Raw genomic sequence first — 56,407 nt, 5'->3', positions numbered from 1 at the left:
ACGACATCCTCTCAGCCATCGACTATGCAGTGCCGGCGCTGGAAATTCTGGATACGCGCATTGTCCGCAAGGACCACAAGACCGGAAGAACGCGTACCGTGTTCGATACGATCGCCGACAATGCGGCGAACGCCGGGATCGTGACCGGAAGGCCGGTCGCGGGTTTCCGCGAGGTGGACCTGCGATGGATTGGAGCCATCCTGTCGCGCGATGGGGACGTGGAGGAGACCGGTCTGGCGGCCGGCGTCTTGAACGATCCCATCACGGCAGTCGCATGGCTTGCCGAACGGCTGCATACCTATGGCCAGTCGATCGAACCCGGGCAGCTGGTCCTTTCGGGATCATTCATCCGTCCGGTGGAAGCGCCGCCTGGGAGCCTCATCAGCGGTGATTTCGGTCCTTATGGAATCATCGAATGTCGCTTTGCGGATTGACCAGGATTACCGTCGCGCCCGCCGGATTCCAAGTTTTAAAAAGCCTTCGACGATCCAGAGCATGCTGATTTCATAACGGAACCTCCGTCGTCATTCCGGGGCGGGCCGAAAGGCCCGAGCCCGAACCCATGAACACCACGCTTAACCGTGGAGGCACAGTCCGACGCGTCTTCTTGTCAGACTTCGTGTTCATGGATTCCGGGCTCCTCGTTGATGCGAGGCCCCGGAATGACGGCGGGATTTCCTCCAAACACAGCATGCTCTAAGGGCTACAGCGGCTTGTTCGTCCCGATCACGACGACCTCGTCGCGGCCGAAGTCCTTGATTTCACCATCAAGGCCCCCGGTGAACATGCCATACCAGAGGGCCGGCTTGAGCTGCATTTCCTTGCGGTTGAAACGCATTTCGCCGGTTGTCTCGATCTTGTAGTAGCCCTTTCGCTGCTCGGAGACGGAGTACCCTTCCTTGGAGCGTGCCGAGTCCACCAGGGGCCGGAACTCCGGCACGTCCACGACATAGATGCTGGGCATCAGGCTTCTCCAAGATAGGACTCGACGATCTTCGCCTTGCGGCGCCAGATCGTATCGATATCAGTCATCTTTTCGTTGGCGGCCCGTGCCTCGTCCTCGATCTGCATCGCCGCTTCGAGCGTCAGTTCGGCATCCTTTGCGTCGATCTCCTCGACATCGCGGAGCCTGAGCGTGATTTCGAGAGGATAGCCGTTCGGATCGCGGAAGTAGATGGATTCCAGACCTTCGTGCCGGGTGTAGTTGGACACGACGATGCCCCGCGCTTCCAGCGTCTCCTTCCACTCGACCAGCTGCTCCATGGATTCGACCCCCCAGGCGGTGTGCGACGCCGAATAGAAGTGGCTGTCCTCCGGCAGATAGCGCTCGGGCCGCTCGGTGCCGATATAGTAGAAGAAGGCGATGGTGGCGCCGTTTCCCGCGTCGAAGAAGAAGTGGAGAAAGTCCGGATGGCCTGGCTGGCCCCATCCCCGAGCGCTGATCGTGTGAATCAGGGGGAGACCGAGTACGTCGCGGTAGAACGTCACAGTGTCGCGCAGTTTCCAGGTCGGACGTGCGGAATGGTCGACGCCGTAGAGGCGGAGCTCGACGTTGTCGTCCTTCGCGTGTTTGAGGATCGTGACGTCAACCTCCGCCGTGCGGTAGGCGCGTTTAGTCGGATCCATGTAGGAGGAACCCGTTCTTGCCTTTTCGTGAAGAGCGTTCTGTCCCATTGGCTTTCTCCAATAATTCCCATAATTGTTACCCCTAACAATAAATCTGCAGAAGGGCAAGCTTGATATGGCGAACCGATCCAAGCCGCGGGGCCGGCCGCCCAAGGTGGCGCAGACCGTTACCACCCTCGGACCTGGCGTTCTGACCCGGGCAGGGATCATCGATTTCGCGCTGGAGCTCACCCGCAGCGAGCCTCTGCAGGATCTGTCGATGGTCCGGCTCAGTGAGAGCCTGGGGGTCCGTACCAATGCGGTGCGGTACCATGTGGGGACGCGGGATGCGCTCCTGTCCGGGGTTATGAATCTCTTCTTTCGGAAGCTTCTGGAGGGGCTTGCACCGATCCTGGCCAGCGGAATGAGCCATCGCGACGGCATCATCGCTGCGGCCGCCGCCTCGCTTGACCTGAAGACGGAATATCCGGGCATTACCCGCTACATTATGGCGGAAGATCGCTTCCGCATGTTCCAGATCCCGCCTGAAGGGGAGACGGATTTCGGTGCAACCTATGTCGACGCCATGTTCCGCCTGTTCGCGGATGCCGGGCTCGATCCCGCGGATGCTGCTGAGCTTTGGCATCTCATCGCGCTCCTGACCACCGCCACGGCCGAACATGTCGCGATGCATCATGCTCCCTCCCACCACGGCGAATTCCTTCTCCGTCAGGCGGCGCGGTTCGATGGTACGGCTTGGCCCGGGCTCGCAGTCGGCATCCCGGCGCTCGTGAGGCTCGATGTCCGCAAGGCGTTCGACCGCCAGATACGCAGTTTTGTGGAAAGCCTTCTGGATGAAGAAAGTCCGGGCTGAGCCTTGCGTCAGACGCGTTCCAGAACGACCGCGATTCCCTGTCCGATTCCGATGCACATCGTCACCAGTGCATAGCGTCCACCCGTTTCCTGCAACTGGCGTGCGGCGGTCAGCGCGAGCCGGATGCCGGATGCGCCGAGCGGATGGCCGATGGCGATCGCGCCGCCGTTCGGGTTGACGCGCGCATCGTCGTCGGCCACGCCCAGCTGTCGCAGGCAGCCCAGCACCTGCGAGGCAAAGGCCTCGTTGAGTTCAATGAGGTCGATATCCTTCAGAGTCAGGCCGGCGCGCTCCAAGGCCTTGCGTGATGCGGGCACGGGGCCGAGGCCCATCACGCGCGGTTCGACGCCGGCAATCGCGGCAGACACGACGCGGGCGAGCGGCCGGGCGCCGCTCCGTTCTACCGCCACCCCGTTCGCCACGATCAGCGCTCCGGCGCCGTCATTGATGCCCGACGCGTTTCCCGCGGTCGTGACGCCGCCGTTGTTGATGCTGCGCAGTCCGGAAAGGGTCGCGAATGTGGTCTCCGGGCGGGGGTGCTCGTCAGCCGATACCGTCGTGAGAGCGCCCTTTCGGCCGGCCACGCTCACCGGTGCCATTTCGCGGTCGAAGAAGCCACGCGCGCGCGCCGCCTCGTATTTCTGCTGGGACGCAAGCGCGAACGCATCGGCTTCCTCGCGGGAGATGCCGATATCCGACGCCACGTTGTCCGCCGTCTCCGGCATCGTGTCGCCACCATGTGACTGCACGAGCTTCGGGTTCGGAAACCGGGTGCCGATGGTCGTGTCGAAGATGGAGGCGGTCCGGTCGAAAGCCGCATTCGCCTTGGCGAGCACGAAAGGAGCCCGGCTCATGCTTTCGACGCCGCCAGCCACGATGACGTCGCCGGCTCCGGTGGACACGGCCCGTGACGCATCAATCAACGCTGCCAATCCGCTGCCGCAAAGCCGGTTCACCGTTTGGCCGCCGACGCTCGTAGGAAGGCCGGCGAGAAGAGAGGCATTGCGGGCGACGTTGCGGCAGTCTTCGCCAGCCTGATTGGTGTTACCGGCAATCACGTCCTCGATCTGGTCCGGAGAGAAGGCCGATCTGGCAACGACCTCCCGGATGACACCGGCGAGCAGGTCGTCAGGGCGCACCGCAGACAGTGCGCCGGCATGGCGACCGATCGGCGTGCGAAGTCCGTCTACGATATAGGCGTCGAGATGCATCTTCTTCCCCTGCGGATGGCAATGTCAGATGGGTTTGGCGCGTGCGGCCTCGCCGCGCTCACTGTCCAGCTGCGCGGCAATTCTCTGCTTCAGCAAGGGCTTCGAGATCTTGCCCGAAGACGTGGTCGGGAACTCGCTGACGATCTCGATTCGCTCTGGCCACTTGAACTTGGCAAGACCTGCCTTCTCGAGGAACGCGCCGGCGCCTGCGACGGTGAGTGGCTCTGCTCCCTTCGCCGGAATCACGAAGGCGCAGGCCTTCTCGCTGTAGACGGGATCCGGCATCGGCACGATCGCGATGGCGCCGACCGCCGGATGATTGATCAGGGCGCGCTCGACCTCCTGGCAGTTGATCTTTTCGCCTCCGCGGCTGACGACGTCTTTGACCCGACCTTCAAAGCTGACATAGCGCACGCCATCAATGAGGTGGGCGCGCATCAGGTCGCCGGACTTGCAGAAGCCTTCCGCAGTGAAGGCCTCACTGTTGCGATCTTCGGCATCATAGTAGCCCCGGCAGGATGACGGGCCGCGGAAGCAGAACTCCCCCAGTTCTCCGTCCGGAAGCTCCTGCCCGGTTTCAGGATCGACGATTCGGAACTCGTCGTGCGGCCCCACCGGCCGGCCTACGGTGCTCCGCAACACGAAGTCGGGATCTCCGATCCGGCCATAGGTGATGATGCCCTCGGTCATGCCGTAGAGCGGTACCGCCGTTCCGCCCGTCAGGTCGGAGAGGCGCGCGGTGTGGCTCGGGGTCGAAAGCCTTGCGCCCTCGAAGTTGCGACGATCGAGCAGGCCGGCGGCCTTGAGGTTCAGGAGGATCGGAAGCGGGATCGACATCCAGTTTGGATGACGCGCGGCAAGGACCTCGGCGATCGCCTCCGGCTGGAGGCTCGCGGCGCAGACGACCTCTCCGCCACTCCACAAGGTAGAGCCCCAGTAGCAGACGATGGGCGCGTTGTGCATCATCGGGGCCGGCGAGAACGCAACCGTCTTTTCCGTCAGCCCGTGCCATTCCGCGACGGTTCGAAGCTGGTAGAGATACTCGTTGTGGAAACGGGGAATGATCTTCGGTATTCCGCTGGTTCCTCCCGACAGCTGAAACACCGCGACCTGCGCCGCGTCGAGCTCCAGGGAGCCCAAGATCTCCCTGGCGTCCGCCAGGCTGATCCCGTCGATGAGGTCTTTGATCCCGGAAACGCCGGGCTCGTTCGCCGGCGCCGGTCCTCGGCCGATGATGGTGAAATCCATCGATGGCGTCTGGCTCTTGATCGATCTGGCGAATGCCAGGAAGTCGAACTTCGGATCGTCGCTGGCGATCAGGTGGGCACGCGCCTTGGCGTGCGCTGACAGGTAGCCGATTTCGGCCTGCCGATGGGCGACAAGCGTACAGATCGGGATCAACCCCGCCTTGAGGCAAGCTACGAAGCAGATCACCAGTTCCTTGCCGTTCGGGATCTGAAAGGTGACGCGATCTAGCGGCTTCAGGCCGGACCGGAGGAGACTGCCGGCGAGCCTGTCGGTGACCTCGTCCAGCTCCACGAAGCTCATGGCGGACGATGCGTCCGAAACCGCCGCCCGATTGGGAAAACGCGCGGCAACCTTGCGAAAGGCCTGTCCCATCGTATCGTCGGAGAAGAGCCCCATCTCGTCATAGCGCGCGACTTCCGCCCTCGGCGGATAAACGACACCTTGCATGGGCGACGACACAACCGGCATTCTGTACTCCTCCCTTTGATTGACGCTTATTACATACATGTTCGATAATTAATCAACACTATCGTCAAATTTTTCGATTGCGTCGGGATCGCGACTGGCGGTCTCGGAGGGAGTGGGCTACAGACGGAAAGAAACCGGAACGGATAAACAGCATGGCACGTCCGAGCTCCAGCAAGAGCAAGCAGGGTACGAAGAGCGCCGGCACGCCCGAAAGCGGCGAGAGCGGTGGCAATCGCGATAAGCGGAAGGCCCTTGTCGAGCGAGAGCTTATGGAGAAGGCCTGTATCCTTTTCGCCGAGAAAGGATATGCCGGAACAAGTCTTACCGACATTGCCGATTCGGTCGGCCTGACGCGAGGCGCGATCTACTATTACTTCAAGAACAAGGAGGCGCTGCTGGAGGCGCTTGTTCAGGAAGTCGCCCTGATGCCGCTTAAGGAGATTTCCGAGTGGAAGCTCACGGCGACGGGCAAGCCGTCGGAGCGGCTGAAGAGCTTCGTCCGCATGCGCATCATGGCAGTTCTTCAGCGCGGCATCCAGATGCGGATGATCGAGGTGACAGAGGCGGCATTGCCGCCCGACCTCCTCAGGCGGCACACGGAGGCCAAAAGGAACATCCTGTCCGAGTATCGGGCCATCATCCGCGAGGGCATCCTCGCTGGCGAATTCCGTCCGGTCAATGACCGCTACGCTGCCTTTGGAGTCATCGGCATCGTCAACTGGACTAACTACTGGTTCGACGAGGATCGCGGCGCCAGCGCCGAGGACGTCGCCGAGGAACTCGCCGAGTTGGCGGTCCAGTCCCTGCTGACGGACGAATCGCGCCGCGGCAGGCTCAATGATCCAAATCAGGCGATCGAGGTCATACAGGAAAACCTTCGGCACCTGTCGAAGCTGATCCGAGGCGAGGAGAAGGCTTGACCATGCTTCATGTGCGCCGCCCGGAGGACCTCGCCGGCCATCTCGGAACCACAATCGGTCCCAGTGGGTGGAGGCGGATCGAGCAGCCGACCATCGACTGCTTCGCCGAAGCCACTGGCGATCACCAGTGGATCCATGTCGATCCGGAGCGGATGCGCGCGCAGTTGGGCAAGGCAACAATCGCTCACGGCTATCTCCTCCTGGCCCTCATTCCGGGCCTCGCTTCCGAACTCGTGGTCGTCGAGGAGAAGACGCGGGTCCTGAACTACGGATCGGATCGGGTGCGTTACATCGCTGAGGTCGTGTCCGGATCAAATGTGCGGCTTTCGCAGGAGATCGCTGAGGTGATCCTTCAGGACAACGGCGTACGTGTCGTGTGGAACAACACGCTCGAGCTCGAGGGTTCGCCACGGCCGGCACTTGCCGCGCGGACGATCAGCTTGTTCCAGAACTAGCTCTCGCTATCCATCTCTATCCATCGCGATCTTCATGCGGTCCGCTCGCGCGGCCAGTGTCTGCTGCCCGATGACGCGCGGGGGCGTCGTGCTGCGCGCGGATGCCTCCGGGACGCCCGGGAAATGAATTCATCACCGATAAAGAATAATTGACGATTGTGACAATTCATGCGCAGATCGGTCCAGCGAATACGGACGACCGCATGAGGTGGATTCCCTGCCGGTCGTTACAAGCCGAATAGGGAGGTGGAGTGATGGTGCAGCGTCAACCGGAGCTGTTTGCTGACGGTCTGGTCTTCGGCGAAGGCATGAGGTGGTATGGCGGGCGCCTCTGGATGTCCGACATGCTGGGCCGCAAGGTCTACAGTTTCGACGAGGTTGGGCAGCGTCGCATCGAGGCAACGGTGCCGGAGCGGCCGAACGGTCTCGGCTTCCTGCCGTCCGGCGCACTGGTCACGACCTCCATGGCGGACCAGAAGCTGCTCCGGATGACGAGCGACGGCTCCCTTGCGGAGCATGCCGACCTGTCGCACCTCATGACCGGCTATTGCGGGGATATGGCGGTCGATGCGCAGGGCCGCGCCTATCTCGACGACGTCGGCTTCCGCGTGTTCGAGGGAGAGCCGCCGGCTCCGGGCCGGCTTCTTCTCGTGCAGGCCGATGGCTCCGCCAGCGTGCTCGAAAGCGGCCTTCAGTTCCCGAACGGGATGGCGATCACGCAGGACGGAAAGGAACTGATTTTCGCGGAAGGCCGCAATCGCAAGATCTGGAGCTACGAACTCGCGGATGACGGCACATTCGCGAGCAAATCTCTCTTCTCGGAGACGGAGGACCTGCTCGACGGCATGACGCTCGACGTCGAAGGCGGCGTCTGGCAGTGCATGCCCTACCGGAACGAGATCGTCCGCTACCTTCGCGGCGGTCGGATCACCCAGCGGATCCCGTTTGGCGCCCTGAAGCCGGTCGCATGCGCGCTGGGAGGGCACGAGAGGCGCATCCTCTACGTTGTCGTCTGCGATTATTCGATCGAGCGGATGGCGCGTGACGACACCACGGCACAGATCTTCGCCGTCGACGTGGATGTGCCCGGCTTTGCGCTGCCAGGCGACCGCGCGGCGTGAGGCTCCCATGGATGTCGCAGGCACGACGCGCCAAGTTCTCGCCTCGCGCTTCTCAACGCGAGCGTTTGCGATGGCGCGCGCCTGCTTGACGGCCGTCGCAGCATAGGCATCCCCGACGGAAGGATCGTCGCTTCAAGCGCCGCTCCGCTCGACCCGGCCATCAGGATTGACCTGGCGGGGCGCCGGGTCACGCCGGGGCTCATCGACTTGCATGCGGGAGCCGAGGCTCGTGGCGGCCGCAGGGCGCATCGTCCATCAGCAGAACAGGGGAACCGGGGTGATGTTCAGGCTTGACCAGTTCTCCGAATTCTGATTTGCCTATACTGTCAAAAATTTGACGATGTAGACAAATTGTCTGGCAGCGCGCGGAGGCGAGTGTGGGTAGGGGTGCCTTTCGAATCGGACAGATCGTTCCCAGTTCGAACACGACGATGGAGACCGAGGTGCCTGAGTTTCTCAGGAGCTACGCCGCCGCACGGGGCGATGTGTCCTTCACGTTTCACTCCTCCCGCATGCGCATGAAGCATGTCCGCAAGGAGGAGCTTGCCGCGATGGATGCGGATTCCCACCGCTGCGCGCGCGAACTGGCAGACGCGCCGATCGATGTGGCCGGCTATGCCTGTCTCGTGGCCATCATGGCCATGGGCCTGGGATATCACCGCGAATCCGAAGAGACGCTGGCGCGGATCGCGGCGGCCGAAGGGCGCGCATTTCCCGTCGTGACATCGGCGGGTGCGCTTGTGTCGGAACTGCGCCGAGCCGGCGGCCGCAAGGTAGCGCTTCTGATGCCCTACACGGACTCGCTGGCCGAGATCGTCGTCCGCTATATCGCGAACGAAGGCATCGAGGTGGCGGGCTACAAGAACTTCAGTGTCGCCGACAACCAGGAGGTCGGGCGTATTCCCGGATCCCGCTTGCTCGACGCCCTGAAGGACCTTCCCGTCGAGAGTGTCGATGCGGTCGTGCTGTCGGCCTGCGTGCAGATGCCGTCGCTCGATGTGCTGCAAGAAGCGCGGCGCCTGACAGGAAAGCCTGTGACGTCCACCGCGGAATGCACGTCCTTCGCGATGCTGCGGGCCCTGGGCCTCGCAGCGCCCCAATCGCATGAAGTGGCGGCGTGACGGTGCTGGAGAGAGATGGAGCGCGTTCATGAAGGTAGCTGTCATCGGAGGAGGGCCGGCCGGGCTTCTTTTCGCTCGCCTCATCAAGCGGCGCGCTCCTGCATATGCCGTCGATATTTTCGAGCAGAATCCCGTCGATGCGACCTACGGCTTCGGCGTGACCCTCGCCGGTGCGGCCAGAGACCGGCTCCGCAAGGCGGACGAGGCTCTGCACGACACCCTGGCGGAATGCATGGTCTTCAACGATGAGCAGGACATCGTCCTGAATGACCGCAAGGTTTCGCTGAAATACGCCGCGAAGGGCGGCGCCATCGCGCGTCTGACGCTGCTCAACCTGATGGAGCAGTTGTGCGCGGAGTGCGGGCTCGTCGTGCAACACGGTCGACGCATCGAATCGCGCGACGACCTGGCGGCCTATGATCTCGTGGTCGGCGCGGATGGGGCGAACTCTCAGGTGCGGACGTTGCTGGAGCCTAAGTTCCGCGTTCAGAACCGGGTGCTTCACAACCGCTTCGCCTGGTATGGGGTGGCCAAGGCGCTCAAGCCGAACGCGCTCGTTTTCCGAGATACGCGCTTCGGCCGGCTTGTTGCCCATTACTATTCCTACGCGCCCGGCATGAGCACCTTCGTCGCCGAATGCGACGGCGAGACGTGGAACGAGAGGGGGTTCTCCCGACTGTCGGACGATGAGCGCAAAGCAGCCTTCGAGGACGTCTTCGCCGACATGCTCGACGGACAGCCGCTGGTGGAGAACAAGTCGGTCTGGCGCCGCTTCAACTTCACGACCTGCGGCGAGTGGTTTCACGGAAATGCTGTCCTGATCGGGGATGCGCTCCGGGTGGCCCACTTCTCGATCGGGTCCGGCACGCGTCTGGCCATGGACGATGCCGTCGCCCTGAACGACGCCTTGGCGGACTGCGCCGACGACATTGCGGTGGGGCTTGCCCGCTATGTGGAACTGCGCAAGCCCACGCGGGATCTGTTCACGGAGGCGACCGTCAAGAGCTTCGAGTGGTACGAGGACATCGGGAAGCAGATGGAACTCGACGTGGTCGCGTTCACGCGCGACTTCCTCACGAGGACCGGCCGCATCGACGACGAGCGACTTCGCTCTTACGTCCCCAATTTTTACGACACATACATGGCTGCCTTCCCGGCAATCTCGTCGGGTGGATGAGATGAGACCGTCGAACGACTTCGTCGCCACAGAGTATGTCGCCGCCTGGAAGCCATTCACAGTCCGGCGAACTGTGCGATGGGCGGAATGCGATCCCGCGGGCGTCGTGTATGCGGGCAATTTCACCGAATACATGTTGGCGACGGCTCACCTTTTCCGCCAGGTCGTGCTTGGCCGACCGGTCGGGCAGCGCGACGAGAAAGCCCGGTACGGAACGCCCGGCAAGGCACTCAGCATGGTGTTTCACAGCCCGCTCTGGCCGGGGGACGTATTCGACATGGCGGTCTATCTCGGTCCGGTCGGGACGCGAACCACGGACATACTGGTTCATGCCTTCCGCGTTGATACCGGCAGGGATGTCTTCGTCGGACGCGTCACCTCCATCTACGTCTCCGCGCATGACCGGCTCGGGGCTATCGACGTGCCGGACGATGTCAAGGCAGCCTTCGAGGACTACCGGCGTGAGACGGGTCAGCAGCCTGAGATCCTCACCCAGGTCGCGCGGCAGAGAGGAACGTAAATGGACGGAAGGGCGAAGAACCAGGCCAAGCCGGTCGCCGTGACGACTGCCGGGTTGCGGGGGACGCGATGGGATCCGTCGCGGCTGCCTGCCGACACGCGCATGACGGTGCATGCGCTGACGACGCATGATGGCGCCGACGTCACCGGGTATCTCTTCCGCCGCGGCGGCGAGAGCACGGTCGTCTGCACGATGCACCCCCGGGAAATCAACGTCGCGCAATACCTCGTGCCCGATCTCCTGAACGCCGGCGTCGCCGTCTGGGTCCAAGGCGCGCGTTCGCCCGGGAACGATATCCGCCTCGAGCATGAGACCGCGCTGCTCGATCTCGCGGCCGGTCAGAATTTCCTGCGCGAACAGGGTTTCGAGCGCACGATCCTGCAGGGCATTTCCGGAGGCGGCCCACTCGCGGCCTTTTACTGCCAGCAGTCCGCGCGCGCGCCCGACGCGCGGATCAAGCGGTCTCCCGGCGGCAAGCCGACCGGCCTCGACAAGGCGGGCTTGCCCGAGCCGGACGGCGTGATACTGATATCGTCTCATCTTGGGCAGGGCGAACTCCTGCTGCGGTGTATCGATCCTGCGGTGACCGACGAGGACGACCCGCTGCAGACGGACGAGAGTCTGTCGGCATTCAATCCGGCGAACGGGTACCGGGAGCCGCCCCAATCGTCCTCCTATGCCCCCGAATTCCTGGCGCGCTATCGCGCTGCACAGAGGGAACGCGTCGCGCGGATCGACGCGTTCGCCCGCGCCGCGCTTGAGCGCAAGGCTGCGGCCCGGCGGACCATCAAGGACGGGGGCGGGTCGCGCCAGGACGCCATCGTCGCGGCCTATTCGCCAATCTTCAACGTATGGCGCACGGATGCGGACCCGCGCTGCTTCGATCTCTCGCTCGAGCCGACGGAGCGCGCATACGGGACGTTGTGGGGCGCCAATCAGGTCGCTTCGAACTACGGGAGCGTCGGCTTCGCCCGGGTCTGCACGCCGGAGAGCTGGCTCTCCAACTGGTCGGCCCTCTCGTCCAATGCGTCCATGGCGAAGTGCGCGCCGGACGTCCGCAAGCCTGTCCTCATGATCGAGTATACCGGTGACAACAGTGTGTTTCCCAGTGAAGCCGACGTCCTCTTCGAGGCGATCGGAGCGCGGCGCAAGGAGCGCCACCGCGTCCACGGCAATCACCACGGGCGGCCTGTGGAAGCGGGTAGGCCCAACGGTCAGATCGAAGCCGGCCGGATCATTGCCGATTGGCTTCGGAACGGAAAGACTGACTTGTGAGGAATTGCAGTGCGCGCTCGCGTGGGTGTGCGGCACTGTCTTCAAGGTTCGGAGGAGAGCGCTGTCATAACAGCCGGAAGCCCGGACCACTTGGCTGTGACCGCGGATATTGGCAGCCGAGGCTAACACCAAAATCTGTCACGGGAGGAACCGGCATGAACATGCTTTCGAAGACTTTTCGCGCATTGGCGGTCGGGTGCGCCCTCACGGCCGCCTCGGCAGCCAGCGCAGCGGAGCAGGTTGAACTGAAGTTCGCATATTGGCTGCCCGAGAAGGGCAATGACTGGCAGACGGTGTTCCTGCCGTGGATTGCCAAGGTCACGGAAGCGTCCGGTGGAACCCTCAAGATCCGAGCCTTCACCGGCGGAACGCTGGGACGGGATCCCGCGGCACAATTGAAGATGTTAGAAGACGGGGTGGCTGATATCGCCTACCCGGCTCCGCCCTATACGCCTGGGCGGTTCCCCGACAGCGAGGTTGCCGAACTTCCGGGACTGTTCAAATCCAGCGTCCATGCCTCGACCTCGATGTGGAAGGCCAATGAAGCCGGCCTCTTGAGGGGGCTTGAGGAATTCAAGGTCCTGGGCATATTCTCGTCGCCTCCCTTCTCTGTGCACACGGCCCGCCCCGTGGCGTCCGTCGCCGACCTCAAGGGTCTCAAGCTGCGGTCCGCCGGCGCATATGGGATCAAGGCGGTCGAGGCCGTTGGCGCAACAGCCATCGGGATGCCGATGACCGAAGCGACCGAGGCCATTAGCCGAGGCGTCGTCGATGGGATGGCCGCGCATCCTTCGATCTTGACGCAGGTCGGCGCGGCCGGGGTGGCAAAAAACCACTTCCAGGTGAAATTGGGAACTGGGGCGGTCATGCTCCTCATGAAGAAGTCAAGGTTCGACGCACTTCCGGAGGCAGCAAGAAAGGCCTTGGATGAGAATAGCGGCTTGGCCCTTTCGAAGGCCTGGGGCGAGGCCAACGACGGGCAGGCGACGAAGCTGCTCGAGGCTTGGAAGGCGCCGGGCAGCGGGCACAAGGTGGTCGAACCTACGGCAGCCGACTTGCAGGCGCTGGACGCAACCTTCGCTCCGATTCAGAACGAATGGAAGAGCGGCTCCCCGAAGGGCGACGAGATTCTCTCCCTCATCAAGTCCAACGCGACCAACTGAGCGCCTGAAAAATGATCCTAGAACGGCTGGAGAGGCTCTCCGACCGGCTGGCGCGGTATTCCGCGCTGGCCGGCCTGGGCGGCCTCATGGGTATAGCCGCCCTTGTCACCATCGACGTACTCGGCCGTTGGCTGTTCAATTCTCCCATCCGCGGATCGGCCGACATCGTCACGCTTCTGCTCCCGGTGGTCGTGGGTGCAGCCTTCCCTTCCGTCATAACGTCGAGGGGCCATATCGCCGTCAAGTTCCTCAGCCGCATTGCCGGCGTGCGCGGTGCCGACGCGCTCGAAGCGTTCGGTAATGGCATCGCGATGGCCGCTCTGGCCCTGATTGCGTGGCTATCGGCCGACCACGCTTTGCGGTTGATGGGGAGCGGCGAAACCACCTGGGTTCTGCGCCTGCCGTTGTGGCCGACATGGGTGGCCTTCTGCGTATTGCTGGCGATCAGTACCGCCGTGCAGGCGATCGTCTTCTTCCGCGACGTCGCCAATTTCGTGAGTGGCAATCGCTTGGAAACCTCCTCGAATATGGCGGGTCACTAATGGGCGGCATCGAGTATTTCGTCATCGGCATGACCGTGATGTTCGCGCTGATGCTGCTGCATGTTCCGATCGGCTTCGCCATGATGCTGGTGGGTTTTTGCGGATACGCGACGCTGGTGGGCTTTACACCAGCCGCGTCGACGCTCATGACCTCGGTCGCCTCCAACGTTTCGAGCTTCAGCCTCGCCGTGGTGCCCCTGTTTATCCTGATGGGCAGCTTCGCCTCCTTGGCGGGGCTCTCCGATGATCTTTATCGACTGGCGGAACGGATGATCGGGCACCGTCGCGGTGGACTGGCGCAGGCTACGATCCTGGGCTGCGCGGTGTTCGGCGCCATCTGCGGGTCGTCCCTGGCAACAGCGGCGACTTTCGGACGGGTCGCCCTTCCCGAGATGGAGAAACGCGGCTATGCGACCTCTCTGGCCAGCGGCACGATCGCGGCCGGTGGTACGCTCGGCGCGCTGATTCCCCCATCCATCATCCTCGTCATCTATGCGGTGATGACCGAAAGTTTTATCCTCGACTTGTTCGTGGCGGCGCTTATTCCCGCATTGATGGCCATCATCTGCCAGTTCGTTGCCATCTACATCACCTTGTGGCGGGATCCGTCGCTTGCCCCCGCCGGACGTCGCTACTCCACGGCCGAAAGGATCGCGACCGCCAAATCCGCGCTTCCATCAATCGGTTTCCTGGTCATCATCCTCGGCGGCATGTATGGGGGCGTCTTCACGGTCAACGAGGCCGCGGCCGCGGGTGCGATCGGGGCCATGCTTCTGGCCATCGCCCGCGGCAAGCTGACCGTCCATACGCTTCGCTCGACGCTCATCGAGGCGGGGCGAAACACCGGCATGATCTACCTCATCATTCTGGGAGCGGACATGCTGGGTTACTTCGTGACGATCACCGGCGCTCCTGAAGCATTTGTGTCCTTCATCCAAACTGCAGGCTATGCCCCGATCGTGGTGATTACCTGCTTCGTGCTGATGTATATCGTCCTCGGCAGCATCTTCGATACTATCGCGGCGATGCTGATCACCTTGCCGTTCGTGCTGCCCGTCGTTGAGAGCCTCGGATACAGCGTGATCTGGTGGGGTATTGTCACCCTGGCGGTGATCGAGCTGGGGATGATCACGCCACCAATCGGCATGAATGTGTTCGTCTTGCATGCGGTGGCGCCCCACGTTCCGATGTCCAAGATATTCCGGGGCGTCATGCCGTTCATCCTGACGGACCTCGTGCGGATCGTGCTGCTCGTGTCATTCCCCGTGCTCGCGCTGTGGCTGCTGCAATGACGGCGAGCCCGTTCGCAGGGACGGGTCGCGATTGAGCGCCATCGTCGGCAGGCACGTCGGCTTTGCCGATCGGCGACTGATCGCCGATCGGTTGCTCCAGCCCAACTGATACGCCGTTGCAACTCGGGCGCAGGTGGCGAATTGGTCGGCACGTTCGGGCAAGGGCCGAACTGCAGCTACTCCCGGGCAGGGACGACGGCGTCATGAACCGGACCGCACAGGGTGCGGATGACGGACATCGAGCAGAATTTCGCCATCGTTTCCACGGACCCGACCTCGTCTGTTCCCGTGTACTGGAGAATGGCCTTGGGTGTGCCCAACACGCATGCCAGGGCAAGCTGGGGACTTTCGAACCGGAACTCCCCCAGTTGCCGGCCCAGGCTGAGGACCTCGGCCAACCGCTTCCTGTGCTGGCTGAAGGGGCTCTGCTTGGCGAGGATTGAATCGCCACCGGCGAAGCGCCGTCGATTGGGATCGCGGACCGCTCCCCGGTAGATGTGGTCGAAGATACCGAAGAGATGGCGCCGCGGCTCTTCGACGATGAGATGCATCTCCACGTGGGTCGCGATCTTTTCGGTGGGAGATCCGTCGCCCTCAAGCGTGGGACCTACGGTTTCAACATAGAGGCTTATCGCATGATCCGCGATACCAGCGACAAGAGCCTCTCTTGACGCGAAGTGGTGGTAGAGGCTCGGCGCCGACATCCCGACCGCCTCGGCGATCATCCTCATGCTGACCTTGTCGAGCCCGTTCTCCATGAAGATGCGCGCCGCCGCGTCGATGATCTCCGTCCGGCTGTCGGATCCGGACTGACTGGTGGAAGGACGCAGCCCCGTGTTCACTGAAAAATTCCTTCCTTCTGCCGCTCCTTCGACTTGACGTCAGGCTAACGATTGTTAGGCTGATGTCAACCTAACGAACGTAAGGCTGCGTTTCGTCAAGGAAGCATCCAGGGGAGGCCCGTGTGAGCACGACGATCAATGCCGATGACCGGCGAGCGACAAATCCTGTTTTCAACGACAATCGCCTGAAGCTGGGTCTCTTTGGGCTGAATTCAGGTCAGGTGATGACCAAAGCACCTGACCGCTATATTGCCGATTGGAAACGATCGGACGCTTCCGTGAAGCTGGCGAGCGATGCCGGTCTCGAAGCCATTGTCGCGCTCATCACTTGGCACCAGCGGCAGTTCGATACGTTCACCTGGTGTGCAGCGCTTGGTGCCCGTCACCCAAATCCCGCGGTCGTTGCGACGTTCCATGTCCAGCTGGTCCATCCGACCTTCGTCGCCAAGGCGGCGGCCACCGGCGATCACATAACGGACGGGCGCTTCTGCCTCAACGTCGTGGCGGGCTCCAACAGCCGCTCCTACCAGGCCTTCGGCATGGAAATGCCGGACCATGAAACGCGCTACGCGCAGGCGGCCGAATACATGGAGCTGCTGAAGCGGCTCTGGACCGAAGACCCGTTCGATTTCGAGGGACGGCATTTCCAGGTCTTCAAGGCGGAGTCCCAGCCAAAGCCCGTGCAGTCCCTTCCTCCGATCATGAACGCCGGCACGTCCGAGCGCGGCGTCCTGTTCGCCGCGAAGTATGCGGACATGGTCTTCACGCATTTCCAGGAGGATATGGACAGTGTTCGCGCGCAATGCGCCTCGATCAAGAAGCTGGCATGGGATGAATTCCGCCGACCCGTGCAGGTGTGGACCCACGGCTACATCGTCATCCGGGATACGGACGCCGAAGCGGAGGAGTTTCTCCGGTATTTCGCTGTCGAACATGCGGACCAGGCCCGTGTCGCGGCCATGATCAAGGCGCTCAGCGAGTCTGCCTACGAGAAGATCCAGGACAGCGAGCGCTGGAAGTATCAGAGGAATTGGGCGGCCGGTGGCGGAGTTGCGCTCGTCGGCAGTCCGGAGACCGTCGCCAGGCGGATGGCCGAATTTTCCGCCGCGGGCGTCGACGGAATCCTGCTGAACTCGATCGAACCGGAATCGATGGTCTCGCGGCTGACGGCCGATGTCCTTCCGCTCCTCGAGCAGGCCGGTGTGCGCAAGCCGTTTCGCGCCCATTATTGAAGATAAGGGAGGTAGGAATGTACTCTGCCGTCTCTCGTCCCGAAGGCGGAATCTCTGACCGGGCCTCGTTCCGGAAGATCGCCGGACTTTGGCCCTCCGGCGTGGCGGTGATCACCGCGATGGACAACGCCGGCACGCCTTTCGGCCTGACGATGAGCAGCGTCACGTCGCTGTCGCTGGAGCCGCCGCTCTACCTGATCTGCGTCGACCTGAAATCGACGACCCTGCCGGCGATCCAGGACTCCGGGCGCTTCTGCATCAATTTCCTCATGAGGTCCCAGCAGGAGATTTCGAACATCTTCGCCGGCAGGAGTGCCGATAAGTTCAGCCGCGTCCCGACCCGGCGGCGTCCGTCGGGCCACATCGAGATTTCCGGTTCGCTGGCTGTCATCACCTGCACGGTCCGGGACATGATCGCTGGCGGCGACCATTCGATCATCACCGGACTAGCGACCGAGATGTGGGGCGTAGACGGCGAGCCGCTGATGCATTTCCGGGGCGCCTATCGGGAGATGGGGCCACCGGCGACGGCCGCGATCCACGCACATCAATCCGCTCAGTGAGATTGTTCACAGAACGCTTGCCCGGCCGGCGTGACGAGGTCGCGGGCTAGAACATGGTCAGGGAGGTTTTCATGGGTCAGAACGAAAAGAATCCGATCTACAACGCCAATCGGATGAAGCTGGGTGTCTTCGCATCCAATGGAAAGGGGACGACGATGACGCTCGTCCCGGAGGCACATCGCGCGGACTGGAAGAAGTCCTTGGAGGCTTGCGTCGTTGCGGACCGCGCGGGCTTCGAGGCGCTGGTCCCTTATGCGCGCTGGAAGGGCTATGTGGACGGCAAGCCCGACCATCCCTCCGCGACGGTTCTCGAGCCTTATGCCTGGGCCGCAGGGATCGCTCAGGCAACGGAACACGCCTGCGTGTTCTCGACGTCGCACATCCCCACCATCCATCCGATCTTCGCCGCCAAGCAGGGAGCGACGATCGATCACATCTCCGGCGGCCGCTTCGCGCTCAACGTGGTGGGCGGATGGAACAAGCCGGAACTGGAGATGTTCGGCGCCCCGATGAAGGAACACGAGCTGCGCTACGACCAGGTCGAGGAATGGCTGACGATCGTGCAACGCCTGTGGAGTGAGCGTGACGAGTTCGACCACGAGGGTCAATTCTACAAGATAAACGGCGGCCTTTCCTCGCCCAAGCCGATCCAGCAGCACGTGCCGATCATGAACGCCGGCGGATCGGACAAGGGCCGCCACTTCGCAGCGAAGAATGCCGACCTCTGTTTTCTGATCATCAGGTCCGAGAACGAGGACGAGATCCGCGCCCAGGTCGACGACTACCGCAATCTTGCGCACACCGAATACGGACGCGACGTCCAGATATGGATGCACAGCTATGTGGTGCAGCGCGAGACCGCGCAGGAGGCGGATGCCTATCTCAACCGTTACGTGGTCGAGATGGGCGATCACGAGTGCGTCGACGCCTGGGTGGAGAAGCAGGCGGCGAACACGAAGCTGATGTCGCACGAGGCGCTTGAACAGATGAGGTTCCGCTTTGCCGCCGGTGCCGGTGGCTTCCCGCTGGTGGGCACGGCCGAAATGATCGTCAATCGCTTGTCTATGCTGAGCCGGGCCGGCATCGCCGGCATCCTGCTCTCCTGGGTGGACTACGCCGAAGGGCTCGAGCGGTGGAACCGGTCGGTCATGCCGATGCTGGAACAGGCCGGACTTCGCGAACCGTTTCGCGGAGCCGCATCAGGCGCTTGAACGCGCCGGACCGGCCTCGTGACCGCAGCGGCGACCGAGCACATGTGAACCCTCGCAGGCGCGAGGGGGCGGCTGTCGTGGAGAGTGTCGGGCGACTGGCCCGGCCCTTCCGCGACCCACTTTCATACGGAGGGTTACATACATGATCGTCAAAAATTAGACGCGATTGACTCAGATCAAGGAGCCTTGCCGCTGCCCATGCCGATCTATTGGACACAACTTTCCAGGAGCGACGTTGATGAGCAAATTTTCGCGAATGATTACGCGTTCGAACGAACGGGCGACGCTGTTTTCGCGGATGATCGAGACGCTGGGCGTGGACATCGTTCCCGCCGCGGCTGCTAACGAAACGGCGGTTGGGTCCGCAATCCGCGGCTGTCTGGCCTGTGCCGCGAGCGCGGAGTGCAGGCGCTTCCTGGACCGCCGGAGCGCCGGCGCTGCCGGCAAGGCGCCGGCATTCTGCCCGAACCGAGACCTTATGCGTTCGATGCCGCGACAGACCTAGCCGCATTTTCTTCCCCGGTCTCATTTACATTCATTCCGGACTGTATGAAAATGGGGTGGGAGGAAATCATCATGAAGTATGTTCCATCGAGCAGTCGGCTGAATATCTTGTCGGATCTGAAGTCGGTCGAGATATTCCTGTCTGTCGTGGAAACCAGGAGCCTTACGCGCACGGCGGAGAAGCTGCGCGTGGCTCCCTCCACGGTATCCAAGAAGATGGCGGAACTGGAGGAGCGTGCCAAGGCGCATCTCATAAGCCGCACCACGCGCAAGGTCGAGATCACGCAGGCCGGCATGGACTTCTATGCGCATTGCAGCCGTCTGATGGACGAGGCCGAGCTTGCGGAGCGGGCGATCGCGTCAGGGCGTGATAGCCTGGCCGGTCGGCTGCGGGTGACTGCGCCGATCGCACTGACCGAACGGACCCTCATGCCGCACATCGCTGACTTCCTCGTCCAAAATCCGGCGGTGGAGATCGATCTCGACACCTCCACCAACACGAAGAACCTGCGCGGCGAGGGGTTCGACCTGTCGATCCGGATGGTGGCCCGCTTCGACGTCGAGCCGGACAACATCGTGCTTCATGAGAACCATCGCCACTTCTACGCTTCGCCGAACTATCTGGCAGAGCACGGCGAGCCAAAACATCCCCGCGATCTCACGGCGCATTCCTGCCTGATCGTCCGACAGGGATCGGCGGCGGCGTCCTGGCCCTACAACGACAGAGGCCGCTTTGGGCGCATCAACGTGTCCGGACCCTTCACCTCCAACAACGCGAACACGATTGCCGAGCTTGCGGCGTCGGGGCTGGGAGTGGCACTCCTTGGTGCCTTCATAGGCCGCGACTATGAAGGCTCCGGGCGATTGGTTCGCGTTCTCGAGGCATACAGTCCGCCGGCCTCCGTCGTGGTGGCTGCGGCCCCCGATTGTCGGCATCTGTCCAGACCGTCACGCGCCTTTATCGACCACCTGAGCAGACGTCTCAAGGATGTGCGGCAGGAGCCTGCCGCGTTGCCGAAGCGCCCGATGCTGCGCCTGGTCGAGGCGCTTTGAGACCGGGCTCCGGGTTCTCCGTCTGAGGTCGCGTCAGCGTGGCAAGGACGCCTGGGCGTATTGCCGACGACTCGGCGGCAACAGTGATGGCAACCGGTTAGCCTCCCCCGACCGTGAGCACTGTAGCGCGTCGCTTCACGGCCTCAACAGCACTCCCCGAAGAACAGTCTTTCCAGTCACGCCAGAAGCCCTGATGTTGCGGCCGCCCAGAGGGCGCAAAATCTTCGCTTTCTGGGTCCGCAGTCGTGCCAAGAAACACCCGCCAAAGTATTGCGCGTTCGGAAAGAGTGTCGTTCGCCGTTCTGTATTGAGCGCCTGATGCGAGCGGATATCGTGAATGAACAATCCCGAGGAGCGCAGATATGCCTGAGCAAGCATTTAGATTTATTCCTGCCGAAACGGCGCGGGAAGGCACGATGAAGGTCTGGAGTCCGTTGCTGGTCCCGCGCGAGGCGATCGAAGCGGAGATCGAGCGGTTGGCCGAAGTCCCGGCAGGCCAGGGCGGTCGCCGGAGCAGCGTCATTGTTCATCCGGAATCGACCGCGCCAGGCCTGGGCCTGTCTCCCGGCGTCGACGTCACGATCAACGTTCTCAAGCCGGGAGAGGAGACGGAGCCCGTCCGGCACAACTCGAACCAGGTCGAGTTCTGCCTGCGCGGCGAGGGTGAGGTGCGGGCCGGCGACCGCCAGATTTCCGTCTCCAAGTGGAGTGCGTGGAACATCCCGTCGATGAAGGTCTACAGCCATCGCAACAACGGGAAGGATCTGTTCGTCCGACTGACCTATTCGAACGCCCCGATGCTCGAAAAGCTCGGTATCCACCACATCGAGCGCGGCGTCGCCTATTCCGATCTGCGCGGGGGTAATTCCCCGGCTACTACGAATGCGCCGGCCAAGTATACCCGCGAGAGCGCTCCCGACTTCGTCATCACCGAGGCCGGCGCGCGCGTCAGGGGTTATGAGTTCCTCACCGACATCGAGGTTGTCGAGAACCATATGATCCACTGGCCGTGGGAAAAAGTCTCGGAGCATTTGTCGATGACTTATGGCGACAACAAGCGAAACATCATGCTTCTGTACAACCCGGCGACAGAACGGCGGAATGGAACCACGCATTCCTTCTTTGCCACGCTGGCCTCAACGGCTCCCGGCACCCCGCCGCGCAAACCGGGTCGCGGGCACAAGCACAGTTCCGTCGCCATCAACTATCACTACAAGGGGTTTGGGAGCAGCGTCGTTGACGGCCAGGAGTTCCATTGGCGGGCCGGCGACCTGATGCTCTCCGCACCCGCTTGGTCGGAACACGCCCATTATCCGGGTCCTGAGGGTCACGGTATCCTCACCATTCAGGACCACCCGCTCCAGATCGGCATGGAATCGCTGATCTGGCAGGAAAGGATGGACGGTCCGATCCTCACGTTGGGTTCCGAAAAGGGTCAGACCGGATATGTCGGTCCGCGGCAGGAAGGGGCCTAGGCCCCGGTCTCGAAGCGAGCGAATTGTCCAGATCAACTTGCAGTGCGTCCGCGCTCGTACGGCCGGGTGCACTGCATTTCCGTGGCGGGCGCAGGATTGCCCGCCGCCTGCGAGGGGGTTCTGTGGGGTGCGGAGTGCGGCGTCGGCGCTCTAACCTCTTTTATTTCAAGCATAATCTTTTCACTCCGGTCGGATTATGCTCTAGCCCTGTCACGCAAGAACGCACTCTTCGCTGGTTGCGATGGCAGCGTGGAGCATTGGGCCGTCATCGCCTCGCTCATCGAAACCGCGAAGCTCAACGGCGTCGAGCCGCGCGCCTGTCTCGCCGACATCATGGCCAGGATCGTAAGCGGCCATCCCAACAGTCATGCCACTTACAGACGTTGCCATCTGCCGAATCAAACCGTACCAACAGCCGCAAAAGATTTCAGTCGGTGAGGGGCTTCACCTGTTTGTCGCGGTATCAGGCGCAAAGCTGTGGCGGCTGAAGTGGAGGGCGCGGTCATCGCCGCCGCTGCACTGTATGCCACGTTGCAGCCGCTCTCCATGCCTGAGCTTCGCGACCGGCTGTTGCCCTGACACCCGCTTGGCAAAACCGGCTTCAAAGCCCGTGCACGATACCGGGCCGCTAGAAATACGGCCTGTGCTGTGAGCAAAGATATCTCGCTTCAGTGTATTTCACGTAAAATGCACTATGGCGTGGGAACTTTTCCTATCTCTTGAAGCAGCATACATCGCGGCGATTTCGTTGTACTTCGCAGCCGATATGGTAGACCAAGATGAATACCAAACTTGCTGTAACACCAGCGGCAAGGCATCGTCATGCTTGCATCTGCTCGCCTCCGGTCTCGCCGACTAAACGGGACTCCCGCAGCAGCCCGCTCTCTTTCAAAATGGGATAGGCGATTGCAGCGATGTGGGCGTTGATGCGCTTCAAGTCGCGCAGGATGTCGAGATGGAGCGAGGAGGTCTGGACACTCTCCACCTGGCCATCGCGAAGGCGGCTCATGTGATTGGCGGTCGAGCGCTCTTCGCGATGGCGGATGTCGACCTTGGCCTCGACCAACTGGCGGGCGAGCTTCTCGTCGCCCGAGACCAGGAGGCTCTGCGCGAGCCTGAGATTCTCGATCGTCACCCTGTAGAACTGTTCGATCTCGGCAGCCCCTTCGGCGGAGAAGGAAAGTTGGTGCTTGATCTTCTTCTCGACGAGTTCGCGCAGGTTCTTGTCCACGATGTCGCCGATGTGCTCAAGATTGGTGGCGTAGGCGATGATCTCGGCCGAACGCTTCTCATCGTTCTCTTCGAGGGCAGAGCGGCCGAGCCTCGCCAGATAAAGCTTCACCGCGTTGTTCAGTCGGTCGACCTCGTCGTCCATGGCGGCGACCGAGGCGCAGCGTTTCGTGTCGTTCATCCTCAGCGCTTCAAGGTTGTTCTGGAGCATCGAGGCCACGCAGTCGCCGATGCGCAGCGTCTCGCGGGCTGCGGCCGCAAGCGCCATGGTGGGCCGGTCGAGGATGTCGGAATCGAGGTGACGGGGACCATCCTCACGTGTCGCGGCTTCAGGGAGGATGCGACGGACGGCCCAGGCGAAGGGTGTCAGCAGTGGCAGCATGATCGCCGCCAGCAGGATGTTGAAGACGATGTGAGCCTCGACGATCTGCTGTGCCGGGCCAGAGACCAGGCCAGACAGGATCGCTACGGCCTGACCGGCGAAGGGCAGGACGATGGCGCAGCCGATGAGGCGCGCCGCGAGATTGCCGAGCGTGACGCGTCGGGCCAGCGGACTGTCTCCGAGCGTTGCGAGCACCGGCGGCACCGCGCCGCCGAGATTGGCGCCAAGAACCAGCGCGATGCCGAGCTCAGGCTGGACCGTTCCGGTCGCGGCCAGCGACATGATGAGCAGCACCACCGCAAGGCTGGAGGACGCGGCGATCGCCAGCACGGCCGCAACGACGACGGCCAATACAGGGACCGCATCGAGCGAAGCCATCAGCGCCTTGAGCACCTGCGATTGCCGCATCGGCTCGGTCGATTGCCCGAGAAGGTGGAGGGACAGGAGCATCAATCCAAGGCCGAGAACAGCGCGGGCGATGCCCTTGTTCGGCTTGGCTTCGCAAAGGGTGAACAGGACGACGCCGACAGCGACGAGCAGCGGCGCGAGCCAGTGGACGTCGAAGGCCAGAAGACGCGTCACCAGGCTGGTGCCGACATTGGCGCCGAGCATGACGGCCTGCGCCATGGCTGAGTTCATGTAGCCGCTACCGGCGAAGCCGGCGGTCATCAGGGCGGTGGCGGTGCTGCTCTGCAGCACCATTGTGACGAGAAGTCCGACGCCGAAGGCCCTGACCCGGTTGCGCGTGCCCACTGCGATCCATCGCCGCAGCCGAGCCCCAAACGCCCGCGTCACGCCCGTCTTCACCATGCGAAGACCCCAGAGCAGCAGGGCGACGGCACCAATCAGGTCAAGCATTGAAGGAGTTCCACGGCACAGCTCAGCTGGACTGCTGCCCTGCTGGCGGCTGTCAAAGCAGGTGCAGCGACTGCGGGGTTTTCGGGATCTGGCTCGGCGTGACCGGATCAGGCGAGGAAACGTTTCTCGTCAGCTTTGATTTGATCCATCTTCTGCAACCGGAAGACCTCTTCGACCGAGACAATGTCGCGGTTGACGTTCTGAATGCCACGATCCTTCTGGATACGGGCGAAGACATCCTTCATCGCCGTCACCGAGGCGCGGATGGCATGGTTGCCGTAGATCACGATGGCGATCTTCCCCAGCGCCTTGATGCGCGCCTCGTTCATCTCGGGATAGGCGGTCGGCACGATGACGATCGGCGCCTTGCCGGTCCAGGCGCGGACGAAGCTCTCCACCTCGTCCGGTGTCTTCTGCTTGGAGTGGATGAGGATCATATCGGCACCGGCCGCTTCATAGGCTGCCGCGCGCTTCAGCGCCTCTTCCTCGCCGAGACCTGCGATCAGGGCCTCGGTGCGGGCGATGACGAGCAGATCGGGATCCCGTCGTGTCGCGATCGCCGCGCGGATCTTGCCCTGGAATTCTTCCGTCCGGAGCAATTCCTGCCGACCATCGGCAACGAGGCTGGTCACCTTCGGAAAGGTCTTGTCTTCGATGACGACGGCGGCCGCGCCGGCGCGCTCGTATTGCTGGATCGCATAGATGACGTTGATGGCATTGCCGAAGCCGGTGTCGATGTCGGCGACGATCGGCAATGACGAATGTTCGGCCATGGCGCGCACCATATCGAGATGCTGCGTCATCGAGATGAGGCTGACATCGGCCAGGCCATAAAGTGCGGACAGCTCAAAGCCCGAGGCCCACAAGCCGTCAAAGCCAGCTTCTTCCGCCAGCCGTGCCGACAAAGGGCTGTGCGCTGCCATGACGTGGAGAAGGTGATGGCTTGCGAGTGATTTTTTTAGTTGATTCGGGGTGCGCATAGATAACTCGCTATGATGATAGAGTATTTTCGAGCGAAGTGGACGCCGGATCGCGTGAGTAAAACGCGTATAAACAAAGACCTAGAGCGTTTCCGGCGAACAGGAGTTCATCGGGAAAATTCTAGAGTTCGAGGACCAGCTCGACACGGCTGCTACAGAAACATGTATTGGCGAATACAACCGGCGTCTCTTGAGCATCGACGTTCACAACGTCGGTTTCGATAACCTGCTCGGTCTGCGGCATCCGCAGCCGCCATGCCTCCTCCTGCGAGGGTAACCGCGAACGGATCCGAACTGATTTGCGGCGGAAGTCGGTCACGCCGACCTCATTGAAAACCTTGGTGAAGGAGAGATCCGCAGTCGGCTTGTCGCCGTAGCTGCGGAACACGTCGCCGATTGTGGGCAGACGCTCCAGCGGGAAATAATGGCAACCGAAGTTCACCGGGAAACCGTCCGCTTCACCCAGGATTTTCAGAAAGAACACGGGGCTACCCTCGGCAATCCTGAGGGACGAGGCGATTTCTGCAGAAGCGGACAGATCGTCCGTCATTACGATGGTGCGGCTTGGCATAAGCTTGCTCTGCAACAAGCTCTCTTCGAACCAGCGCCGTGGCCCGATCCGGTATTCCATGCGGTTGACCACAGCGTAGGTGCCGCGTCCTCGCTGTACGCGGACATATCCTTCCGCCTGCAGATGAGAAATTGCCTTCAGGACGGTATGGCGATTCACGCCAAATCGGCTGGCAAGACTATCGCTCGACGGAAGGCGCTTCTCCACCTCGAGCTCGCCACTTTCAATCTCGCGGATCAGCGCGTCGCCGATCTGACGCCAAAGGCTGACGCCGTCCCTCTCATTCAGATTCTGCATTCCTGCCCTCGCGGCTATGGCTCGCTGCTGCTGTTCCATTTCCGACTTTCACACACTTGTCACGCGATCATTGCTAGAGTAATTGAAATTAGAAGTCTAGAATGAATGAGCCAGAGATGGCGGCCGAGGGGAATTATGGCAAGCTTGTCTATCGCCGGTATCACAAAGGGGTTTGAAGCCACGCAGGTGCTCAAGGGTGTATCCCTTGACATCAGGGACGGCGAGTTTCTGACCCTGCTCGGGCCATCCGGCTGCGGGAAGTCGACACTCCTACGCATCCTTGCGGGCCTTGAGATTCAGGATGGTGGCACGATTTCCATCGACGATCGTGTCGTCGACGACCTTCACCCGAAGAAGCGTGACGTGGCCATGGTCTTCCAGTCCTATGCGCTTTATCCGCATATGACTGTGCGGGACAATATCTCGGTGCCCTTGAAGATGCGGCGCTTGTCGTCCTGGCAGCGACTTCCCCTTTTTGGCCGCTGCCTACCCAATAGCGCACGGATCAGGAAGGAGATTGCCGGCGAGGCCGGAAAAGTCGCGAAGTCTGTCGGGATTGAACATCTTCTCGACCGCAAGCCCGGCCAATTGTCCGGAGGTCAGCGTCAGCGTGTTGCCGTGGCGCGCGCGATGGTGCGCCATCCGGCCGTGTTTCTGATGGACGAGCCGCTCTCCAATCTCGATGCCAAGCTGCGTGTGCAGATGCGGGCCGAGATCAAGGAACTGCATCGACGCCTGGGCGTGACCTTCATCTATGTCACCCACGACCAAGCCGAAGCCATGACCCTGTCGGATCGGGTGGCGGTGATGCTCGACGGCGAGCTCCTGCAGGTCGCACCGCCCGACGCGATCTATGCGGAACCGAACGACCGGCGTGTCGCCGAATTCATCGGCTCCCCCAAGATCAATCTTCTCGATGCCGTTGTACGCACTCCGGAAACGATCGACGTTGCCGGTGCAACCCTGCCGGTTCCGACCGGGTGCGAGCCGGGAACGAATATTGTCCTCGGCATTCGACCCGAGGCGTTCCATTACGTCGACCGCTTCGCGCCGGGCACGCTCGGCGCACGCGTTCACCTCGTCGAGCATCTTGGATCGGATTTGTTCGTCCATTGCGATTTTCCGGGTGCCGGGGCCCCCCTCATCGCGCGCCTGGCGACGGACCGCGCCCCGTCGCTCAGTATTGGAGAGACCGTCCATCTCGGCATCGATGCGTCTCGCGTTCTGTTGTTCCGGCCGGATGGGAGCCGGCTACCGAACCGGGAAGCGACAGTCACGACGTTGCGGGGGCGAGCATGACCATGCATGCCCATCCGGCCGCATCCCCCGCAGCCGTCGGGAACGCCGCCCGGTCCCGACGGCGCGGCGAGGTGCTCAGGGCCTGTGCGCTCGTCGGCCCCGCGCTTCTGCTGTTGCTCGTGCTCTTTCTGCTTCCGACGCTTGCTATTCTTGGTATTGCGCTGACGGATTGGCAGTTTGGCGCGCAATCGCTGTCCTTCGTCGGGGCGGCAAATTTTCAAGAGATCTTCGCGGATGCAACGTTCCGTGCATCCTTTGGCAACACACTTGTCTACGTCTTGATCGTGGTGCCGGGGACGGTCGTTTGCGCCCTTGTGGTCGCTCTCCTGATCGAGGCCGACAGCCGTTTCCGCAGCTTCTACCGAGCTATCCATTTTCTGCCCTTCATGGCGACGCTTGCGGCCATGGCGATCGCGTGGGAGGCGTTGCTGCATCCCACGATCGGCCTGGTCAACCAGATGTTGGCGGCGATCGGAGCACCGACTGCAAATTGGCTGCGGGACGAACGGACAGTGCTGCCCGTGCTCGCCATTATCGGGATCTGGCAGAATCTCGGCTTTGCTCTCGTCTTGTTCATGGCCGGGCTGAAAGCCATCCCGCGTGACCTCTATGACGCCGCCGACATTGACGGCGCGAGTTCCTGGATGGATCGCATTCTGACGGTGACGCTGCCAATGCTCGGCCCGGTGTCCATGTTCGTCGTCATCGTGGTGGCGCTCAGGGCCTTCGAAGCCTTCGATACCGTTCAAATGCTGACACAGGGCGGACCGGGCAAGGCGTCCGAGTTGCTGCTCTACACGCTCTATCGCGAAAGCTTCGAGTTCCTGCGAACGGGCTACGGCGCGGCTATCACCGTCGTCTTCCTGACGATCGTCGTGTCGCTCACCCTCTTCCAGGCCCGGGTGATGGATCGAAAGGTGCACTATTCATGAGCGCGCATCGCTTGTCGCTGCCGGCGAGGCTCACCCGGCACGCCGTTCTCATCGTCACGGGGGGGATGATGCTGCTGCCCTTCGTATGGATGATCAGCCTTTCCTTGAAGCCGCCGGGCGAGATCTTCCACGGCGGGTTTTCCCTCCTCCCAGACCGTTGGAATGCCTGGGAGAACTACACCACCGCGCTCACGGCCGCGCCGCTTCCGCGCTTCATGCTGAACGGTGTCGCGGTTTGCGCGGCAATTCTCGCCCTCCAGATCCTGTTCTGCGCGCCGGCAGCCTACGCGCTGGCGAAACTGAACTTCCGGGGACGGGAAGTGGTGTTCGGACTGGTACTGGTGGCGCTCCTGATCCCTCACCAAGTGCTGGCCCTGCCGCTCTTCATCCTTGGTTATCAGCTTGGCCTACTGAATAGCTATGCCGCACTGATCTTTCCCTTTGTCGTCTCGCCGTTCGGCATCTTTCTATTCCGACAGTTCTTCAAAGGTATACCGGACGACATTGTCCATGCTGCCCGGCTCGATGGTTTGTCTGAGTTCTCCATCGTCTGGCGCATCATGCTGCCGATGGCAATGCCGGCCGTGATCGCCTTCTCGATCTTCTCGGTGGTTGCACACTGGAACGACCTGTTCTGGCCCTTGATCGCCGTCCGCCAGGAAGAACTTATGCCGCCTTCGCTGGGCATCATGGCATTCAAGAATGAGGAGGCTGGCAACGACTACGGTCCTTTGATGGCCGGCGCCAGTCTCGTCGTCGCACCGCTTCTCATCGCGTTTCTCTGCGCCCAGAGGTGGTTCATCGAAGGCCTGACGGCCGGCGCCACGAAGTGAGCCGGCCGTCAGAACAGACCCTCGCATTCACTGACGAGTCCCGTCTTCCGGACAGCAACAATGATCCTTCAGGAGAAGTCCATGAAACGCGCGTGCATCGCGGCGTTGGGAGCCGCTTTGTGCTTCTCCCACAGCGCCCTGGCAGCCGAAGCCGTCACGATCCAGGTCGCCACGGCGCCGTCAATCTATCAGAAGACCTATGAGGCGCTCGCCGGAGCCTTCGAGAAGGCCACGCCCGGCGTACGGATCGAGCTGATCCCCGCCAAGCGCGAGGACGAGGAACTGGTGCAGACGACGCTGCGCGCGGCCATCACGGGCGACCTGCCGGACGTGTTGTTCGTCAGTCCGAACCTGATGCGGCCACTCGTCGATCGTGCGTTGGCCGTCCCGCTCGACCAGATCGGGGCGACGCCGGTCGCGCTGGAGCGGATCGGCCTGGTGGAGGGCGCCGGCGCGGTCGGCACGATTGATGGCAAGCTCTATGGCCTGCCCTTCGGGGTCTCGACACCCGTTATCGCCTACAATGCCGAGCTGGTTCGCAAGGCGGGCGGCGATCCCGATCATTTCCCGACCACCTGGCCGGCCACGATTGATCTGGTCAAGCGTATCAGCGCCTTGCAGCCGGATACTTTGGGCGGGTTTTTCGAATACGACAACACGGGGAATTGGACCTACAAGGCACTTGTCGCGACGCTGGGCGGCCGCATGATGCAGCCTGGGGACCGGACGATCGACTTCGACAGTCCCGCGGGGCTCGAAGCCCTCAAAGTCCTCCATTCCTTCGGCGAGGCTGGCCAGGGGCGCGTGGACATGACGCGCGACCAGGCGAGGCAGGCTTTCGCCGCCGGCAAGATCGGCTTGCTCGTGACATCGAGCGGTGCCCTGCCGGGCCTTGAGAAGCTGTCGGCTGGTGCTTTCCCACTGCGAGCGGCGCCTCTACCGCTTGGCAGCGCGAACGGTCGCATTCCCGCTGCGGGCACGGTCATGATGGTCCTCACCAAGGACCCTGCCAAACAGAAGGCGGCCTGGGCGCTTCTGAGCTTCGCCGCGGGCCCCGAAGCCCAGACGATCATGGGCACCCAAACCGGCCTCCTCTCCGTCAACCGTCTGGCCCTCGCCAATCCGGAGCAACTCGGCCGTCTTGTCGCACAGCGACCCAACAGCCAGGCGGCGATCGATCAGCTGCCGCGCCTGACCGAGTGGTACGCCTTTCCCGGAAGCAACTCGCTGAAGATTACGGCGGTCATCAAGGAGCACCTTCAGTCCGTTCTCACGCTCAAGCGGACGCCCGAGGACGCGATGGCGGCAATGAAGCGGGACGTTCAGCTGCTGCTGCCCAATTAGACGGGCCTGACGGGATAATGGGGAGATCGAGACGCTCATGTCGATCTGGACGATGACAGCCGCAACCGGCCGCCCGCCGCTGACGATCGCACATCGCGGCGGGGTGGCGGCCGGCGCCGAGAATTCGCACGCCGCCTGCGTGGCCGCCGCCGCGGCTGGCACCGACGCGTTCGAAGTCGATCTGCGGCTGACACATGACCGGATTCCGATCTGCCGTCACGATCCCGACATCACGACAGCGACCGATGGCGCCGTGCCGGTTGCGGCCATGCGCTTCGCCGTCCTGCAGGTGGCGGAGCCTGAGATCGCGCGCTTCCGGGATGTCGCCGCGATAGGACGCCCCATCTATCTCGACGTGAAGGAGACGGCAGCGCGCCAGATGGATCTGCTCGAAACCATCCACAAACTCGACGTGCCGCGGGACTGGATCGTCGGCGTCCATGATGCCGCTACCGCCCGCCAGATCGCGCGTCGGTGGCCGGATTTAAGGCAGGTCGGGCTGATGCTCGACGTCGAGGCGATTGCCGCCTTTGCCTCGATCCGCGAGGGGCAATGGATCCGCCTCCACGAACCGCGTGTGACGCAGGGTCTCATGGAAACGGTTCGCGCACGCGGGCTCAGCGTGATGGTCACCTGTGGCGGCGGGGATCGCCGGATCGGCGACACCGACGAGCAGGCGCTGACAACGCTCCTCCGCTTCCAACCTGACGCGTTGATTGTCAACGACGTCGTTCTCGCGCGCCGCGTCATTGACCGCGCCTTTCCCTCGCACCTCCCCGACCCGGTGCCCGCCAATGGTTAACAGCATGACATTCCGCAAGACGGCCGTCTCCTCGCCTCCAGACGCTGAAACGGCGATCGATTTCACGCGGTCGATCCCTCCCTTTCCCGCGCTTCTGCCGGAACAGCTGGGCAGGACATTGACTGAATTTGCGCAGGATCCGCAGTTCGCCATGTCGCTTCGCACCGGATTGCCGGGCGGCTCCGCGCGGGATCGGAAGGCCGGCGCACAATGGCTGTCGTCCCGTTTCCGGGAAGAGATCGCAGCCGAACGGGTGGTCGTCACCAATGGCACGCAGGGCGCTCTGCTTCTCCTTCTGGAGCAGTTCGTCGGCCCCGGGGGGCTGCTGCTTGCCGAAGAACTGTCCTACGCGGTGCTGCAAAGCCTCGCGGAGAGGGCGCATGTGAAGGTGAAGGGACTTCCGCTCGACGCGGAGGGCATTCTGCCCGAAGCCTTCGAACATGCGTGCCGGACGGATCGCCCCCGTGCGCTCTATTGCAATCCGACAGTACACAATCCCACCACGGCGATCATGTCCGAAACGCGCCGGCTGGAAATTGCCGCCATCGCAAGGCATTTCGGTGTCTGGCTGATCGAGGATGATCCGCTCGGGCGGCTACATCCTGACGCGCCCCGCCCGATCGCGGCCATCGCACCGGATGTCACCTGGTACATCATGGGCGTCACAAAGTGCCTGGCCCACGGGCTGCGCGTTGCTTATCTCGTCGCGCCGTCACCTGCGTCTTGCCGTGACTTTGTCGAACCGATCCGCCGGCTGTCCCACTGGTTTCCTGCGCCAATGTCGACGGCGGTGGCGACGCACTGGATCGAGACGGGCACGGCCGAACAAATCTGCTCGGCCATTCGCGAGGAAGCCATCATCCGCCAGACACTGGCCGCGGAGATACTTGCAGGCGCGGACATCGCGAGCCCAAGGGGCGCCATGCACCTCTGGTTGCGCCTGCCAGACCGTATCGGCCGCCATGATTTTGCAGCCCGACTGGAGCAACGGGGTGTTCTGGTGCGTACGTCCGAGCTTTTCGCCGTCGACGAACGGCCGTGTCCCAGTGCCGTTCGCATATCGCTGAGCAGTCCGCTGCAACGCGAGGACGTCGCCCGCGGTGTGGCCATTGTCGGTGCCGCCCTCACAGGTTAGTGCCCCGTGAATCTTTGGCTCTTTAGCCATTCGGAGGCCGCGTCCAGACGCCGGAATTGCCAAGCTGTGGGCGCGTCATTTCGACATGTCGACCGATCATGAGAGGTCCGATGTCCCGCGATGTCCGCATCCTGAGTACCCACGACTTCTTCGGGTCGTTTGCGACCATCCCCACCTCCTATGGGTCTCTCGCCGGCGGCGAAGGTTTGCGGTCGGCGGCTCGGACTTTGAAGACCCGCGCGGCGCTGTGGATCGACAGCGGAGATCTGACGCAGGGCGGACCGCTGACAGTGGCGACGCAAGGTCGCGGCGGGCTGGCCGCGGCCGGTGAACTCGGTATCGATGTATCGGTCGTCGGCAATCACGATCTCGATTTTGGCGCCGCGTTTCTACAGGCTCACGTGGCCGACCTGCGCTGTCCCATGCTTTGTTCCAACGTCGCGATCGGCCTGCCGCAGACGGCCATGTTGCCGACATCGGCCGGTACGGTCGGGGTCATCGGCCTCACACATCACAATCTCCATGCGATGCGCTTCTGGACCGTCGCAGACACCAGCCGGATGCCTACACCTGATGATCAGTTGGACGTCGATGTTCCTGCCATCGCCGGCGAACTGAGGCATCAGGGTGCCGATGTCGTCGTTGCTCTCGTTCATGATGGCGTTGACTGGAGCTTTCGCGCAAACGGTCGCTACCTCGTCGACGAGGTCATGTTTGCCGACCGGTGCCGTTCCTGGCGGGGGGCAATCGATTTGATCATCGCCGGCCATACGCTCGGCCGCTTTTTCGGGGAGATCGAGGGCACGCCGGTGATGCAGCCGTGGCCTCTGGGTGCAGAGATCGCCGTCATCGATCTCGATCTCGCGACAGGTCGTGCCCTGGCACCGCCCAGGGGGGTGCTGGTCGAGGCACGCGGCCAGTGGAGGGGCACGGGGGCCGATATCATTGCCGAGGCAGCTGCCGACCACCTTGGTGACCTCGATCGCCCCCTGTACGCCCGATCTGGCGGCCCTATGCCGTTGGCCGACTTTCTCGCCGCTGCTATAGCCGACGTGACCGACGCCGACGTCACCTTTGCCTATGCAACCTGTGGGCAGCCGACGCTCGACGGCATCTTTGCATTTCTGGAAAACGGTCCCGTATCCCGGCTGCAGTTACTCCAGCTCATGCCGTACACGACCTTCGATGTGGTCGTGACCGAGGTCGATCCGATTGAGCTCGAAACCATACGAGCGCTGGTGCGGCCGCGTCCGCAGTCGCGAACAACGGCGTGGGGGCAGCACGTTCGGCAAGCAAATCACCGATGTGAAATCCTTCGTCTCGCGACCACCCGCGGTGCCGCCCAACGAGTCATATCGGATATGATCGGCCGCGAATTACGATGGCAGCCGTCTGGTCGGACGCTTTTCGATGGCGTGAGGAGCATCCTCGCATAGAAGTCGCATCGAACCCCATTGTCTTGGCCATATCGCGCTGGCGAGCAGCTGCATCGGATCCTCGATGGCATCGATATCGACGCGATGACCTGCCATCCGCTACGGCACTGCCGGATCGCCGACGAAAGGTGCCAAACTGAGCTGTTGACGAACAGGGGGCAGCTTCAAAAATCTGATGGTACGATGCGCCGAACCGAAGCCATGCCGACCTGGCTCGACGACTACAACCTCGTCAGGCCCCACTCAGCCCACAACGGCCTTGCGCCATGGACAAGGCTGAACAACCTTCTTGGAAACGACATCTAGAGCATAATCCGACCGGAGTGAAACGAGGATCGATAAGATTATGCTTGAAATAAAGGAGGTTAGAGCGCCGATTTGATGCAATCAGATCGAACCGCGCTCTAACGACGGCGCTACAGAATCCTGGATAATTCGGCAGTGATCCGTTTCGCCGTTTGACGCACCAGCCTGGCGCAGAGTTCGTGACGTCGCGCGTCGTGCCGGTATACGGGCATACTGACGCTTATCGCTCCGACCGGTTCCCGCTGACGATTGAAGATCGGGCTGCCGAGACAACGAATATCCGGCTCGTTCTCCTCGTCATCAAATGCAAACCCCTGCTCGCGCGTCCGCTTCAGTTCCGCGAGCAGCGCCTCGGGCGTCGTGAGCGTATTGGCGGTGTGGCGCTTTAACTCCAACCCCTTGATGACGTCCAGCAACCGCTCATCCGGCAGGCCGGACAGCCACGCCTTGCCCACGGATGTGGAGTGAAGTTCAACCTGGCCGCCAATGCTCGTCTTCATCTGAACCGTGCTGGAGCCGACCAACTTATCGATATAGACCATCCGGTTGTTGCTGGGCACCGCGAGGTGCACAGCCTCATCCGTTGCGTCGCGGAGCGATACCAGAAAGTCCCTGGCGATCGTCCGCAGATCGGAATCCTCCCAGGTCTTGGCGGCGAGCTGGAGAAGGCGCGGCCCAAGGCGAAATGTTCCGCTCTCCCCGGACTGCGTGATGAGTCCCTCGGCGATCAGCGCCGACACAAGTCGGTAGACCGTCCCCCGCGGGAAACGCGCACGCTTGGTCAGTTGGGCAATGTCCAGTGTCCCGGGGGAATCCGCGATGATCTGGAGCACTGCCATGAACTTTGAGAACGAAGCCGCTCCCTGCACGGGATGGGGAGCCCGCACATCGGCTTCGTCCTGGATGTCACTCAGGCTCATGGCATAACTCCCTGCAAGCTTGACAACGGAACATGGCGGCACTACACGTTCGTGGGCAAACTGTCCATATTGTAGTCAGTATTCCAGAGTTCGGTTCTAGTCGTATGATCGGGGAGGGTCAACGGCAAGCTCACGTGCACCGACAGTGAACGCATCGGGCAGTCCGCCCTTCTGCGAGAGGGTGCGGGAATGGCTGCTGGGAGGATAAGCAATGACAAAAAAAGGATACTGGGTTGCAATGGTCGATATTGCAGACCAGGAGGGCTATAAAGAATACATTGCCTTGAACAAGGCCGCTTTCGACAAATACGGTGCCACTTTTGTGGTTCGCGCCGGAAAACACCAGGTCATGGAAGGGCCGGACGCGAACCGCGTGGCTGTGATCGAGTTCAAGGACTACGAGACCGCCCTCGCCTGCTACAACTCTCCTGAGTATCAGAAGGCCATCGAGGCACGCGTCAAATATGCCAAGGCCCATCTGACGGTGGTGGAAGGCGTCTGACGCGGGAAGCAAGGCTTGAAACCTCCAGTCCCGGTGGTTGGAGGGAACGTCGCTTTTGCTCCCGCGCGCTGTTCGACCGGGGTAGCAGCGCAGGCCTCGATCACGCGATAGGGCGTTCCTGGCCCGACCGGCATGCTGGAGCGCCATGCTCGCATTCTCCATAGCCTCGTCAGCGTGCGGCGAGGACGTCGCATGAGCGCACAACCTTCTGGGGAGAACTATGCCCGAACCGTTGCGTTGGCTTTTTAAGGTCTTTGACGTTCTCGTCGTCGTCGGCATGGCCGTCATAAGCCTCTTGATCTTCACAAATGTCGTGCTGCGCTACGGTTTCAGCTCAGGCATTCCGTTTGCCGTCGAAGTGTCTCGTGTGGTCCTCGTTTGGGTGATCTTTTTGGGCTCCGTGGTGGCCCTGGCCAAGGGGGCGCATCTCGGCGTCGACTCGCTGGTCGTCCGTTTGCCGCGCGGGGCGCGCTTCGTCTGCTTTCTCGCTTCATACGGCTTGATGCTGTGGTGCTGCTGGCTCCTGGCAAAGGGCAGCTGGTCGCTCACCCTGATCGAGTGGGGCAACGTCCAGGCCCTGTCGGGAATTCCCGTCGGCGCCATCTACGCCGCGGGGCTCGCCGCCGCCATCCTGATGGCTCTGGTTCTCCTTGTTGATCTGTGGCGCTCGCTGCGCGGCATCCTGCCAGCCCCTTGGTCGGGCGTAGAGCATGTTGAGCCCCCACCGGTCGTATCTCCGGCGCTCAATGCGGAGAAAACAACGTGAGCGGATTGGTCTTTATCGCGTCTCTCCTTGGTGCGATGGGTATCGGGGTCCCCATTGCCTTCGCGCTGATGCTGTCGGGCGTTGCGATGATGCTGCTGATGGGCAATCTGGATGCGCAGATCCTCGCACAGCGGCTGGTCAATGGGGCAGACAGCTATCCGCTGATGGCGATCCCGTTCTTTCTGATTGCGGGCGAGCTCATGAACGCGGGCGGCCTCTCCCGCCGGATCGTGAACGTGGCCTTGGCGCTCGTCGGTCATATACGTGGCGGCCTCGGCTACGTTGTCATCGGCACGGGCCTGGTGCTTGCCAGCGTCTCGGGGTCGGCGATCGCGGATACGGCGACGCTCGCCGTCATGCTCGTCCCTCTTATGCGGGATGCGGGCTATCACCTGGGGCGCGCCTCGGGCTTGATGGCGGCGACGGGCATTATTGCCCCTGTGATCCCGCCGTCTGTCGGGTTCATCCTTCTGGGCGTCACGGCAAATATCTCGATCGTCGGCCTGTTCTTCGCCGGAATCATACCCGGGCTTTTGATGGGGTTGAGCCTCATGATCGCCTGGTGGTTCCTCTCCAAAAAGGAAACGGCGTCGGTCCAGCTTAAACTTCCGCGCAGGGACATCCCGAAAACCATCAGGACTGCCGGTTGGGCGCTGATGATGCCGGCGATCATCCTGGGTGGACTGCGGTTCGGCATCTTCACGCCCACGGAGGCCGGCGTCGTTGCTGCCTTCTATGCCCTGTTCGTGGGGGTGTTTATTTATCGAGAGCTGACACTGCGGCTCCTCTATGACGCGCTGCTGGGCGCCGGGCGTCTGACGGCAGTGATCATGCTTTTGGTCGCAGCCTCTATGATCTCCGGCTTCATGCTGACGATTTCCAATATGCCCGCCCAGCTGGTCGGTCTCCTCCAGCCCTTCCTGGACTCTCCGATCCTTCTCATGGGGATGATCGTCGTGGCCGTCTTCGTCGTCGGCACTGCGCTCGATTTCGCACCCTGCATCACGATACTGGTGCCGATCCTCGTTCCAATCGTCAAGGCGGCGGGGATCGACCCGGTTTATTTCGGGGTCATCTTCATGATGGTCAATGCGGTGGGCCTTATCACGCCTCCTGTCGGAACGGTGCTCAACACGGTGTGTGGAATCAGCGGGGTTTCCATGGAGGCCGCTACGAAGGGTGCCATGCCCTACCTCACGGCGCAGATGATACTCATTGTGCTGCTTGTCCTGTTTCCCGCTCTGGTGACCGTGCCAGCCTCTTGGCTGCACTGAGTTCAAACCGTCGCGGCGTTGCACGCGACATGCGACGGCGGGCCTCGACGAGGCCCGGCCATGGGGACGCCTGAGGCGAATGGACTTGCAACTGCTGGGTCAGGTCAGATGCGCGTGCCGATAGGCGAGGGCGCTCGGCGCGGCGGGCTTGCCGCCGGCCTTCGTTAGCCAGATAAAGAAGCGTCCGGCTGGGGGAGGGCGACCGCGTTGGCATGCGTTGAGCCCTCAGAGCTTACGCGGCCGGCGCGGCGTTCCTCCATCTCGGGCGGCAGCTTGAACAGGAGCCTGACCCGAGAATCCGCGATTCAATCGGCGCGAAACCGAGTCAATTGCCGCTGGCGGAAAGTTCGGTGGCAGGTCCGGGAATGAGTGCGCCGACCGATCCCGGCAGCTGTGCCAGGTTTCCTGGCACTCCCTCTGAGATAGGTCTGGGGCTCAGAGCCCCCCGGACACCGTGATGAGGGTGCCTGTTACGAACCCGGAGCCGGGAGACGCGAGCCACAGGGCCGCGCGCGCGATGTCGTCGGGCTCTGCGATGCGCCCCATGGGGGTTGCTGCCGCAATCCTGGCGGGCCGCTCGGGGTTTCCGCCCTGGGTATGTATCCGCGTGTTGGTGGTCCCGACACGTATGGCGTTCACGCGAATGCCCTCCGGTGCCAGTTCTTTGCCTGCACCGAAGGTGATGGATTCGACGGCGCCCTTGCTCGCGGCATAGTGCACGTATTCGTTGGGGCTACCGAGGTAGGATGCGAGGGACGACATGTTCACGATTGTCCCGCCCTGTCCGCCCCGACGGGTGGACATGCGTTTCGCTGCCTCCTGGATACAATACATGACGCCGAATACGTTCACCCTGAAGGTTCCCTCCAGGGTGGCAGGCTGCAGATCCTCTATGCGGCCGGCTTTGCCGATGATCCCGGCGTTGTTGATCAGGCAGGTCACCCGCCCCAGCGCATCGTCGCATGCGCTGAACAGGGCCTGGATGTCCTCGATTGCCCCCACGTCTCCCTGCACGGCGATGGCGCGGGCGCCTGCCGCCCTGCAGTCTTCCGCGACTGAGGACGCAGCCGCAGCGTCCGAGAGATAGTTGATGCAGACATCGTAGCCGTCAGCGGCGAACAGACGCGCCGTCGCGGCGCCGATGCCGTGGCTTGCGCCCGTCACGATTACAATTGGTCTCAAGGATTGGCCTCCGCGCTTCTTGTCTGAGGGCTTTCCTGGTCTAGAAGACCGATTGAAGGATCGCGGCGTAATCTTCCTTGGTCAATGGGCGTGGATTGGTGGGGTGGCTGTGATCGGCGAGAGCCCGTTCACAGACCCAATCGATGACATGCCGGGGCACACCCAATTCCGACAATCGCGGCGTGATGCCCAGACGGCGGTTCAAATCGTCCAGCGCGTCTGCGAGGGTTGTCTGTTCAAGGCCTGCCAGGCTCTCAAGGTGGCTTACTTTTTCAGCCACGGCCTCGACTTCCACATTCCACCGGAGCACCGGAGGCATCAGGATGGCATTCAGCGTCCCATGATGGAGGCGCGCCTCCTTCAGACCACCCAGGGCGTGGCTGAGTGCATGGACGGCGCCGAGCCCCTTCTGGAACGTCAGGCCGCCTTCGAGGGCACCCATCATGAGATCGCTCCGGGCCTCAGCGTTCGAGCCATCCGCGTAGGCGACGGGCAAAGCCTTCCAGATGCGTTGGAAACCGTCGACGGCTATTGCCTCGGCCGGCGGATTGTAGCGGGGAGACAGGTAGGTCTCGATGCAATGGGACAGCGCGTCGAGTCCGGTCGCGGCCGTCAATGCCGGAGGCAGCCCCATCGTCAACTCCGGGTCGCAGACCGCCCTGCGAGGGATCAGATAGGGGCTGATGAACCCCAGCTTCCGGCCGTCATTCAGGGTGATCAATGCGGCGCGCCCGACCTCGGATCCCGTACCCGCGGTTGTCGGGACGGCCACGAGCGGCGCGACAGCAGCCGTGATGCGTGCCACGCCACCCAGGATCGCGGCGTAGCGCTCAAGTTCGCCGTCGTGCGTGGCGAGCAGCGCAACGCCCTTGGCGAGATCAATCGGAGAGCCCCCGCCGATCGCCACCACCCCGTCGCAACCGCCTTGTTTGTAGAGCTCCAGACCCGCCGCGACTGCGCTCTCGGTCGGGTTGGAGGGGACGTCCAGGAAGGTCGGCGCGCTATTCAGAAACGCGAAAGCAGGGTGCTGAAGCAGGCCAGCGGCCCGGACGCCGTGATCGCTGATGACCAGGGGGTTCGCGACGCCGAGTTCGCGCAAGATCTCCGCCAACGACTCGGCCGCCCCAAGCCCGAAACTGATATTTGTAAGATAAGTTATAGTATCCACGCTGCGAGTATTCACGCTGCCGCTCTCCTCGATGTATCCACCCCCAAATGCACCGCCGCAGCCACCGGGTAGCATTCGGCGCGTTTTGAGGAGCGTGCAGGGCGTGACGCCCTTGCTCCATTCGTCCATATTGTGGACATATTGTCCAAGCATCAATCGGAACTCTGCAAATGTCAAGCTTAGCGTTCGGCATGCCCGCTGCTACGGCCATTGACAAGCTCTGCTATAGCGCGAAAATAAATGTGGATATATTGTCTATATTATGGACAATTATGTCGATGACGCTGAGCTATGCCGACGTCTTGTCCGCCCTTGGACCGGAGGGCGTGTTCATCAATGTCGGCCGTGGAACTGTGGTGGATGAGGAGGCATTGATCGACGCCCTCCGGACGGGAACCATTGCGGCGGCCGGTCTGGATGTCATTGCAGATGAGCCCAATGTCTCGGATGACATGCTGGCGCTCGAGAACCTGACGATCCTTCCGCATATCGGATCCGCGTCGGTCGCGACGCATACCGCGATGGCCGATCTCCCCGCGCGGAACTTGCTCGCCCGGTTCCAAAGCGGAGCGGCGATGACGCCCGTGCCTTAGGAGCAATCGACATTCAAGTATTGCCAAATAGATACCACCGTCATCACCGGGCTTGTCCCCGAAATCGGATTTATCCGAATTTCGGCTTTTGGTCAGGAACTCGGCAACAGCCGAGTTCCGGTGATCCCGATCAGAAGGGCGCCTCAGTTCATCGGGATGGCAACGGAACTCGGCTGTAGCCGAGTTCCGCGTTGAACAAGTTGAAGTCGGGCAAGCCCGACTTCAATGACAAGCCCGGCCATGACGGCTGAAAGGGCTGAATGTCGATTGAACCTAGCCGCCGATCGGCGGCCAGGGTTCGCGCGTCGTCAACCGGGAGCGGTCAAGGCGCCCACCCGACGCCAGCCATCTCGCCGCCGCGCTCCGGAGCGTGCCGAGAAGCGTTGACAATGGGCAGTCGTCTGCCCCATCATATCTTTTGGACAATTCGCCCATATTGTGGACAATCTGGTCTTGTTGAGAGTGTAGGGCGCAAGACACGTCATACCGGATCTGTACGCGTCTGCGGACAAGCGGCAAATCCTGGTTGCGTGAACAATCTTTGGGAGGAGAACCGAATGAAACTCTTGCTTCTGACTGCAGCATTTGTCGGAGGCCTTCTGGCCGCCACTCCGGCCATGGCCCAGAATGCCCGCCTGGGCTACGTGCCCACGGAAGACCATCCGGTGGGGCAGGCCTCGCGCCACTTCGCGAAGCTGGTCAATGAGAAGAGCGGCGGTCGCATCAAGATCGATACCTTCGGTAACGGCGTGCTCGGCAGCGAGCCCGAGATGCAGGCGTCGGTTCAGGCCGGCTTCATCGACATCATGGTCGGCCCGACGCCCAATCTGGTCGGCGTTGTGCCGCAGTTCATGATCTTCGACCTTCCGTTCTTCTACAAAGACTTCGCCGCCGTGGATGCCGTCATGGACGGCCCGGTCGGCGAGCAACTGTTCGCGCAACTGAAGGAAAAGACCGGCATCGTCGGGCTGGCGTGGTGGGACAACGGCTTCCGCCACATGACCACCAAGGCCCGTCCCATCAACACGGTGGAGGATATGGCAGGGATCAACATCCGCGTCATCCCCAACCCGTTGTTCATCGCGACCTGGAAGGCGCTGGGCACCAATCCGACGCCGCTTCCCTGGCCTGAACTCTACAGCGCCCTCGAAAATGGCGCCGTCGATGCGCAGGAGACCCCGTACGCTCTGATCTATACGGCAAGGTTCTACGAGGTGCAGAAACATCTCGCCAAGACGGGCCACGTCTACACGCCGTTTGTTCTTCTCGCGAGCAAGAAATGGTTCTCGAGCCTCTCGGACGAAGACAAGGCGATCGTCATGGACGCCGCGAAGGAATCGGCGGCCTTCCAGCGGGAAATTTCCCGCAAGTCGGCGCAGGATCTCGAGAAGGAGCTCGTGGCGAAGGGCTTCAAGATTACCCAACCCACGCCCGAAGCCCTCGCTGCGATGCGCCAGCGCGTTGCCCCTGTCGTGAAGGAATACAGCGAGAAGATCGGCGCGGATGTGGTCGAGAAGGCACGCGCGGCTATGGCTGCAGTCCCCGGTCAGTAAAGAACCTGCCAATGGCGGCGACGCGGGGCGGCACCGCATCGCCACTTCTCCAGATTCAATCGGATCACGAAACCTTGTCTGGCGTCGGCCACGTCGGCGCACCGCGACGGGGAGCCGAATGAAGTCCATTACGTCATGGATTGATGATTATCTTCCGTAAAACTCGGAAATAACGGACATCATGAAACAGCCCAAGCGCGAGTTTGGAGAAACTGTGGCAATCGGCATCCGGAAGCCGAGCGGCCTTGTGCTCAGGCCACTTCCTCGCCCGCGCCCGGATTGATCCGGTCGATCACATCGTGATCCACCCCCGCCGAGAGGTCCGTGTCTGGCGCGACGTGCTGGCGGACGGCATCAGTTGTGGCCTCAAGCGCATCGAGCGGCTGATGCGTGTCACCACCCGAGGCGCCAGTCCCCACGAGACCGTCGGATGGAAGCGTGATAAGTCCATGGCTCTGGATGGGGCATCACCCGCGGGTTTCTGCTGAACATAAGGAGCGGAAAGACCTCACCTGCCAACGCCGTCCCCCACGCCTTGCCTCGTCCGCCTGGTCGGTGGATTATCCGGCTTGAAGAGCCGAAGCTCGCAGGCGGGTAAAGAATGAATCTGAGGCAGATAGAAATTTTCCAGGCCGTGATGCGCACGGGCAGTATTACGGCTGGTGCCGAACTCCTCAATCTTTCCCAACCAGCTGTGAGCCGCCAAATCGAACGCCTTGAAAAGGTCTCGCGGATAAAGTTGTTCCATCGGGTCGGTCGAGGTCTTCAGCCAACTCCAGAAGGTGTGGCCTTCTATGAGGAGGTCAAGCGCGCTTTCGTTGGGCTCGAAAATCTTCGCCATTTTGCAGACAACATCACCAATTTCAACACCGGCCATCTGCGGATTGCGTCGCTGCCCGCGCTGGGGTTCGGCTTCCTACCGCGCGTAATTACCAGCTTTTCAGAGCTCTATCCGAATGTCGAAGTGTCCCTACAGGTGCGCAGTTCGGGCTTCGTCAGAGGTATCACCTCCACGCAAGAATTCGACCTTGGCTTCCTGCCGGGGCCGCCAAACGATCTCAACCATCATGCAGAACACTTCGCCGGTGTCGATTGCGTCTGCATTCTTCCGGCAGGGCATCCTCTCGCCGCGAAGACTGAAATCGTGCCGGCCGATATCGCCGGTCTCCCGTTTATCAGATTGGTGAAGGACGACGTCACCAGACAACAGGTGGATCATATTCTGGAAAACGCCGGCTTTACCTTGAAGCAACACATTGAGACCCAGTTTGCCGCCACGGTCTGCAGTTTCGTCATAAGCGGCGCTGGCGTTTCTGTCCTAAGCCCGTTTGCTGCGGCCGACTTTGCTGGACATGGGCTCGTCATGCGGCGCTTCAGACCCTTGGTAAGGGCGAGCTACGCAATGGTGATGCCGGTCTTGCGGCCGCCTTCGGCGGTAACGCGCAAGTTCATCGCCGTGCTCGCGGAAGCGCGGAACAAGGCTCTGGCTCAATTCGAAGCGATTTGAGCGGAAAACCTCCACGCGCCGCTTTTCGGCCCCCTCGGGAGCGCCCGTTGCGTGAACTAGTGGAGCGAATTGACATTTGAGCCCCGCCTGACATCAGTTCCAGATCAAATGTCAAATTCAAAAGCTCCACTAGAACCAATAACTTGCTCGTGGTTTTCTTGACTCTGACATTTGCTCCGAGGGTGGTATCCGGGCGGATGCAAATGTCGGAGTCGAACCACTAGGCCTTTCTCACATTACATTTATGCATCAATTGCCCCCATAATTCGATTGGACCCTCCCCGTTGATTGCGCTGAACTTGCTGAGAAAACGCAGAAGCGATAGGGGAACCGATCATGTCCGAGACGACGCAATTGCCGAAGGCGGCCCTCAGCCGCAGGACCTTCTTGACCGTTTCAGGCGGTGCTGTGCTCGCCACGCCGTTCGTCAGGACATCCTCAGCTGCAAGTCGCTCCTTGACCATCCGCGACCCTGGCGGCCCCGTCGGCGAGGCCTATAAGAAGGCGTTCTTCGAGCCGTTCGCCAAGACCGCCGGCGTCGATGTCATCGGCGTTCAGTCGTCCCACGGCCCGACCGGCGAGATCAAGGCGATGGTCGATGCGGGCAATTATGCCTGGGACGGTGCGCTTCTCGACATGAGCGACGTCGATGTCCTGTCAGGCACCAAATATCTCGAAACGGTGGTCGGCGAGGGCGGTCTCGGCCCGAACGCTTCGCAGATTCCGGCAGAGCTCCGCAGCGATCTCCTCATCGGGGCCATGGGCTATGCCACGGTCCTCGCCTACCGCACCGACACGATGGGCAAAAAGCCGCCGCGAAGCTTTGCCGATTTCTGGAACGTTGCTGACGTGCCGGGAGCGCGATCCGTGCGCAAGCATGCCAGCGGAACGCTGGAGCCGGCGCTTCTTGCCGATGGCGTCGCAAAGAATGCACTCTATCCGCTTGATCTGGACCGCGCTTTCCGGAGCCTCGACAGGATCAAGAAGGACGTCGCCGTGTGGTGGACCGGCGGGGCGCAGACCTCGCAGATGCTGAAAACGGGTGAGGTCGATTGCCTGATTACTTGGAACGGTCGCGCCCAAGTGGCCATCGATGACGGTGCGCCGGTCAAGATCGTCTGGAAGGACGCGATGTTCTCCTTCGCCGGTTTCGCCATCCTCAAGGGCGGGCCGAATGTGGAGCTGATGCGCGAGTTCATCGAATTCGCCTCGGCGGCAGAAAACCAGGCAGAGTTCGTTAAGTATTCGACGAGCGGTCCCTGTAATCCAAAGTCCTTCGACCTTATAGAGCCGAAGCTTGCCGACATACTGCCCACCCATCCGAAACACTTTGCCGACATGTTCGTCATGGATGCCGCGTGGTGGGGCGCCAGCAGCGCCAAGGCGCAGGAGCGCTTCGAGACCTGGCTGCTCGGATAACTATGCTCCTTCGCCACGGATGCCGATCGCGAAATTGGCCGCTATCGGTGGAGTGCATGACCCGGCGGGATTTTGACGTTGACCGAATGTAAGAACAAACTGACAATTCGTGGTCTGACCAAAAGATATGGTAGCGCCACCGCGCTGGATCGTGTCGATCTCGATCTCGTGGATGGCGAGTTCCTGACGATGCTCGGCCCTTCCGGCTCGGGCAAGACCACGCTGCTTTGGGCCGTGGCCGGGCTGAACGATCCGGATGGCGGCGAGATCTGGATCGATGGTCGCGACGCGACCCATGTTCCGGCATCGGGCCGCGACATCGGCATGGTATTCCAGAACTATGCGCTGTTTCCGCATATGACCGTCAGGGAGAACATCTCCTTTCCGCTCGAAATGCGGAAAGTGCCGGCAGCGAACCGCCCGCAAGCCATCAGGCGTGCGTTGGAGATGATCAAGCTGGAACATGTCGGTGATCGCTACTGCAGCCAGCTTTCTGGTGGGCAGCAGCAGCGCATCGCCTTGGCGCGCGCATTCGTCGCCAATCCCTCGATCATTCTGATGGACGAACCGCTCGGTGCGCTTGACAAAAAGCTGCGCGACCACCTGCAACTCGAAATCAAGCGGTTGCATGACGAACTGGCCACGACCGTCCTCTATGTCACGCACGATCAGGAAGAAGCCATGGTGATGTCCGACCGCATCTGCCTGATGAATGGCGGCCGGATCGAGCAGATCGGCACGCCCGATGAACTCTACTTCCGGCCCGCGACGCTGTTTGCTGCGGATTTCCTCGGCGAGTCCAACCTGATCTCCGGTCGCATCGTCGGTGAAGATGCGGATCGCCTGGTGCTGGAGTTGCCCGGCATCGGCACCCTGCGCGCGCCGTCGACGACACCGTATGAGCAGGGCGCGGGTATCGTGCACTTCACGCGGCCCGAGTCGCTTTCGATCCTCTCCGGGACGGAAATCAAGGACAATCTGGTCCGCGGTGAGGTAGCGGATGTTGTCGTTTCCGGTGCGCTGACCAAGGTTTTCGTAAGTGTCGGCGACGGTGCGACCTTGCAGGTCTCGCAGTTGACGAGCGTCAGCCAGCGGGTGCGTAAGGGCGAATTGCTGACCATCGGCTGGGACGCCGATGTCGGTCGGGTGTTTGCCGACAATCGGCGGGAGGTGGCGTGATGGCGAGCGCCGATGTCGCCGCCGCCACGACGGCGCCGTCTCCCGCAAGGCCGGGGACGCACAGGCTTCGCTGGCAGACCCTACCGGTCGCCGTATTTCTGCTGGCGCTGTTTGTCGTGCCGGTCGTCACGCTGCTGAGCATCAGCTTCTTCGACAATGACGGCAGTCCGTCGCTCGAACATTATAAGCGGCTGGTCGATGTCCCACTCTATGGCAAGGTGCTGCTGGCGACCATCAAGGTGGCCTTTTTCACGATGCTGTTCTGCATCGTCGGGGCCTATCCGGTGGCCTATCTGCTGGCGACGTCCCGCAAGTCCACGCGCAACTGGCTGATCATTCTCGTGCTGATGCCGTTCTGGACGAGCGTTCTCGTCAGGACCTTCGCCTGGATCGTGCTGCTCGGCCGCAAGGGCGCCGTCAACCAAGTGCTCACGGCTTTCGGCATCACAGATGCGCCGGTGCAAATGATCTACAATTTCACGGGCGTTATGATCGGCATGACCCATGCGCTCATGCCGCTCGCGGTGATGACCATGCTGGCCGTGATGGAGGGGATCGACCCCAACCTGACCAAGGCGGCCGCGACCATGGGCGCCAAGGGCGGCACGCGGTTCTGGCGGATCTATTTCCCCTTGACGATGCCGGGCGTCGCGTCCGCCGCCCTTCTGGTCTTCATCGCCTCACTCGGTTATTTCATCACCCCGGCCTTGCTGGGTGGGCCGCAGGATACGATGATCGTCCAACTGATCATCTTCCAGATCCGCGAAGTCCTGAACTGGCAGTTCGCGGGCGCCATCGGCGTTCTTCTGGTCATCACCTTCATGCTGATCTTCATGATCTACGATCGGGTTTTCGGCCTCTCGGTCATCGGCGGCGCGGCGCGCACGGCCAGTCCGGCTGAAGGGTCCATGATCCGCAACTATGCGGGCCGCGTCGGGACGGCAATAACGTGGGGCCTGGCCCAAATCACCGATGCCGCAATCACCGTCTTCGCGCGCTGGGTGCCGGCCCGCCGGGGGGGTGTAGGCTTCTCGCGCGGCGGTCTCTACCTGGTCTGCGCCCTGATCTTCGCCTTCATCGCGCTCCCTACACTGTTCGTGGTGCCGGTGTCGTTTACCTCGGAGGCGTTCCTGACCTGGCCGCCGAAGCTGTTCTCGCTGCAATGGTATCAGATGGTCTTCGAGTCTCCCGTGTGGCTCGGCGCCGCAACGAGGTCGTTTGTCGTCGCGCTCATAACCGCCAGTGTCGGGATGCTGTTCGCTGTCCCATGTGCCTTCGCGTTGGCCCGGGACAATTTCAGGGGCAAGTCGGCGCTGTTCGGGTTGGTATTCGCACCGCTGATCGTGCCGAACATCTTCATCGCTGTCGGCCTTTTCTTTCTCTTTTCCCGGATCGGCATCGCCGGCACCACACTTGCCGTCGTGCTGGGTCATACGGTGATCGTGATTCCCTATGTCGTCGTGACTGTGCTCGCCGTCGTCAAGGGCTATGACCGCAATCTCGATCATGCGGCCGCGACGATGGGGGCAAGCCGGATGCAGACCTTCCACAGGGTGACGTTTCCGGTCATCCGTTCCGGCATGGTCGCCTCGTTTATGTTCGCCTTCATCATCTCCTTCGATGAATTGACGATTGCGCTTTTCGTTACGGGTGGCCGTGTCACCACCCTGCCCAAACTCATGTATGAGGACGCGCTGCTGGCAGTTAGCCCACGCCTCGCTGCAGTCGCCGCGTTGCTGCTGGTCTCGATGAGCATCGTCATCCTGGCTTCGGAATTGATACGCAGAAAGGGAGGATTCGGCCTTGGCACCAAATGAAACCGTCACTGGGGTCCACGACGCTGCTTCAACGCCTCCTGACGACAGCGGAAAGCGGTCGTCGGGACCAGAAACGCCGATCATGACATCTTTGGATTACGACAAGGACGGCAAGCAGCACGGCTTCCTGCGTCTCTACCATTCCCAGGAAACCAACGGCTATGGCTATATCCCCATTCCCGTGATCTCGATAAAGAACGGCAGGGGGCCGACGGCGCTGCTGATCGGCGGCAATCATGGCAATGAGTATGAAGGTATCGTCGGCATGATGAATCTCGCCCGCGAGATCGAAGCGGAGCAGGTATCGGGTCGTATCATCATTCTCCCCGCCCTCAATTTTCCGGCGGTCATGGCAGGTACGCGTTCCTCCCCCATCGATGGCGGAAACCTCAATCGCTCCTTTCCAGGCGACGCGCTCGGCGGACCGACGCGCATACTCGCGCACTATGTCAGCACTGTTCTGATACCTCTGGCCGATGTCGTGGTCGATCTCCATGCAGGTGGGCGATCCGCGGACTTCATACCCTGCGCGCTTGTCAAGGAAGGACGCAACCCGCGGGAGGCGGAAGGACTTGCGCGTCTGGCCGAATGGTTCGGCGCACCGATCAGTTTCGTCAGCAAAGGAAAGAGCGGCGGCGGCGGCCTTACCTTGTCGGCCGAGTGCATGCGGCGGGGCATCCCATGTTTGACGGCGGAACTCGGAGGTGGAGCGACATTATCACGCCAGGGGCTCGAACTTGCCGTTGAAGGGGTGCGGCGAATTCTGGACCGTGTTGGCATCCTCCCTGCCGCGGCCCAGACGTCACCCGAGACACGTTGGGTGCGGAAGAGCGCCGACAATCGCATTCATGCCCATGAAGCCGGGATATTTGAACCGCGCATCGAGCTCGGTGAATCCGTCTCTGCTGGTCAACTCGCAGGCCTGATCCATTTTCCGGATTTTCCAATGCGCAAGCCCGAGGAGCTGCGTTTCGAGGCGTCCGGCTACGTCCTGTCCCGCCATATACCGGCACTGGTTTCCAGAGGGGACGAATTGTGCACCTTCGTCGAGGACGTGGTCCGCTAAGTCCGTCCTGTGCAAGCAAGGTCTGTGGGGTGAGCCCACATCGGGAGCGGCTGCGAACGACTAAAACCTGGATGTCGTTGCTATGGAGGTTGTCCGCGCGTTTTGAGATGGGAGGCATTCCGCCGAGGGTGGAATGGGGTCTTGAGCTGTTGTCGTTGCCGAGCCATGCGGGCATGGCGGCGGTCCTCTGATCGGAGCTTTCGAAGGGGCTGGCGTAGATCCAATCGCGCAAGGATGTCTGAATGAAGCGTTCTGCCTTTCCGTTTGTGCGGGGCGTGTAGGGCCTGGTGCGCTTGCGGCTGATGCTCCTGGCCGCCAGGGCGGCGCGGAAGACATGGCTCTTGTAGGCCGACCCCTTGTCGGTCATCACCCGCTCGACCTCGACACCGTCGAGACCGGTCGGCCGAGCTGGCGTGCGATGACCGGACCCGACAGGCGACGGCGACGCAGCGCCTCGATCGCGGCCTCAGCCTCACGATCGAGCCGCGAGGGGCTGGAGTGCGGCCGCGACGAACGGTCGACCAGACTGGCCGCGCCCTACGCGCGATAGCGGGCGATCCATTTGCGCGCCGTCGCCAGGCAGACGCCTGCGGCATAGGGGGGCGGCCTGGGCAGCGGCCTGCGCCGTCCGCCCGCCCAGCACCGCCCGGACCAGATGCTCACGACCAAGCGGCGTCAAACGGGCATTCTTGTGAATGTTCATCTGGTCCCTCCGGGAGCTCTGCAGTCTCGCGACCTCAGCTTCCTCGGTCCGGACCGGAAGGAAACCTATTGAGAACTCACATCTAGTGCATAAGGAAGCGAAGTGGCACGAGCACCAGATCGGGGAACAATACCAGCACGAGCATGACGATGATTTCCGCCAAGAGGAATGGGAAAACCCCCTTGAAGGCGTCATCGACCGAGATTCGCGAGACGCTGGCTGCAACGTTCAAAACGGTTCCAACAGGTGGAGTTACCATGCCCAGGGCGTTGTTCATCACGAATAGGATGCCGAAATAGACCGGATTGATACCCGCCTCCCTGATCGCCGGCATCAGCACCGGCGTCAGGATCAGGATGGTCGGCGCCATGTCGAGCGCGGTGCCGACAATGATGACGAGGATCATCAGCACGAACATCAGCAGGATCGGCGTGGCTATGAACGGCTCGAGCATCGCACTGACGTAGCTCGGAATGTCGGCTGCGGTGATAAGCCAAGCCGAGACCATTGCGGCAGCGACGAGAAAGATGACCGACGCCGTGATCTTCGCCGCACGGACGACCAAGCCGTAGAGCTGGTTGATCTTGATTTCCCGGTAGACGAAGAGGCCGGCGATCAGGGCGTAGACGGCCGCAATAACCGCAGCTTCCGTCGGCGTGAAAATGCCCAAGCGAATGCCACCGATCACCACGACCGGAAGAAACAGGCCCACGCCCGCGTCAGCCGTAATCTTGAGCCGCTCCCTGAGCGTCTTCCTGGGAAGCGGCGCGATGTTGTCCCGACGGCAGACGATCGCCCAGGTGATTACGAGCGACAATGCCATAAGCAGGCCAGGGAAAATACCCGCGAGGAAAAGCTGCGTGATCGAGACGCCACCTGCGACGCCGAAGAGCACGAGCGCGATTGCAGGCGGCAGGACCGGTGCGATGACGCCGCCCGCAGCCAGCAGTCCGGTGGAACGACGCACGGAATAGCCGGAGGCGCGCATTGCCGGGACGAGAAGAGCAGCGACCGCGGCCGTATCAGCGATCGCCGAGCCGGACAACGCCGCCAAAACGACGGCCGCTGCGATGCCTGCATAGCCGAGGCCTCCTCGGAAATGGCCGATCCAGGCAAGCGCGGCATTGACGATGCGACGCGAGATGCCGCCGGCATTCATCAGCTCGCCGGCAAACAGGAAGAAGGGAACGGCGAGTAGAGTGAAGCTGTCGGCGCCGCTCAGCATGTTCTGAGCCACGATCTGCGGGCTCCACATATCGATGTTCCACATCATGGCGAGGCCAGACACGATGAGCGCGAAGGCGACAGGCATGCCAAGGGCCATCGCGCCGAGCAAGGCGCCGATAAAGACGACAACGATCATGTGTCCGACTTTCCTGCGGCGGCATCGATACTGTTCAGCGCGGCCTCTTCTTCCGCATCGACGAACAGAGATTGGCGGGGATCGCGCGCACCCGGCAGGAAGGTCGAGACCAGGCTGACGGCTGTGATCACCATCATCGAGATCCCGGAAATGTAGGCGACGCTATAGACGTACTCGAGGGGAACCATCATCACGGGCGAAAGATTGCCCATGTTCACCTCGTGCTGCTCCCACGTCCCCGCAATCAGGAATACGCAACAGACGATGACGAGAACGTCGCTGATCGCCTTGGCGACCTTCGCGCCGTTTAGCGGGAGCATCTTGATCACGGTGTCCATGCCGAGATGACCGTGTTCACGGAGCACGACGACAGCGCCGATGAATGTCATCCATATGAACAGGAAGCGGGAGAGCTCTTCCGACACGAGGATGCCGGAGTTGAAGCCATAGCGCAGCACCACGTTGCCAAACACCGTGATGACCATGCCTGCCATGCAGACGAAAAGGATGAATTCGAGCAGCTTGAAATAGCCGTCGACGATCCGGTTGATCACCGAACTTTGCATGGGAAATCTCCGACAGGAGGAGAATGCCGGCACGGTTGCCCGTCGAGGCAAAGCTGTGCCGGCAGAGCGCTTGCTCAGTTGGAAGCGGCCCGAACCTTTTTCAGTTCTGCAAAATAGAAGTCGGAGAAGTCCCTGCCGAGTTCTGCTGAGAACTTCTCGACAATGGGATTCGTTTTGACGGCAAACCGCTGACGCTCGTCCGGCGAGATTTCGTTGACCCCGACGCCTGCTTCCTGGACTGCCTTCAGCCAGTTGGCCGTCTTGGTCTTGACCAGATCGCGCTTGTAGAGCGTGACTTCAAGCGCAGCTTCGGTGATGAGCTTCTTCTCGTCATCGTTCAGCTTGTTCCAGGAAGGCTTGCCCATGAGCAGGACCACGGAATTGAGGCTGTGATTGGTCAGCGAGAGGTACTTCTGCACTTCGAACAGGCGCATGAAGACGATCTGTGGCAGGGGATTTTCCTGAGCCTCGACGGTACCGGTTTCCAGCGCGGTGTAGATCTCGCTGACCGGCAGCGGCGTCGGATTGGCGCCGAGCGTCTTAAATAGCTCAAGATACATCGGGTTCTGGATCGCGCGGATCTTCAGACCAGCGAAATCCTCCCATTTGGTGATCGGTTTGACCTTGGAGGTGGTTTCGCGGAAACCATTGTTGGTAAAGCCGAGACCGATCCAGCCCTTCTCCGCCATCAGTTCGTTGAACTTGGCCCCGACCGGACCGTCCATAAGCTTGTCGTATTCCTCGCTCGTCTTGAACACATATGGCAGGTCGAGGATCGATACCTGGGGGATCTGGCCCGCCATCGTGACCGGCGAGGTGGTCATGAAGTCCTGCGTGCCAGCCTGGAGGTTCGCCTGCATCTGGATGTCGGTACCAAGTGTCGCCCCCGGGGCGACGGTGATCTTGATCTTGCCGCCACTCTTTTCGCTGACAATTTCCGCGAACTTCTTGAACCCGAGGTAGTCGGGGTGCTGATCACTCTGACTGGTGCCTGCGCGCAGGCGCATTTCGCGGATTTCAGCCTGCGACACCGAAGGCACGGCAAAGAGTGCGGCAACCAGCGTTGACGCGATGACTCCGCTTTTCAGACTGGCAATCGTTCTATTGACGAACATTGTTTCCTCCTCCGTTCATGCGTTGATCGCCGGCGCGAAGCCGGCAATGGTGTTCAAAGCCTTCTGTGTGCCATGACTTGCTGACGCTGCTCACCAAGTCCATCGACGCCAAGGCGCAGGACATCGCCCGCTTTCAGAAAGCGCGGCGGGTCCATCGCCATACCGACACTGTGCGGGGTGCCGGTGGTGATCGCGTCACCGGGCATGAGCTTTATGAACTGCGCGAGATAGGCGAGAATGGTCGCGAAGCCGAAGATCATTGTCGACGTCGTACCAGACTGCATGCGGTCGCCGTTGACCTTCAGCCAGGCGTCGCGGTTCTGCACATCGCGTTCATCTGGCGTGACGAGCCATGGACCAAGAGGTCCGCAGGTGGGGCCGCTCTTGCCCCTGACCCACTGTCCGCCCCTCTCCATCTGGAAGGCGCCCTCTGATCCGTCGTGGCAGATGCAGAAGCCGGCGGTCCTCGACATCGCCTCGCTTTCGTCGATCAGATAGGCGGGTTCGCCCACGATTATAGCAACCTCGGCCTCCCAATCGGTCTTCTCCGAGCCCTTCATGTTTTCCCCCTCCAAAGACACATGAGACCGATTTTCGCCCGAGGCGCCCCGCCAACGCGGCGGGACGTGAAAGGCCAAGCGTCAGATGGCGAAAGCCTTCAGTGCGCCGTCGATCACATTCTTGATCTCGTTCGAAACGGGCTCCATCGGTGCGCGCGGGAGGAAGAAGTCGACACCCTGCCGCGACTGGATGTACTTGGTGCAAGCCGGCAGGTTGTCGTGTCGAACCACGTTCCAGATACCGTTCAGCTTCCAGTGAAGTTTGAGCGCCTCTTCATGATTGCCGCTCTTGACCGCATCATAGAGTTTCACGGTCTGTTTCGGCAGCGCCGAGGTGAGCGCCGAGATCGCGCCGTGAGCGCCCAGGGCGAAGCCCGGATAGAGAAGTGCGTCGATGCCGGTGAGGACGATGTTCTCGCTCTTGGCAGCACCCAGAAGGTCGGAGAGTGACTTGAGGTCGCCCGAACTCTGTTTCATGCCGACGACGCCGGGAACTTCTTCCATGATCCTGAGCATCAGTTCGGCGGACAGGTAGTTCCACGGAATGACGTTATAGATCAGGATCGGAATACCGGTTTCTTCATAGATTTCGCGAAAATGCTTGATGGTCGCTTCGGGGCCTGGCTTGAAGAGATAGTGTACCGGCGTGACTTGGAGCGCGTCCGGCTTCAGGTGAGCGATCTTCTTGGTCCGTTCGATGGCCTCGATCGTCGAGTTGACGATCAGCCCGACGACAAAAGGTACTCGGCCCGCGATCGCCGCGTGGGTGGCTTCCATCGACTCCACGAATTCTTCAGTCGAAAGCGTGTGGCCTTCACCCGTGCTGCCGCCGGCGACGATCCCGTGAACGCCGGAATCGATCATGAAATCGATCTGCTTCCTAATGCCGGACGCAATGAGTCTTCCTTTCTCGTCGAAGGGCATCGTCACGGGCGGCAGAATGCCCCGCAGTTTCGCCTTCAGGGCCAGTTTGCTCTCTTGCTGCATGAAAACCTCTCCTCCTTGATCATGAAACGCCGCATCGGGCCCTGTAATGAATTCCACAATACGGGATGACGTTTCGTATTTGGAACATATTGGGATGAAATTCCGGTGTCAACAAGCGGTGTGGCAAATCCGCCCTCGACAAGCGACATGTTTTCAGGAAAATCGGAACTTGTGTACCGGATGCCGGGATTTATGATAAAGAATGCCTATGGACCCATCTCTCGAAAACCCCAACGAACCGAAGACTGCGAAATCGAATGGTCGCGGTTCCGACGAAAACCTGAAGTCGCTGATGAAGATCATGCGGGTTCTGGAGTGTTTCTCGGTCAACGAGCGTGCGTTGTCGCTTGCAGAGATTTGCGACAAGACAGGTTTCCCACGGAGCACGACGCATCGCTTGATGGCGTCGCTGCGGGAAGTCGGCTTTCTCGACCAGGATCGCGAACGCGATAAATACCGGCTCGGCCTCAAGCTGTTCGAGCTCGGCAACATCGTTCTGATGAACCTCGACCTGCATCGCGAGGCAAGGCCGATCGTCGATTCTCTAAAGCGGATGAGCGGCCAGTCGGTGCATCTGGCGATCTTCGATGGCCTCAGCGCCGTGGTCATTCACCGTGCTGATCCTTCGCCGGACCATGCGCCAATGTCGACCTCGATCGAAAACGCGCCGGTCCATTGCACGAGCGTCGGAAAGGCCATCCTCGCATGGCAGCCGGATGCAGTCATTCAGAAGGTGATCCAAGCCGGTCTGCGCTACTATACGGAGGCGACGATCACGACCGGTCCGGCGCTTCTGGAAGAGATGGAGCTGATCCGCAAGCGCGGCTATGCCATCGACGATGGGGAGCATCAGCCGGGCCTGCGCTGCGTTGGCGCGCCTATCCGAAATCAATCCGGCGAAGTCATCGCCGGGATCAGCGTCAGTGGTCCGAGCTGGCAGATCAACATGTCGGATATCGAGGAACTGTCCAAGATCGTGATCCATCACGCCAACCTGATCGGCCAACGGATCGGCCATCACCCGTGATGCTCCGGAGAAACGCCACGGGAAAGACCACATCCGACTGGACCCGGCCTTTTCTCTCTTTGAATGTGTTGCTTCAGCGGCCGGCGGCAAGCGCGTTGACAAGGCGCACGAAGCCCAGCATGCCGGGATCGTCGATACCGATGCTTTTATCAGCGAACATGCGGGCACGACCGATCTTGCAGGGCTTCCCCTGGAAAGAGATAAGCGCCTGATCGGCGGCGTGAGACGCCTTTGTCGCGATGTGCGCTTGATCATCAACGCCTTGCGTGGCCATGGCGACGGCATGGATGGCGTCAAGCACCGTCTTGTCGCCAAGCGAGGCGCCGCCGCGCTGGATCATGGCCTCAAGAGCCGCCTGCAGAAGGTCGGACAAGTCGCTCCACGGCACGGATGCCATGCCCTTGGTCTTCTTTCCGATTGCAAGCAGCGCGGTCATGAACAGCGTGCCAAGGCTGGAGCCTGTGGTCGCCGCTGCCGCCCGCGCCAGCATCTGCAACGCCCCACCGACATCGGGCGATGTCGAGATGTCCGTCTCGGAGAATTTACCCAGAACACGGCTGAGCATCACGCCCGTATCACCGTCCCCAAGTTGAGAGTCGGCACGGTTCAGCTCCTCTTCCAACGTCGCCATGCGCGTGTTGGCGATTTCGACCGCATTGCGGATGGTGTGAACTGTAATCCCGGTCATCACTTGACCTCCCAGAAAGGACTGCCGGAGGGCGCGCTCAAGAGGTGTTCGAGTTCTTCGTCCAGGAAGCAGAGGCTGATCGAAGCGCCGGCCATTTCCATGGAAGTGGCGTAGTGTCCCACCAGCGGCTGGACGATATCGATCCCTGTTTCCCTCAGCTTGGCGGCTACGCGGC

At 61.7% G+C, this 56,407-nt stretch carries 55 protein-coding genes and 3 pseudogenes (2 of these 58 running past the window's edge); 38 read left to right on the top strand and 20 right to left on the bottom strand.

Translation table 11 applies throughout. The annotated features are described in order from the left end of the window. Positions 1-434 carry the 3' portion of a 2-oxo-hept-4-ene-1,7-dioate hydratase gene (gene hpaH / locus C7450_RS27220; protein WP_110377629.1) on the top strand. The gene continues 376 nt to the left of window position 1, outside the view, so the window shows 434 of its 810 coding nt (coding positions 377-810); its start codon lies beyond the left edge, outside the window; it ends in the stop codon at positions 432-434. 269 nt (positions 435-703) lie between these two features. Here the strand turns inward: hpaH and C7450_RS34340 are convergent, their stop codons facing one another. Beyond that, positions 704-964, bottom strand: coding sequence for a hypothetical protein (locus C7450_RS34340; protein ID WP_210206554.1), 261 nt, complete (start codon positions 962-964; stop codon positions 704-706). After that, the gene (locus C7450_RS27215; RefSeq protein ID WP_210206553.1) at positions 964-1,674 is read right to left on the bottom strand and encodes a VOC family protein; all 711 of its coding nucleotides are present in this window, start codon (positions 1,672-1,674) and stop codon (positions 964-966) included. The genes C7450_RS34340 and C7450_RS27215 overlap by 1 nt, the downstream gene beginning before the upstream one ends. Positions 1,675-1,741: 67 nt before the next feature. Here C7450_RS27215 and C7450_RS27210 point away from each other — a divergent pair, with 67 nt between their 5' ends. Further along, on the top strand, positions 1,742-2,479 hold the full coding sequence (locus C7450_RS27210; RefSeq protein WP_110377628.1) for a TetR/AcrR family transcriptional regulator: 738 nt from the start codon (positions 1,742-1,744) through the stop codon (positions 2,477-2,479). An 8-nt stretch (positions 2,480-2,487) separates the two neighbouring features. Here C7450_RS27210 and C7450_RS27205 read toward each other — a convergent pair whose 3' ends face one another. Together C7450_RS27205 and C7450_RS27200 are read right to left on the bottom strand one after the other, a co-directional pair. Then, a complete protein-coding gene (locus tag C7450_RS27205; protein ID WP_110377627.1) occupies positions 2,488-3,690 on the bottom strand; it encodes a 3-oxoadipyl-CoA thiolase in 1,203 nt (400 codons plus the stop codon). A gap of 24 nt (positions 3,691-3,714) precedes the next feature. Continuing rightward, complete coding sequence (locus tag C7450_RS27200; protein WP_110377626.1) at positions 3,715-5,406, bottom strand: AMP-binding protein; 1,692 nt, start codon at positions 5,404-5,406, stop codon at positions 3,715-3,717. A gap of 152 nt (positions 5,407-5,558) precedes the next feature. Between C7450_RS27200 and C7450_RS27195 the strand changes: the two genes are divergently transcribed. The 10 genes from C7450_RS27195 (at position 5,559) to C7450_RS27150 (ending at position 14,992) form a co-directional block, all read left to right on the top strand. After that, complete coding sequence (locus C7450_RS27195) at positions 5,559-6,326, top strand: TetR/AcrR family transcriptional regulator (RefSeq protein WP_110377625.1); 768 nt, start codon at positions 5,559-5,561, stop codon at positions 6,324-6,326. A gap of 2 nt (positions 6,327-6,328) precedes the next feature. Then, complete coding sequence (locus C7450_RS27190; RefSeq protein ID WP_110377624.1) at positions 6,329-6,781, top strand: MaoC family dehydratase; 453 nt, start codon at positions 6,329-6,331, stop codon at positions 6,779-6,781. A 254-nt stretch (positions 6,782-7,035) separates the two neighbouring features. Further along, entirely contained in the window at positions 7,036-7,902 is an 867-nt protein-coding gene (locus C7450_RS27185) for an SMP-30/gluconolactonase/LRE family protein (RefSeq protein WP_110377623.1), read from the top strand. 443 nt (positions 7,903-8,345) lie between these two features. Continuing rightward, positions 8,346-9,023, top strand: coding sequence for a maleate cis-trans isomerase family protein (locus C7450_RS27180; RefSeq protein WP_458573631.1), 678 nt, complete (start codon positions 8,346-8,348; stop codon positions 9,021-9,023). 28 nt (positions 9,024-9,051) lie between these two features. Then, on the top strand, positions 9,052-10,200 hold the full coding sequence (locus C7450_RS27175) for an FAD-dependent monooxygenase (RefSeq protein WP_110377621.1): 1,149 nt from the start codon (positions 9,052-9,054) through the stop codon (positions 10,198-10,200). A 1-nt stretch (position 10,201) separates the two neighbouring features. Continuing rightward, positions 10,202-10,720 carry an acyl-CoA thioesterase gene (locus C7450_RS27170; protein ID WP_110377620.1) on the top strand — a complete coding sequence of 173 codons (519 nt, stop codon included), beginning with the start codon at positions 10,202-10,204 and terminating at the stop codon, positions 10,718-10,720. Continuing rightward, a complete protein-coding gene (locus C7450_RS27165; protein WP_110377619.1) occupies positions 10,721-11,995 on the top strand; it encodes an alpha/beta fold hydrolase in 1,275 nt (424 codons plus the stop codon). A 155-nt stretch (positions 11,996-12,150) separates the two neighbouring features. Further along, positions 12,151-13,158: a TRAP transporter substrate-binding protein gene (locus C7450_RS27160; protein ID WP_110377618.1), complete on the top strand. Its 1,008-nt coding sequence runs from the start codon at positions 12,151-12,153 to the stop codon at positions 13,156-13,158. Between the two features lie 11 nt (positions 13,159-13,169). Then, the gene (locus C7450_RS27155; protein ID WP_110377617.1) at positions 13,170-13,700 is read left to right on the top strand and encodes a TRAP transporter small permease; all 531 of its coding nucleotides are present in this window, start codon (positions 13,170-13,172) and stop codon (positions 13,698-13,700) included. Further along, positions 13,700-14,992, top strand: coding sequence for a TRAP transporter large permease (locus tag C7450_RS27150; protein ID WP_110377616.1), 1,293 nt, complete (start codon positions 13,700-13,702; stop codon positions 14,990-14,992). The genes C7450_RS27155 and C7450_RS27150 overlap by 1 nt, the downstream gene beginning before the upstream one ends. A 176-nt stretch (positions 14,993-15,168) precedes the next feature. Here the strand turns inward: C7450_RS27150 and C7450_RS27145 are convergent, their stop codons facing one another. Then, a complete protein-coding gene (locus tag C7450_RS27145; RefSeq protein ID WP_110377615.1) occupies positions 15,169-15,834 on the bottom strand; it encodes a TetR/AcrR family transcriptional regulator in 666 nt (221 codons plus the stop codon). A gap of 122 nt (positions 15,835-15,956) precedes the next feature. On the opposite strand from C7450_RS27145, the gene C7450_RS27140 reads away from it, so the two are divergent. The 7 genes and pseudogenes from C7450_RS27140 to C7450_RS27110 all read left to right on the top strand — a co-directional run. Beyond that, positions 15,957-17,066, top strand: a complete 1,110-nt coding sequence (locus C7450_RS27140; RefSeq protein ID WP_110377614.1) for an LLM class flavin-dependent oxidoreductase — start codon at positions 15,957-15,959, stop codon at positions 17,064-17,066. 17 nt (positions 17,067-17,083) lie between these two features. Then, positions 17,084-17,629 (top strand): flavin reductase family protein, encoded by a 546-nt coding sequence (locus tag C7450_RS27135; protein WP_110377613.1) that lies wholly within the window; start codon positions 17,084-17,086, stop codon positions 17,627-17,629. A gap of 71 nt (positions 17,630-17,700) precedes the next feature. Further along, entirely contained in the window at positions 17,701-18,840 is a 1,140-nt protein-coding gene (locus C7450_RS27130; protein WP_210206551.1) for an LLM class flavin-dependent oxidoreductase, read from the top strand. A 238-nt stretch (positions 18,841-19,078) separates the two neighbouring features. Further along, the gene (locus C7450_RS35225) at positions 19,079-19,345 is read left to right on the top strand and encodes a DUF6455 family protein (RefSeq protein WP_410369380.1); all 267 of its coding nucleotides are present in this window, start codon (positions 19,079-19,081) and stop codon (positions 19,343-19,345) included. Positions 19,346-19,416: 71 nt separating this feature from the next. After that, on the top strand, positions 19,417-20,397 hold the full coding sequence (locus C7450_RS27120) for a LysR family transcriptional regulator (protein WP_170147467.1): 981 nt from the start codon (positions 19,417-19,419) through the stop codon (positions 20,395-20,397). 416 nt (positions 20,398-20,813) lie between these two features. Then, complete coding sequence (locus C7450_RS27115) at positions 20,814-21,872, top strand: cupin domain-containing protein (protein ID WP_110377609.1); 1,059 nt, start codon at positions 20,814-20,816, stop codon at positions 21,870-21,872. Positions 21,873-22,058: 186 nt separating this feature from the next. Next, positions 22,059-22,310, top strand: a pseudogene (locus tag C7450_RS27110) (transposase domain-containing protein); the annotation flags it as partial. A 382-nt stretch (positions 22,311-22,692) separates the two neighbouring features. On the opposite strand, the gene C7450_RS27105 reads toward C7450_RS27110, so the two are convergent. From C7450_RS27105 to phnF, 3 genes are all read right to left on the bottom strand, one after another. After that, on the bottom strand, positions 22,693-24,342 hold the full coding sequence (locus tag C7450_RS27105; protein ID WP_110377608.1) for a Na/Pi cotransporter family protein: 1,650 nt from the start codon (positions 24,340-24,342) through the stop codon (positions 22,693-22,695). A gap of 107 nt (positions 24,343-24,449) precedes the next feature. Continuing rightward, positions 24,450-25,322, bottom strand: coding sequence for a phosphonopyruvate hydrolase (locus C7450_RS27100; protein WP_110377607.1), 873 nt, complete (start codon positions 25,320-25,322; stop codon positions 24,450-24,452). Positions 25,323-25,443: 121 nt separating this feature from the next. Continuing rightward, on the bottom strand, positions 25,444-26,190 hold the full coding sequence (phnF, locus tag C7450_RS27095) for a phosphonate metabolism transcriptional regulator PhnF (protein WP_170147466.1): 747 nt from the start codon (positions 26,188-26,190) through the stop codon (positions 25,444-25,446). A gap of 135 nt (positions 26,191-26,325) precedes the next feature. Between phnF and C7450_RS27090 the strand changes: the two genes are divergently transcribed. The 8 genes from C7450_RS27090 to C7450_RS34945 all read left to right on the top strand — a co-directional run bounded on the left by C7450_RS27090 (position 26,326) and on the right by C7450_RS34945 (position 34,277). Next, on the top strand, positions 26,326-27,489 hold the full coding sequence (locus C7450_RS27090; protein WP_110377605.1) for an ABC transporter ATP-binding protein: 1,164 nt from the start codon (positions 26,326-26,328) through the stop codon (positions 27,487-27,489). Continuing rightward, complete coding sequence (locus C7450_RS27085) at positions 27,486-28,421, top strand: carbohydrate ABC transporter permease (RefSeq protein ID WP_110377604.1); 936 nt, start codon at positions 27,486-27,488, stop codon at positions 28,419-28,421. The genes C7450_RS27090 and C7450_RS27085 overlap by 4 nt, the downstream gene beginning before the upstream one ends. After that, the gene (locus C7450_RS27080) at positions 28,418-29,254 is read left to right on the top strand and encodes a carbohydrate ABC transporter permease (RefSeq protein WP_110377603.1); all 837 of its coding nucleotides are present in this window, start codon (positions 28,418-28,420) and stop codon (positions 29,252-29,254) included. The genes C7450_RS27085 and C7450_RS27080 overlap by 4 nt, the downstream gene beginning before the upstream one ends. Positions 29,255-29,335: 81 nt before the next feature. After that, positions 29,336-30,598 (top strand): ABC transporter substrate-binding protein, encoded by a 1,263-nt coding sequence (locus tag C7450_RS27075; RefSeq protein ID WP_170147465.1) that lies wholly within the window; start codon positions 29,336-29,338, stop codon positions 30,596-30,598. Positions 30,599-30,635: 37 nt separating this feature from the next. After that, positions 30,636-31,400 carry a glycerophosphodiester phosphodiesterase gene (locus tag C7450_RS27070; protein WP_110377601.1) on the top strand — a complete coding sequence of 255 codons (765 nt, stop codon included), beginning with the start codon at positions 30,636-30,638 and terminating at the stop codon, positions 31,398-31,400. Positions 31,401-31,404: 4 nt separating this feature from the next. After that, entirely contained in the window at positions 31,405-32,535 is a 1,131-nt protein-coding gene (locus C7450_RS27065) for an aminotransferase-like domain-containing protein (protein ID WP_170147464.1), read from the top strand. A 227-nt stretch (positions 32,536-32,762) separates the two neighbouring features. Next, positions 32,763-33,971 carry a metallophosphoesterase gene (locus C7450_RS27060; protein WP_146227556.1) on the top strand — a complete coding sequence of 403 codons (1,209 nt, stop codon included), beginning with the start codon at positions 32,763-32,765 and terminating at the stop codon, positions 33,969-33,971. A gap of 183 nt (positions 33,972-34,154) precedes the next feature. Then, positions 34,155-34,277: an integrase core domain-containing protein gene (locus tag C7450_RS34945; protein WP_146227554.1), complete on the top strand. Its 123-nt coding sequence runs from the start codon at positions 34,155-34,157 to the stop codon at positions 34,275-34,277. Positions 34,278-34,387: 110 nt separating this feature from the next. On the opposite strand, the gene C7450_RS27050 is transcribed toward C7450_RS34945, so the two are convergent. Then, positions 34,388-35,197, bottom strand: coding sequence for an IclR family transcriptional regulator (locus C7450_RS27050; RefSeq protein ID WP_110377597.1), 810 nt, complete (start codon positions 35,195-35,197; stop codon positions 34,388-34,390). A 211-nt stretch (positions 35,198-35,408) separates the two neighbouring features. Between C7450_RS27050 and C7450_RS27045 the strand changes: the two genes are divergently transcribed. From C7450_RS27045 to C7450_RS27035, 3 genes are all read left to right on the top strand, one after another. After that, positions 35,409-35,699 (top strand): DUF1330 domain-containing protein, encoded by a 291-nt coding sequence (locus tag C7450_RS27045; protein ID WP_110377596.1) that lies wholly within the window; start codon positions 35,409-35,411, stop codon positions 35,697-35,699. Between the two features lie 220 nt (positions 35,700-35,919). After that, complete coding sequence (locus C7450_RS27040; protein ID WP_110377595.1) at positions 35,920-36,465, top strand: TRAP transporter small permease; 546 nt, start codon at positions 35,920-35,922, stop codon at positions 36,463-36,465. Then, positions 36,462-37,739 (top strand): TRAP transporter large permease, encoded by a 1,278-nt coding sequence (locus tag C7450_RS27035; RefSeq protein ID WP_110377594.1) that lies wholly within the window; start codon positions 36,462-36,464, stop codon positions 37,737-37,739. The genes C7450_RS27040 and C7450_RS27035 overlap by 4 nt, the downstream gene beginning before the upstream one ends. Before the next feature lie 435 nt (positions 37,740-38,174). On the opposite strand, the gene C7450_RS27030 is transcribed toward C7450_RS27035, so the two are convergent. After that, on the bottom strand, positions 38,175-38,921 hold the full coding sequence (locus C7450_RS27030; RefSeq protein WP_110377593.1) for an SDR family oxidoreductase: 747 nt from the start codon (positions 38,919-38,921) through the stop codon (positions 38,175-38,177). A 40-nt stretch (positions 38,922-38,961) separates the two neighbouring features. After that, positions 38,962-40,089: an iron-containing alcohol dehydrogenase gene (locus tag C7450_RS27025; RefSeq protein ID WP_110377660.1), complete on the bottom strand. Its 1,128-nt coding sequence runs from the start codon at positions 40,087-40,089 to the stop codon at positions 38,962-38,964. A 296-nt stretch (positions 40,090-40,385) separates the two neighbouring features. Between C7450_RS27025 and C7450_RS27020 the strand changes: the two are divergent. Further along, a pseudogene (locus C7450_RS27020) lies at positions 40,386-40,682 on the top strand (NAD(P)-dependent oxidoreductase); the annotation flags it as partial. A gap of 557 nt (positions 40,683-41,239) precedes the next feature. After that, entirely contained in the window at positions 41,240-42,235 is a 996-nt protein-coding gene (locus C7450_RS27015) for a TRAP transporter substrate-binding protein (RefSeq protein ID WP_170147463.1), read from the top strand. 251 nt (positions 42,236-42,486) lie between these two features. Here C7450_RS27015 and C7450_RS34145 read toward each other — a convergent pair whose 3' ends face one another. Continuing rightward, positions 42,487-42,654, bottom strand: coding sequence for a hypothetical protein (locus tag C7450_RS34145; protein WP_170147462.1), 168 nt, complete (start codon positions 42,652-42,654; stop codon positions 42,487-42,489). 182 nt (positions 42,655-42,836) lie between these two features. On the opposite strand from C7450_RS34145, the gene C7450_RS27010 reads away from it, so the two are divergent. From C7450_RS27010 to C7450_RS26990, 5 genes are all read left to right on the top strand, one after another. Beyond that, positions 42,837-43,742, top strand: a complete 906-nt coding sequence (locus C7450_RS27010; RefSeq protein WP_110377591.1) for a LysR substrate-binding domain-containing protein — start codon at positions 42,837-42,839, stop codon at positions 43,740-43,742. Positions 43,743-44,078: 336 nt separating this feature from the next. Then, positions 44,079-45,161, top strand: coding sequence for a polyamine ABC transporter substrate-binding protein (locus C7450_RS27005; protein ID WP_110377590.1), 1,083 nt, complete (start codon positions 44,079-44,081; stop codon positions 45,159-45,161). Between the two features lie 72 nt (positions 45,162-45,233). Then, a complete protein-coding gene (locus C7450_RS27000) occupies positions 45,234-46,340 on the top strand; it encodes an ABC transporter ATP-binding protein (RefSeq protein WP_245450135.1) in 1,107 nt (368 codons plus the stop codon). Further along, positions 46,340-48,157: an ABC transporter permease subunit gene (locus C7450_RS26995; RefSeq protein ID WP_110377588.1), complete on the top strand. Its 1,818-nt coding sequence runs from the start codon at positions 46,340-46,342 to the stop codon at positions 48,155-48,157. The genes C7450_RS27000 and C7450_RS26995 overlap by 1 nt, the downstream gene beginning before the upstream one ends. 82 nt (positions 48,158-48,239) lie before the next feature. Further along, on the top strand, positions 48,240-49,223 hold the full coding sequence (locus C7450_RS26990; protein ID WP_110377587.1) for a succinylglutamate desuccinylase/aspartoacylase family protein: 984 nt from the start codon (positions 48,240-48,242) through the stop codon (positions 49,221-49,223). A gap of 79 nt (positions 49,224-49,302) precedes the next feature. Here C7450_RS26990 and C7450_RS26985 read toward each other — a convergent pair. From C7450_RS26985 to C7450_RS26960, 6 genes and pseudogenes are all read right to left on the bottom strand, one after another. Beyond that, positions 49,303-49,926, bottom strand: a pseudogene (locus C7450_RS26985) (leucine zipper domain-containing protein); the annotation flags it as partial. Positions 49,927-50,008: 82 nt separating this feature from the next. Next, positions 50,009-51,289 carry a TRAP transporter large permease gene (locus C7450_RS26980; protein WP_110377586.1) on the bottom strand — a complete coding sequence of 427 codons (1,281 nt, stop codon included), beginning with the start codon at positions 51,287-51,289 and terminating at the stop codon, positions 50,009-50,011. Then, complete coding sequence (locus C7450_RS26975; RefSeq protein ID WP_110377585.1) at positions 51,286-51,855, bottom strand: TRAP transporter small permease; 570 nt, start codon at positions 51,853-51,855, stop codon at positions 51,286-51,288. Before C7450_RS26975 ends, C7450_RS26980 begins: the two co-directional genes overlap by 4 nt. Positions 51,856-51,929: 74 nt before the next feature. Continuing rightward, on the bottom strand, positions 51,930-52,970 hold the full coding sequence (locus tag C7450_RS26970; RefSeq protein ID WP_110377584.1) for a DctP family TRAP transporter solute-binding subunit: 1,041 nt from the start codon (positions 52,968-52,970) through the stop codon (positions 51,930-51,932). Positions 52,971-53,023: 53 nt separating this feature from the next. Beyond that, the gene (locus C7450_RS26965; protein ID WP_110377583.1) at positions 53,024-53,530 is read right to left on the bottom strand and encodes a fumarylacetoacetate hydrolase family protein; all 507 of its coding nucleotides are present in this window, start codon (positions 53,528-53,530) and stop codon (positions 53,024-53,026) included. Between the two features lie 81 nt (positions 53,531-53,611). Further along, positions 53,612-54,517 (bottom strand): dihydrodipicolinate synthase family protein, encoded by a 906-nt coding sequence (locus C7450_RS26960; RefSeq protein ID WP_110377582.1) that lies wholly within the window; start codon positions 54,515-54,517, stop codon positions 53,612-53,614. 208 nt (positions 54,518-54,725) lie between these two features. Here C7450_RS26960 and C7450_RS26955 point away from each other — a divergent pair, with 208 nt between their 5' ends. Then, the gene (locus C7450_RS26955) at positions 54,726-55,544 is read left to right on the top strand and encodes an IclR family transcriptional regulator (protein WP_110377581.1); all 819 of its coding nucleotides are present in this window, start codon (positions 54,726-54,728) and stop codon (positions 55,542-55,544) included. A 73-nt stretch (positions 55,545-55,617) separates the two neighbouring features. Here C7450_RS26955 and C7450_RS26950 read toward each other — a convergent pair whose 3' ends face one another. Beyond that, positions 55,618-56,232 (bottom strand): dihydroxyacetone kinase subunit L, encoded by a 615-nt coding sequence (locus C7450_RS26950; RefSeq protein ID WP_110377580.1) that lies wholly within the window; start codon positions 56,230-56,232, stop codon positions 55,618-55,620. After that, positions 56,232-56,407: the final stretch of a dihydroxyacetone kinase subunit DhaK gene (locus tag C7450_RS26945; RefSeq protein WP_425351263.1), read on the bottom strand. It continues 808 nt past the right edge of the window; 176 of the gene's 984 nt are visible here — the last part of the coding sequence; the start codon falls outside the window, past its right edge — the gene reads right to left on this strand; it ends in the stop codon at positions 56,232-56,234. Before C7450_RS26945 ends, C7450_RS26950 begins: the two co-directional genes overlap by 1 nt.

The sequence above is a fragment of the Chelatococcus asaccharovorans genome (genome assembly GCF_003201475.1).
GTDB classification, from domain to species: domain Bacteria; phylum Pseudomonadota; class Alphaproteobacteria; order Rhizobiales; family Beijerinckiaceae; genus Chelatococcus; species Chelatococcus asaccharovorans.
Note: the sequence above shows the minus strand (reverse complement) of the source record. Positions and strands in the feature narration are given on the sequence as shown.

Bases quoted from the DNA above. Each gene is read 5' to 3' on its own strand.
- C7450_RS27045 (WP_110377596.1), top strand. From the start codon at position 35,409: ATGACAAAAAAAGGATACTGGGTTGCAATGGTCGATATTGCAGACCAG.
- C7450_RS27010 (WP_110377591.1), top strand. From the start codon at position 42,837: ATGAATCTGAGGCAGATAGAAATTTTCCAGGCCGTGATGCGCACGGGC.
- C7450_RS27195 (WP_110377625.1), top strand. From the start codon at position 5,559: ATGGCACGTCCGAGCTCCAGCAAGAGCAAGCAGGGTACGAAGAGCGCC.
- C7450_RS26950 (WP_110377580.1), bottom strand. From the start codon at position 56,232: ATGACCGGGATTACAGTTCACACCATCCGCAATGCGGTCGAAATCGCC.
- C7450_RS27105 (WP_110377608.1), bottom strand. From the start codon at position 24,342: ATGCTTGACCTGATTGGTGCCGTCGCCCTGCTGCTCTGGGGTCTTCGC.
- phnF (WP_170147466.1), bottom strand. From the start codon at position 26,190: ATGCAGAATCTGAATGAGAGGGACGGCGTCAGCCTTTGGCGTCAGATC.
- C7450_RS26990 (WP_110377587.1), top strand. From the start codon at position 48,240: ATGACATCTTTGGATTACGACAAGGACGGCAAGCAGCACGGCTTCCTG.
- C7450_RS27150 (WP_110377616.1), top strand. From the start codon at position 13,700: ATGGGCGGCATCGAGTATTTCGTCATCGGCATGACCGTGATGTTCGCG.
- C7450_RS27155 (WP_110377617.1), top strand. From the start codon at position 13,170: ATGATCCTAGAACGGCTGGAGAGGCTCTCCGACCGGCTGGCGCGGTAT.
- C7450_RS27015 (WP_170147463.1), top strand. From the start codon at position 41,240: ATGAAACTCTTGCTTCTGACTGCAGCATTTGTCGGAGGCCTTCTGGCC.
- C7450_RS27120 (WP_170147467.1), top strand. From the start codon at position 19,417: ATGAAGTATGTTCCATCGAGCAGTCGGCTGAATATCTTGTCGGATCTG.
- C7450_RS27210 (WP_110377628.1), top strand. From the start codon at position 1,742: ATGGCGAACCGATCCAAGCCGCGGGGCCGGCCGCCCAAGGTGGCGCAG.
- C7450_RS26995 (WP_110377588.1), top strand. From the start codon at position 46,340: ATGGCGAGCGCCGATGTCGCCGCCGCCACGACGGCGCCGTCTCCCGCA.
- C7450_RS27185 (WP_110377623.1), top strand. From the start codon at position 7,036: ATGGTGCAGCGTCAACCGGAGCTGTTTGCTGACGGTCTGGTCTTCGGC.
- C7450_RS27005 (WP_110377590.1), top strand. From the start codon at position 44,079: ATGTCCGAGACGACGCAATTGCCGAAGGCGGCCCTCAGCCGCAGGACC.
- C7450_RS26960 (WP_110377582.1), bottom strand. From the start codon at position 54,517: ATGCAGCAAGAGAGCAAACTGGCCCTGAAGGCGAAACTGCGGGGCATT.
- C7450_RS27175 (WP_110377621.1), top strand. From the start codon at position 9,052: ATGAAGGTAGCTGTCATCGGAGGAGGGCCGGCCGGGCTTCTTTTCGCT.
- C7450_RS27130 (WP_210206551.1), top strand. From the start codon at position 17,701: ATGGGTCAGAACGAAAAGAATCCGATCTACAACGCCAATCGGATGAAG.
- C7450_RS34945 (WP_146227554.1), top strand. From the start codon at position 34,155: ATGCGCCGAACCGAAGCCATGCCGACCTGGCTCGACGACTACAACCTC.
- C7450_RS26955 (WP_110377581.1), top strand. From the start codon at position 54,726: ATGGACCCATCTCTCGAAAACCCCAACGAACCGAAGACTGCGAAATCG.
- C7450_RS26965 (WP_110377583.1), bottom strand. From the start codon at position 53,530: ATGAAGGGCTCGGAGAAGACCGATTGGGAGGCCGAGGTTGCTATAATC.
- C7450_RS27085 (WP_110377604.1), top strand. From the start codon at position 27,486: ATGACCATGCATGCCCATCCGGCCGCATCCCCCGCAGCCGTCGGGAAC.
- C7450_RS27080 (WP_110377603.1), top strand. From the start codon at position 28,418: ATGAGCGCGCATCGCTTGTCGCTGCCGGCGAGGCTCACCCGGCACGCC.
- C7450_RS27040 (WP_110377595.1), top strand. From the start codon at position 35,920: ATGCCCGAACCGTTGCGTTGGCTTTTTAAGGTCTTTGACGTTCTCGTC.
- C7450_RS27050 (WP_110377597.1), bottom strand. From the start codon at position 35,197: ATGAGCCTGAGTGACATCCAGGACGAAGCCGATGTGCGGGCTCCCCAT.
- C7450_RS35225 (WP_410369380.1), top strand. From the start codon at position 19,079: ATGAGCAAATTTTCGCGAATGATTACGCGTTCGAACGAACGGGCGACG.
- C7450_RS27115 (WP_110377609.1), top strand. From the start codon at position 20,814: ATGAAGGTCTGGAGTCCGTTGCTGGTCCCGCGCGAGGCGATCGAAGCG.
- C7450_RS26970 (WP_110377584.1), bottom strand. From the start codon at position 52,970: ATGTTCGTCAATAGAACGATTGCCAGTCTGAAAAGCGGAGTCATCGCG.
- C7450_RS27165 (WP_110377619.1), top strand. From the start codon at position 10,721: ATGGACGGAAGGGCGAAGAACCAGGCCAAGCCGGTCGCCGTGACGACT.
- C7450_RS27100 (WP_110377607.1), bottom strand. From the start codon at position 25,322: ATGCGCACCCCGAATCAACTAAAAAAATCACTCGCAAGCCATCACCTT.
- C7450_RS27090 (WP_110377605.1), top strand. From the start codon at position 26,326: ATGGCAAGCTTGTCTATCGCCGGTATCACAAAGGGGTTTGAAGCCACG.
- C7450_RS27190 (WP_110377624.1), top strand. From the start codon at position 6,329: ATGCTTCATGTGCGCCGCCCGGAGGACCTCGCCGGCCATCTCGGAACC.
- C7450_RS27160 (WP_110377618.1), top strand. From the start codon at position 12,151: ATGAACATGCTTTCGAAGACTTTTCGCGCATTGGCGGTCGGGTGCGCC.
- C7450_RS27200 (WP_110377626.1), bottom strand. From the start codon at position 5,406: ATGCCGGTTGTGTCGTCGCCCATGCAAGGTGTCGTTTATCCGCCGAGG.
- C7450_RS27075 (WP_170147465.1), top strand. From the start codon at position 29,336: ATGAAACGCGCGTGCATCGCGGCGTTGGGAGCCGCTTTGTGCTTCTCC.
- C7450_RS26980 (WP_110377586.1), bottom strand. From the start codon at position 51,289: ATGATCGTTGTCGTCTTTATCGGCGCCTTGCTCGGCGCGATGGCCCTT.
- C7450_RS27070 (WP_110377601.1), top strand. From the start codon at position 30,636: ATGTCGATCTGGACGATGACAGCCGCAACCGGCCGCCCGCCGCTGACG.
- C7450_RS27205 (WP_110377627.1), bottom strand. From the start codon at position 3,690: ATGCATCTCGACGCCTATATCGTAGACGGACTTCGCACGCCGATCGGT.
- C7450_RS27135 (WP_110377613.1), top strand. From the start codon at position 17,084: ATGTACTCTGCCGTCTCTCGTCCCGAAGGCGGAATCTCTGACCGGGCC.
- C7450_RS26975 (WP_110377585.1), bottom strand. From the start codon at position 51,855: ATGCAAAGTTCGGTGATCAACCGGATCGTCGACGGCTATTTCAAGCTG.
- C7450_RS27170 (WP_110377620.1), top strand. From the start codon at position 10,202: ATGAGACCGTCGAACGACTTCGTCGCCACAGAGTATGTCGCCGCCTGG.
- C7450_RS27065 (WP_170147464.1), top strand. From the start codon at position 31,405: ATGACATTCCGCAAGACGGCCGTCTCCTCGCCTCCAGACGCTGAAACG.
- C7450_RS34340 (WP_210206554.1), bottom strand. From the start codon at position 964: ATGCCCAGCATCTATGTCGTGGACGTGCCGGAGTTCCGGCCCCTGGTG.
- C7450_RS27215 (WP_210206553.1), bottom strand. From the start codon at position 1,674: ATGGGACAGAACGCTCTTCACGAAAAGGCAAGAACGGGTTCCTCCTAC.